The sequence below is a fragment of the Aeromonas sp. s12 genome, assembly GCF_040907925.1.
Taxonomy (GTDB): domain Bacteria; phylum Pseudomonadota; class Gammaproteobacteria; order Enterobacterales; family Aeromonadaceae; genus Aeromonas; species Aeromonas veronii.
The window spans coordinates 1-44,577 of sequence record NZ_JBFOCT010000017.1; the positions used below are offsets into that span (position 1 = coordinate 1).

At 56.7% G+C, this 44,577-nt stretch carries 33 protein-coding genes and 1 pseudogene; 14 read left to right on the plus strand and 20 right to left on the minus strand.

Annotation, left to right across the window (positions count from 1 at the left end):
* Nucleotides 1-105 precede the first annotated feature (105 nt).
* Nucleotides 106-1,053 (plus strand): IS30-like element ISAs2 family transposase, encoded by a 948-nt coding sequence (locus AB5Y67_RS08655; RefSeq protein WP_019706001.1) that lies wholly within the window; start codon nucleotides 106-108, stop codon nucleotides 1,051-1,053.
* Nucleotides 1,054-1,294: 241 nt separating this feature from the next.
* Here AB5Y67_RS08655 and AB5Y67_RS08660 read toward each other — a convergent pair whose 3' ends face one another.
* The 4 genes and pseudogenes from AB5Y67_RS08660 to AB5Y67_RS08675 form a co-directional block, all read right to left on the minus strand.
* Nucleotides 1,295-3,568: a type I restriction enzyme HsdR N-terminal domain-containing protein gene (locus AB5Y67_RS08660; protein WP_201941643.1), complete on the minus strand. Its 2,274-nt coding sequence runs from the start codon at nucleotides 3,566-3,568 to the stop codon at nucleotides 1,295-1,297.
* Nucleotides 3,569-4,038: 470 nt separating this feature from the next.
* Nucleotides 4,039-4,290 carry an ogr/Delta-like zinc finger family protein gene (locus AB5Y67_RS08665; RefSeq protein ID WP_042067783.1) on the minus strand — a complete coding sequence of 84 codons (252 nt, stop codon included), beginning with the start codon at nucleotides 4,288-4,290 and terminating at the stop codon, nucleotides 4,039-4,041.
* Between the two features lie 60 nt (nucleotides 4,291-4,350).
* Nucleotides 4,351-4,877: pseudogene (locus tag AB5Y67_RS08670) on the minus strand (phage portal protein); the annotation flags it as partial.
* An 18-nt stretch (nucleotides 4,878-4,895) separates the two neighbouring features.
* Nucleotides 4,896-5,702 (minus strand): crotonase/enoyl-CoA hydratase family protein, encoded by an 807-nt coding sequence (locus AB5Y67_RS08675; RefSeq protein ID WP_110303848.1) that lies wholly within the window; start codon nucleotides 5,700-5,702, stop codon nucleotides 4,896-4,898.
* A gap of 168 nt (nucleotides 5,703-5,870) precedes the next feature.
* Here AB5Y67_RS08675 and AB5Y67_RS08680 point away from each other — a divergent pair, with 168 nt between their 5' ends.
* The 5 genes from AB5Y67_RS08680 to AB5Y67_RS08700 all read left to right on the plus strand — a co-directional run bounded on the left by AB5Y67_RS08680 (nucleotide 5,871) and on the right by AB5Y67_RS08700 (nucleotide 12,128).
* Nucleotides 5,871-7,658, plus strand: coding sequence for a putative nucleotidyltransferase substrate binding domain-containing protein (locus tag AB5Y67_RS08680; RefSeq protein WP_201941647.1), 1,788 nt, complete (start codon nucleotides 5,871-5,873; stop codon nucleotides 7,656-7,658).
* A gap of 2 nt (nucleotides 7,659-7,660) precedes the next feature.
* The gene (locus AB5Y67_RS08685; RefSeq protein ID WP_201941648.1) at nucleotides 7,661-8,287 is read left to right on the plus strand and encodes a 3'-5' exonuclease; all 627 of its coding nucleotides are present in this window, start codon (nucleotides 7,661-7,663) and stop codon (nucleotides 8,285-8,287) included.
* A 105-nt stretch (nucleotides 8,288-8,392) separates the two neighbouring features.
* Nucleotides 8,393-8,704 (plus strand): DUF485 domain-containing protein, encoded by a 312-nt coding sequence (locus AB5Y67_RS08690; RefSeq protein ID WP_005336970.1) that lies wholly within the window; start codon nucleotides 8,393-8,395, stop codon nucleotides 8,702-8,704.
* A gap of 11 nt (nucleotides 8,705-8,715) precedes the next feature.
* A complete protein-coding gene (locus AB5Y67_RS08695) occupies nucleotides 8,716-10,368 on the plus strand; it encodes a cation acetate symporter (protein ID WP_026035062.1) in 1,653 nt (550 codons plus the stop codon).
* A 167-nt stretch (nucleotides 10,369-10,535) separates the two neighbouring features.
* Entirely contained in the window at nucleotides 10,536-12,128 is a 1,593-nt protein-coding gene (locus AB5Y67_RS08700; protein WP_040068106.1) for an ABC-F family ATPase, read from the plus strand.
* Nucleotides 12,129-12,396: 268 nt separating this feature from the next.
* Here AB5Y67_RS08700 and ppiD read toward each other — a convergent pair whose 3' ends face one another.
* The 6 genes from ppiD to tig all read right to left on the minus strand — a co-directional run bounded on the left by ppiD (nucleotide 12,397) and on the right by tig (nucleotide 20,835).
* A complete protein-coding gene (gene ppiD, locus AB5Y67_RS08705; RefSeq protein ID WP_005336975.1) occupies nucleotides 12,397-14,310 on the minus strand; it encodes a peptidylprolyl isomerase in 1,914 nt (637 codons plus the stop codon).
* A 150-nt stretch (nucleotides 14,311-14,460) separates the two neighbouring features.
* Complete coding sequence (gene hupB, locus AB5Y67_RS08710; protein WP_005315375.1) at nucleotides 14,461-14,733, minus strand: nucleoid-associated protein HU-beta; 273 nt, start codon at nucleotides 14,731-14,733, stop codon at nucleotides 14,461-14,463.
* Between the two features lie 240 nt (nucleotides 14,734-14,973).
* Nucleotides 14,974-17,328 carry an endopeptidase La gene (gene lon, locus AB5Y67_RS08715; protein WP_005336976.1) on the minus strand — a complete coding sequence of 785 codons (2,355 nt, stop codon included), beginning with the start codon at nucleotides 17,326-17,328 and terminating at the stop codon, nucleotides 14,974-14,976.
* Nucleotides 17,329-17,469: 141 nt separating this feature from the next.
* Entirely contained in the window at nucleotides 17,470-18,744 is a 1,275-nt protein-coding gene (gene clpX, locus AB5Y67_RS08720) for an ATP-dependent protease ATP-binding subunit ClpX (RefSeq protein ID WP_005336977.1), read from the minus strand.
* A gap of 70 nt (nucleotides 18,745-18,814) precedes the next feature.
* On the minus strand, nucleotides 18,815-19,438 hold the full coding sequence (gene clpP, locus AB5Y67_RS08725; protein ID WP_005336979.1) for an ATP-dependent Clp endopeptidase proteolytic subunit ClpP: 624 nt from the start codon (nucleotides 19,436-19,438) through the stop codon (nucleotides 18,815-18,817).
* Nucleotides 19,439-19,524: 86 nt separating this feature from the next.
* Entirely contained in the window at nucleotides 19,525-20,835 is a 1,311-nt protein-coding gene (gene tig, locus AB5Y67_RS08730) for a trigger factor (RefSeq protein WP_201941650.1), read from the minus strand.
* A gap of 441 nt (nucleotides 20,836-21,276) precedes the next feature.
* Between tig and AB5Y67_RS08735 the strand changes: the two genes are divergently transcribed.
* The gene (locus AB5Y67_RS08735) at nucleotides 21,277-21,711 is read left to right on the plus strand and encodes a YccF domain-containing protein (protein WP_005336982.1); all 435 of its coding nucleotides are present in this window, start codon (nucleotides 21,277-21,279) and stop codon (nucleotides 21,709-21,711) included.
* A gap of 93 nt (nucleotides 21,712-21,804) precedes the next feature.
* Nucleotides 21,805-22,395 carry a 5'-deoxynucleotidase gene (gene yfbR / locus AB5Y67_RS08740; protein WP_047436789.1) on the plus strand — a complete coding sequence of 197 codons (591 nt, stop codon included), beginning with the start codon at nucleotides 21,805-21,807 and terminating at the stop codon, nucleotides 22,393-22,395.
* Nucleotides 22,396-22,482: 87 nt separating this feature from the next.
* On the opposite strand, the gene lolE is transcribed toward yfbR, so the two are convergent.
* The 3 genes from lolE to AB5Y67_RS08755 form a co-directional block, all read right to left on the minus strand.
* A complete protein-coding gene (gene lolE / locus AB5Y67_RS08745) occupies nucleotides 22,483-23,724 on the minus strand; it encodes a lipoprotein-releasing ABC transporter permease subunit LolE (protein ID WP_201941651.1) in 1,242 nt (413 codons plus the stop codon).
* Nucleotides 23,724-24,422 (minus strand): lipoprotein-releasing ABC transporter ATP-binding protein LolD, encoded by a 699-nt coding sequence (gene lolD, locus AB5Y67_RS08750; RefSeq protein ID WP_005336988.1) that lies wholly within the window; start codon nucleotides 24,420-24,422, stop codon nucleotides 23,724-23,726. The genes lolE and lolD overlap by 1 nt, the downstream gene beginning before the upstream one ends.
* A gap of 88 nt (nucleotides 24,423-24,510) precedes the next feature.
* Nucleotides 24,511-25,746 (minus strand): lipoprotein-releasing ABC transporter permease subunit, encoded by a 1,236-nt coding sequence (locus AB5Y67_RS08755; protein ID WP_325793760.1) that lies wholly within the window; start codon nucleotides 25,744-25,746, stop codon nucleotides 24,511-24,513.
* Between the two features lie 76 nt (nucleotides 25,747-25,822).
* Here AB5Y67_RS08755 and AB5Y67_RS08760 point away from each other — a divergent pair, with 76 nt between their 5' ends.
* Together AB5Y67_RS08760 and mfd are read left to right on the plus strand one after the other, a co-directional pair.
* The gene (locus AB5Y67_RS08760; RefSeq protein WP_064336238.1) at nucleotides 25,823-26,398 is read left to right on the plus strand and encodes a hypothetical protein; all 576 of its coding nucleotides are present in this window, start codon (nucleotides 25,823-25,825) and stop codon (nucleotides 26,396-26,398) included.
* Nucleotides 26,399-26,453: 55 nt separating this feature from the next.
* Nucleotides 26,454-29,921 (plus strand): transcription-repair coupling factor, encoded by a 3,468-nt coding sequence (gene mfd / locus AB5Y67_RS08765; protein ID WP_199428644.1) that lies wholly within the window; start codon nucleotides 26,454-26,456, stop codon nucleotides 29,919-29,921.
* Between the two features lie 100 nt (nucleotides 29,922-30,021).
* On the opposite strand, the gene fbp is transcribed toward mfd, so the two are convergent.
* Nucleotides 30,022-31,056 carry a class 1 fructose-bisphosphatase gene (gene fbp, locus AB5Y67_RS08770; RefSeq protein WP_005336993.1) on the minus strand — a complete coding sequence of 345 codons (1,035 nt, stop codon included), beginning with the start codon at nucleotides 31,054-31,056 and terminating at the stop codon, nucleotides 30,022-30,024.
* A gap of 382 nt (nucleotides 31,057-31,438) precedes the next feature.
* On the opposite strand from fbp, the gene AB5Y67_RS08775 reads away from it, so the two are divergent.
* Nucleotides 31,439-33,055 carry a peptide ABC transporter substrate-binding protein gene (locus AB5Y67_RS08775; RefSeq protein WP_064338112.1) on the plus strand — a complete coding sequence of 539 codons (1,617 nt, stop codon included), beginning with the start codon at nucleotides 31,439-31,441 and terminating at the stop codon, nucleotides 33,053-33,055.
* Nucleotides 33,056-33,158: 103 nt separating this feature from the next.
* Here AB5Y67_RS08775 and AB5Y67_RS08780 read toward each other — a convergent pair whose 3' ends face one another.
* From AB5Y67_RS08780 to sixA, 3 genes are all read right to left on the minus strand, one after another.
* Nucleotides 33,159-34,076, minus strand: a complete 918-nt coding sequence (locus AB5Y67_RS08780) for a DMT family transporter (protein WP_064338113.1) — start codon at nucleotides 34,074-34,076, stop codon at nucleotides 33,159-33,161.
* Between the two features lie 164 nt (nucleotides 34,077-34,240).
* Nucleotides 34,241-34,447 carry a DUF1107 domain-containing protein gene (locus tag AB5Y67_RS08785; RefSeq protein ID WP_005336998.1) on the minus strand — a complete coding sequence of 69 codons (207 nt, stop codon included), beginning with the start codon at nucleotides 34,445-34,447 and terminating at the stop codon, nucleotides 34,241-34,243.
* Nucleotides 34,448-34,580: 133 nt separating this feature from the next.
* Complete coding sequence (gene sixA, locus AB5Y67_RS08790) at nucleotides 34,581-35,048, minus strand: phosphohistidine phosphatase SixA (RefSeq protein ID WP_005351311.1); 468 nt, start codon at nucleotides 35,046-35,048, stop codon at nucleotides 34,581-34,583.
* A 162-nt stretch (nucleotides 35,049-35,210) separates the two neighbouring features.
* Here sixA and AB5Y67_RS08795 point away from each other — a divergent pair, with 162 nt between their 5' ends.
* Nucleotides 35,211-37,997, plus strand: a complete 2,787-nt coding sequence (locus AB5Y67_RS08795) for an insulinase family protein (protein ID WP_368207679.1) — start codon at nucleotides 35,211-35,213, stop codon at nucleotides 37,995-37,997.
* 320 nt (nucleotides 37,998-38,317) lie between these two features.
* Here the strand turns inward: AB5Y67_RS08795 and AB5Y67_RS08800 are convergent, their stop codons facing one another.
* Nucleotides 38,318-38,965 (minus strand): thiopurine S-methyltransferase, encoded by a 648-nt coding sequence (locus AB5Y67_RS08800; RefSeq protein WP_199428639.1) that lies wholly within the window; start codon nucleotides 38,963-38,965, stop codon nucleotides 38,318-38,320.
* A 283-nt stretch (nucleotides 38,966-39,248) separates the two neighbouring features.
* Nucleotides 39,249-40,619, minus strand: coding sequence for a leucine-rich repeat-containing protein kinase family protein (locus tag AB5Y67_RS08805; protein ID WP_199428640.1), 1,371 nt, complete (start codon nucleotides 40,617-40,619; stop codon nucleotides 39,249-39,251).
* 321 nt (nucleotides 40,620-40,940) lie between these two features.
* Between AB5Y67_RS08805 and AB5Y67_RS08810 the strand changes: the two genes are divergently transcribed.
* Together AB5Y67_RS08810 and AB5Y67_RS08815 are read left to right on the plus strand one after the other, a co-directional pair.
* Entirely contained in the window at nucleotides 40,941-41,705 is a 765-nt protein-coding gene (locus tag AB5Y67_RS08810) for an SDR family oxidoreductase (protein WP_199428641.1), read from the plus strand.
* Between the two features lie 51 nt (nucleotides 41,706-41,756).
* A complete protein-coding gene (locus AB5Y67_RS08815) occupies nucleotides 41,757-42,584 on the plus strand; it encodes a bifunctional transcriptional activator/DNA repair enzyme AdaA (protein WP_199428642.1) in 828 nt (275 codons plus the stop codon).
* Nucleotides 42,585-42,963: 379 nt separating this feature from the next.
* Here the strand turns inward: AB5Y67_RS08815 and AB5Y67_RS08820 are convergent, their stop codons facing one another.
* On the minus strand, nucleotides 42,964-43,881 hold the full coding sequence (locus tag AB5Y67_RS08820; RefSeq protein ID WP_201941655.1) for a hypothetical protein: 918 nt from the start codon (nucleotides 43,879-43,881) through the stop codon (nucleotides 42,964-42,966).
* Between the last annotated feature and the right edge of the window lie 696 nt (nucleotides 43,882-44,577).

Below are 44,577 nucleotides of genomic sequence, written 5' to 3' on the forward strand. Positions count from 1 at the left end.
CGGGAATTCAGATAATAAGTGCGACACTCATGGATGAATGGCGAGAGGTGGCCAACTGCTGATTGGTGGTACCCTTCTGCTCGCCAAAGTAAAAGCAGTATCACCATGAGCTATCAGCAGTTGACCGAGGGGCAACGATACCAGTTATCGGTGCTTCGCGCACAGGGGATGTCCATCCTTGCCACCGCACGCGCCATTGGCGTTCATCGCTCCACCCTCTACCGGGAGCTGCGTCGTAACGCCGGGCCGCAGGGCTACCAGCCAGACAATGCGCATCAGCACGCCACCCACCGACGGGCCAGTGCGGCCAAATCTCGGCTATCTGCCGATGTCATCCAGTTTGTCGAGCTGACACTCGCCTGGTGGTGGAGCCCGGAGCAGATAAGCGCGGTGGGCAAGCAGATAGGCCTCATGGTGAGTCACGAGTGGATATACCGCCATGTGGCCGCCGACAAAGCCCGGGGTGGCCAGTTGTACCGCCATCTGCGCCAGGGCCACAAGCGCTACCGCAAGGGGGCGAGCAGCCTGCGTTCTCCCATCAAGGAAGCCCGCTCTATTGATGAACGGCCGGCTATCGTCGATAGCCGGGAGCGGCTCGGTGATTGGGAGGCGGACACGGTGCTGGGCAAGCAAGGCACAGGTGCACTGGTCACCCTGGTGGAGCGCAAGAGCCGGCTCTATCTGGTCAAGCGGGTCGCGAGCAAACAGGCTGGGGTGGTGCGGGATGCGATAATCGAGATGTTAACTCCCTACATCGAGCAGGTGCATACCATCACCTTTGACAACGGCGGCGAGTTTGCCGAACACAAGGCGATAGAGGAAGCGCTGGGTGCCGAGACTTACTTTGCGCACCCTTACTCTTCGTGGGAGCGCGGTCTGAACGAGAACAGCAATGGGCTGTTGAGGCAGTTTATCCCAAAGGGAACAGACCTGAGAGAGGTCACGGACGAGGATGTCAGGAGAGCGGAGCAGTGGCTCAACCTACGACCTCGGAAATGTCTCGGATTCAGGCAGCCTGTCAAGGTATTCGAAGAGTACCGTCAGGCGGCATAGGCGAGTGTCGCACTTCGAAGTTGAATTCGCGAGGAAGTAAACTAAATATCGTTAAGATGCCTGACCCATATTACTTACTGTATGGAGATGGTATTCACCTGACAGTTGCCTACAAAAGTGAGTGGCCAGTATAGTCCAGCAACATAACGAGAAATATTGAAGAATGGTTACACTAAATCACTATTGGACCTCCTACCATAAACGGATAAAGGTTAGACATGCCGAGAGTACATGTGCATGATTATATGTTCATCTCACTCTTTATTTCATTTATAAAATCATCAAACAAGTGACTTTGAGATAAAAGAGACTTTAAGTCTAACAATATATCAAGAATTGTTTTAAGTTCATCGTCAGCTCCTGTTTCTCTAAAATCATTCACCAGAATGCTAAGATAAGAGCCAAAACTACACATGTATGAATCATAATTCAATATGTGGCCCATCAATTTAAAGTAGAAAACCCCCAATGCTTTTAAACATTCTGAGCCATACAGACTCACAGCTCTTGTTATTTCATACTCATATTCTTTATTAAAAACATCTCTATCCCCCTCAATAAAATAATCATTAATGAGCTCACCAAGATAGTTATAAACACTAAACGACGAGTAATTTCCACAATAAAATCCTTCAGGATGCTCCTTGAAGTCGTACATACTAGAAAAATCAAGTGAATCAGTGCAATAACCTAGTATATATTGAGTTTTAACATAACTTACTCGAATGTCATCTTGCCTAGTGCAAACTTCACCTATATAAGTCAGAACTGATTCTGCTTTTTCTGCTTGCATTTCACCATTATTAATACCATTCACCACTAAATCAAGTAACATATTTATGATATGGGAATTTGCTAGCTCACAGCTGTCTATATAAGAAATAAATGCATCAATCATTCTAATTTGAACAGTCAAATCCATGTGAAATATATGTGAGGCAGGAATATTATAAAAACACAAATACTTAAACAAACACGTATCCCCGATATCTTTATTTGGATACTCTGATATAACTTTAATCACACTATCTGCATCATAATTATGGTGACAATCTTGAATCAACAAAATATCTCTGTACGTTTCATCATAAAATTCGACAAACCCATCTATTACCTCTAAAACCCCATGAACTTTGAACGCATCTGGTAGAGCAGAAAATTCTCTCCCTGTTAATGCCTTACTAAAAAAAGATGCTTTTACTCTTGATGTACTACTTGCCATGTTCTTGGCCAAAAATAACAATGCATCTTTGCAGTCGCACTCTTCTATCTCTGAGATTATTCTACATTTATCCTCAAGGATTACTTCTAATACTTTGTATTCACTATCCAACTCATCAACTGAGTAACCAACACTAATCAAATGATAGAACTTACCTATGGCATTAATTGAGCTAAGTCTTTGCCTTGGGTTTAACCTTATCTTATAAGCCGCTTGATAATGAGCTATGACTTCACTGTATTTTTTATCATCAAGCATAGGTATTTTTAGCTCTGAGAAACTCAAATCTTCTCTATTTAAATTAAACAAATTGACATGATTGTTATTGCAGTCTGTTTTTATAGTCCTAACAAATGAATCCGTACAACTTAATACAAAACATACTTTTTGACGAATAATTCTCTCAATCTCAGATATAATATCATCCCTTTCAAGTCTTTTAACTTCATTCAAACCATCTATAAATATTACAATGTTTTTTCCGGCAAGAATTTTACACGTTACATCATCTACGGTACTAGCATCAGATGCTATATTTAAATAGCTTACAAGGCTATGTTTCAAATGTTGAACAATTCCATTTCTTACAGTTGATGCACGCATAAAAAGAGCATTGCGTCCTTTCAACATAAGTTCATTGAATACATGACAGAGAAAATTTGTTTTACCTGATTGAGGAGGTCCTGAAACTAGTAAAACGTCGTAACATCCATCGTATTCAACACCTAAAGAAACATATAACTCATTACAGTGTTTTTTAGCAGAACTAATATCCCCACTTAAACGTTCAATTTCAGTCCTGGATAACTCCATACATATATAATTAATAAACAGACTATCTTTTGCTAGAATTGATATAGCCTCCGACTTAATCATCTCATATTCATTGCCTGCATAATGAAAACCACCAGACATTATATTTGATATGTCAATAAAACCAATATTCTCTTTGGTTAATGAGTTATAAACCTCACATTCAGTTCCGTTAGTTACAACGACAATAGGAGCCATATTCCCCTTAAGAATCCGAGCGTAGCTCACAGCCTGATCAATGGCATCATGTGTGATTTTTATTCCTGGAGCTTTCACTTCAAAGAGAATTAGGTTTTTTCCAGCTTTAGACTGAACTAAAAGATCATACCTACCAAATCGCTTACTATCAGATTGGCCATGACCGACTTGGAAGACAACTTTTCTTTCTATTTGAATTTGTCTTTCCTGAATGCCACGACATCGCAACCACTCATAAACAACTTTTGTTCTTACTTCCTCTTCAGTTATATTGCCTTCCATAATATTTAAAACTCTCTATTTATTAAAATGCGAGAAACTCAATAATATAAGCTAGAACAAGGCTTACTATATTGATATACACCCTATGCTTAGATAGAGAACTAGTTCTGTATAGTCTATCCTAAACACCTCAGCATCTATCAAAACCAAAAGTACTATTATGCATCACTATCAAAATGGCTCAATCCTATAGCTACTTTCGTGCGTCATGTTCTGATACAGACGTGATCGCCCCCTCACTTCTTCTCAGGCAGCCCGCCAAACGTCAAATGCAATCTTAGGGCTTGTTTTTGCCTAAGAGTAAAAAGGATGAGTTTGAGAGCGAATTCGCAGACTCACTCAGCTGATATTTTAACCATTTCTGTATCAGTACAGCGACTACCGCCACTAAACTCAAACTTACGTCACGATAAGTTCAGATGAAGAATGTATTACGGTTTCAAGTAGATCGGTAATAAGATCAGGGGACGCTATTGCGCTCCCAGTCCTTTCAGAACCAACTGCCTCCCCTCTGGTGTGAGCGATCCCATCAAGCTCAGCACCAGCTGGTTCGTGGTCTTGGCCGAGGGGCTTAGGGTGTGGGCGAACGACAGGGTGGCCACCCAGCTGTGGCCACACTCGGCATCGGTGCACTGGCAGTAGAGATCCGAGACATCATCGCTCAGTCGGTTGGTCTTGGTAATGCGGCCCCGCTGGCCACACACTTTGCAATAAACCCGCATTACGCCCTCCCTTTTCTATCCAAATCAACAGCCTATCTTGCCACAGCAAGCACTGTTTGTTTATACAGTTGAACCGATATTCTCCCGAAAATCGGCCCGCAGGGAGACGGGAGTCCCGCGCTGTTGATGGCATCCTGGATAAGCTCGCACAGCGGCAGCACCTCGTTGCGGGCATAAGTGGCATCGTACTTCTCGGGATCCCCAAGCCCACCTCCGCCATTGGTCGGAATGATGCCGGCCAGCGCGGCCGGAAAGCGGTGGCTGGTCAATACGTCCTGAGCGGTGATCCCCTTGATGGCTGCGAACTCGTCCTTGGTGGCGATATCCCCCACTGGAATAAGCTTGATGCCATCGGGCTTGCCGTCCGGGATGTTCACGAACATAGAACGGAAGTTCCCCACCCCCTTGCTGCTCGCAATCATCTCCTTCATCTCCTCCTCAGTGTCGTCGTCCATATTCGGGTCGGTGGCGTAGAAGATGAAGCCCATGTGGGCGCCATTGAGGAAGTATTTGCGCCGAAACTGGGTGGCATCTTGGTTGAGCAGGGCCGACTGCAGGCAGCCCAAGTAGCCGGGCATGCCGTAGATCGCTCGTGCAGCTCGCAGTCAGAGCGGATTGCGGCGCGGCCCGAAGGGCAGCCGCCAGCGAAACAGGCTGTTAAGGGTGGCTCGCCACTGATTGGGTCGCCCCAGGATCTGCTTTTGCAACCGAGTCTCTTCCTTCAGCATCGCCTCATCGCTGCGGGCCCAGGCCTGGCTGTAGAGCTGCTTGATCCCCGCCAGGGCATCGGGCGACTTGGTGATGAGGGTGCGGGCAAACTCCCGCGCCTCAACCAGCGGATCGGCGCAGACCCGGCTCACCATCCCGAGGGATTTGGCCTCGATGGCATCGAGCTCGCGCCCGCTCATGGCCAACTCCATGGCGGTATCCAGTCCCATCAGGTTGCGCATGGTGACGCTGCCACTCATGTCGGGAATGATGCCCCACTTGATCTCCATCACCGAGAAGCGGCAATCAGGGGTGCTGAAGCGAAAATCGGCCCCGAGCGCAATCTGCAGACCACCGCCAAAACAGACCCCCTGGGTGACTGCAATCACCGGCACCGGCAGTTGGTGCCAACCATAGGCAACCCGCTGGGCCAGATTGGTCGCTTCGTCCGCCTCGCGCTTGAGAATATCGAGCGCCGCCACTGGCTGCCTCAGCATGGACTTCACATCCAGTCCGGCGCAGAAGGCCCGCCCCTCGCCATGCAGGATCACCGCCCGCAGCCCCTTGTGCCGGGTGAGCTGCGTCAATGTCTCATCGATGGCACTGAACATGGCGCGGTCCAGCGCATTGAGTTTATCCCCCCGCGTCAGCATCACTTCGGCAATCCCGTCGTGGATCTCGCATTTGATCCTTGGTTTTTCCATCTCCCTTATCCTCTCCTTGATCCCTGAAACTGACTCACTGGTCATACCACCACGTTATCAGAGTGTGAACAGGCGGTACAGCTGAGACTAAAGTCGGCTGGTCGCCTCCCCCTCCCTTTGTCACACTGGGAGCAGCATGAGTGCCGCAAGCCAGCAGAGGACGCTGTCATGTCAACCCTGTTCAATTTTGCCAGACCACCGTTCGACCGACTGGACGAGGAGGCGCGCGAGCGGCTCTCCCGTCACCTCTCGCTCTGCTATTTTCGGGCCGGGGATCTGCTGCTCAAGGAGGGGGGCGAGCCTCCCGGCCTCTATCTCATCATCAAGGGGGCGGTGGAAGAGTCAGCCCCTCACCACCAGTTTGGTGATTACGGGGTTGATGACCTGTTCGATGTGCGCGCCCAGTTTGATGGTCGCTGCCGCCACCGCTTCACCGCGCTGGAAGATAGCCTCTGTCAGCTCATCCCTCGCCACACCTTTCTGGCGCTCTGTGAGCAGGATCCGCAGTTTGCCAGCTACTTCACCGCCAATCTGGCCGAGCGCCAGCGCCAGCAGGAGCAACGCGAACAACTGGGTCAGAAGAATCTGGCGGAGTTTATCCTGACCCGCATCGAACCCGGCCACCTGCAAGCACCGCTTATCGTCGACAGCAAGCTGTCACTGCTGGCGGCGACCGAAGCCATGGTGAGCAAGGGGACCGATTGCCTGCTCTACCCCGCCCACGATGGCTCCCTCACGCTGGCAACCCGCAAGACCTTGCTCCACGCCCTGACCCTCAAGGGATTGCCGCTGACGGCCCCCCTCTCGGTGCTGACCCCTACCCCGCTGATTGGTCTATCGCTGGAGAGCTATCTGTTTGATGCCCTGCTGCTGATGACCCGCCATCGCATCAAGCGACTGGTGGTGTGGCGTGGCAACGAGGTGGCGGGCATCTTGCAACTGACTCAGGTGCTGGGGCTCTTCTCGACCCACTCCCACGTGCTGACGTTGCGTATCGCCCGTGCCGACAGCCTGCCGGCACTGGAGGCGGTGGCCCGCGAACAGCAACAACTGACCCGCTCACTGTTTGCCCAGGGGATCCACACCGCCTTTTTGATGAAGCTGATCGCCACCATCAACGAACAGCTGATCGCCAAAGCCTTTGCGCTGGTGATCCCCCCCGAGGTGCAGGATAGAGTCTGCCTGTTGATGCTGGGCTCGGAGGGGCGCGGCGAGCAGATCCTCAAAACCGATCAGGACAACGCCCTGATCCTGCCAGAGGGGCTGACATGGCCCACCCAGACAGCCGATCTGGCCGAATTCAGCGTCCTGCTGGAGCGACTCGGCTACCCGCTGTGCCCCGGGCAGGTGATGGTGAACAATCCGGCCTGGGTGAAAACAGGCAGCGAGTGGCAAAGCGCCATTGCCTGCGCCTGCACCACGGCAAAAGAGGATGAGCTGCTCTGGCTCGCCACCCTTGCTGACGCCCACCCCATCGCGGGGGATCGACAGCTCCATCTGCCGGTTGCCAGAGCGCTGCGCGAGCAGTTGGCGGACAGACGGGATCTGCTGGCGGAGATGGTGCGACCGGCGGTGGCCTTCCATGCCCCGCTAACCCTCTTTGGCCGGCTGGAGCAGCCACCGGAAGGGCTGGATCTGAAGCGAGGCGGCCTGTTCCCGCTGGTGCACGGTATCCGCATGTTGGCCCTTGAGGCAGGCATTCTGGAGACCTCAACCCTGGGGCGTATCGATGCGCTGGTGGCCGCCGATCGGCTCAGTGCCGACTATGGCAGCAATCTGGCGGAGGCGTTCCGGCTCTTTATCCGGCTGAGGCTGCGCAGCCAGCTCAAGGGGGGCAATAGTCGGGTGCAGACAAGCGAGCTCAGCCACAGCGAACGTGATCTGCTGCGCCAGGCGCTGCATCAGGTGAAGAAGTTCCAGCAGTGGCTCACCTTGCACTTTCGTCTGAGACAATAGCCATGTTGAGCCGCGTTCGACGCTACTGGTATGGCCGTGCGTTCCGAACGGGCGAGTTCGCGCCGCTCTTTGCCACCCCACCGAAAGATGAACGGATCGCCCTCGATTTCGAGACCACCAGTCTCGATCCCGAGCAGGCCGAGATCGTCTCCATCGGGGCGGTGCGCATTCAGGGCAACCGGCTGCTGACCGGCGAGGCCCTCGCCATCAAGGTACAGCCACCGGCCAGCCTGACCAGCCAATCTGTGGTGATCCACGGTCTGCGCCATCAGGATCTGCAACAGGGAATGGGGCTGGAAGCCGCGCTGCGCCTGCTGCTCGACTTTATCGGCCCCCGTGAACTGGTGGGCTATCACATCGCCTACGATCTGCGTATTCTCAATCTCGCCTGCCAGAAATTGTGGGGATTGACCCTGCCCCAGCGAGGGATCGAGGTAAGCCAGCTTTATCACGACCACCTCTATCGCCGCTACCCCGATGCGGCTATTGACCTCCATTTGAGTGCCATCTGCAGCCACCTTGAACTCCCATCCCTGCCCGCCCACGATGCCCTTGCCGATGCCACCACGGCCGCGCTCATCTACCTGCGCCTGACCTGTGGCTCGCCGCTCACTTATCCCAAAGTCTAATTGTCGAGAAATAACATTTAATTCACATTTTGCTTACATGAGCAGATTGCCTGCTCGTCGGGGCTACCCCATCCACCGCTGACACTCATGTCATGGAGAACTGCAATGGAACAGCAAAGCTATCTGAGGATCCAGCAAGATCCCAACTTCCAGGAGCTGGTCGCCAAGCGCCAGCGTTTTGCCTGGGCCCTCTCGGCTCTGATGCTGGGACTCTACCTGGCGTTTATTCTGCTCATCGCCTTTGCCCCCGGTTGGCTCGGCACCCCGCTCAGCGACAGCACCACCGTCACCCGTGGCATTCCGGTCGGGGTGGGACTGATCCTCTCCTCCTTCGTATTGACCGGCATCTATGTGTTTCGGGCCAACGGCGAGTTTGACGAGCTGAATCAGAAAATCCTCAAGGGAGTGCAGTCATGAGAGCAAAAAGCATGAAAGGCAAGTGGCTGCTGTTGGCCTCACTGGCCTCCTCCCCCCTGCTGGCAGCGGATGCGCTGACCGGCGAGGTACAACGCCAACCCCTCAATGTGTCGGCCATCGTGATGTTCGTGGTCTTTGTAGCCGCCACCCTGTTCATCACCTACTGGGCCTCCAAGCGCAACCGCTCGGCTTCTGACTACTATGCCGCCGGTGGCCGTATCACCGGCTTCCAGAACGGTCTGGCCATCGCCGGTGACTATATGTCAGCCGCCTCTTTCCTCGGGATCTCCGCGCTGGTCTACACCTCCGGCTACGATGGTCTGATTTACTCCATCGGCTTTCTGGTGGGCTGGCCCATCATCCTGTTCCTGATCGCCGAACGGCTGCGCAACCTCGGCAAATACACCTTCGCCGATGTCGCCTCCTATCGTCTGAAGCAGACTGAAGTGCGTACCCTCTCCGCCTGCGGTTCGCTGGTGGTGGTCGCCCTCTACCTGATCGCCCAGATGGTCGGTGCCGGCAAACTGATCGAGCTGCTGTTTGGCCTGCAATACCATGTGGCCGTGGTGCTGGTCGGCATCCTGATGGTGCTCTACGTGCTGTTTGGCGGCATGCTGGCCACCACCTGGGTGCAGATCATCAAGGCAGTGATGCTGCTCTCCGGTGCCAGCTTCATGGCCATCATGGTCATGAAATCGGTCAACTTCGATATCGGCGCCCTGTTTAGCGAAGCGGTCAAGGTGCACGAGAAAGGGATCGCCATCATGAGCCCAGGTGGCCTGGTTGCTGACCCCATCTCCGCCATCTCGCTCGGCCTGGCATTGATGTTCGGTACCGCTGGCCTGCCCCATATCCTGATGCGTTTCTTCACCGTGAGCGATGCCAAAGAGGCGCGTAAATCGGTGTTCTACGCCACCGGCTTTATCGGCTACTTCTACATTCTCACCTTCATCATCGGCTTTGGCGCCATCTTGCTGGTGAGCACCAACCCGGCCTTCAAGGACGCCACCGGCGCCCTGCTGGGCGGCACCAACATGGCGGCAGTCCATCTAGCCAATGCGGTCGGTGGCAGCCTGTTCCTCGGCTTCATCTCCGCCGTGGCATTTGCCACCATTCTGGCGGTAGTTGCCGGATTGACCCTGGCCGGTGCCTCTGCGGTCTCCCATGACCTCTATGCCAGTGTGCTGAAGAAGGGCAAGGCCAACGAGACCGATGAACTGCGTGTCTCCAAAATGACGACTCTGGTGCTGGGTGTGGTTGCCATTGGTCTGGGGATCCTGTTCGAGAAGCAGAACATCGCTTTCATGGTGGGTTTGGCCTTCTCCATCGCCGCCAGCTGCAACTTCCCGGTACTGTTCCTCTCCATGTTCTGGTCACGCCTAACAACCCGTGGCGCCGTCTACGGTGGCTGGCTGGGACTGGTGAGCGCAGTGACCCTGATGATCTTGGGTCCGACCGTGTGGGTGAAAGTGTTGGGCCATGCCCAGGCCATCTTCCCTTACGAATACCCTGCCCTCTTCTCCATGGGGTTGGCCTTCGTCGGGATCTGGTTCTTCTCCATCACCGACAGCTCCCAGAACGCCGCCGACGAGCATGCCAAGTTCCTGCCGCAGTTCGTTCGCTCCCAGACCGGGCTGGGTGCCTCTGGCGCCACCTCCCACTAACAGTTCAAGTTCATCCTTCCAAGCCGGCTTCGCGCCGGCTTTTTTTATTGCCCATCAATCGGCTGCACGCCCCGCTTGCCCCGATCAAGATCACACTTCTCGCTAAAACTTTCGGGGGATCTGTGCCATAATGCGCGCCATTTGACAGACCAATCGGGACACATACCTTGTTAAGTAGCAACAACATCACCATGCAGTTCGGCGCCAAGCCGCTGTTTGAGAACATCAACGTCAAGTTTGGCGGCGGCAACCGCTATGGCCTTATCGGCGCCAACGGCTGTGGCAAGTCCACCTTTATGAAGATCCTCGGTGGTGATCTGGAGCCCACTGGCGGTAATGTGAGCCTGGACGTCAACGAGCGCATCGGTAAGCTGCGTCAGGATCAGTTCGCCTACGAAGATATGCGCGTACTGGACGTGGTCATGATGGGTCACACCGAGCTGTGGGCGGCTATCGCCGAGCGCGATGCCATCTACGCCAACCTCGAAGCCACCGACGAAGACTATATGAAGGCCGCCGAGCTGGAAGGTCTGGTCGCCGAATATGACGGCTACACCGCTGAAGCGCGTGCAGGCGAGCTGCTGCTGGGTGTCGGCATTCCCCTTGAGCAGCACAACGGCCCGATGAGCGAAGTGGCACCAGGCTGGAAACTGCGGGTGCTGCTGGCACAGGCGCTGTTCTCCAACCCTGACATCCTGCTGCTGGACGAACCGACCAACAACCTGGATATCAACACCATTCGCTGGCTGGAGCAGGTGCTCAACGAACGTGAAAGCACCATGATCATCATCTCTCACGACCGTCACTTCCTGAACTCTGTCTGTACCCACATGGCGGATCTGGACTACGGCGAGCTGCGCGTCTACCCGGGCAACTACGATGACTACATGCTGGCCGCCACTCAGGCGCGCGAGCGTTTGCTGGCCGACAACGCCAAGAAGAAGGCCCAGATCGCCGATCTGCAATCCTTCGTCTCCCGTTTCAGCGCCAACGCCTCCAAGTCCCGTCAGGCGACCTCCCGTCTCAAGCAGATCGACAAGATCAAGATTGAGGACGTCAAGGTCTCCAGCCGCCAGAACCCCTTCATCCGCTTCGAGCAGGACAAAAAGCTCTATCGCAACATCCTGGAAGTGGAAGGTGTATCCAAGGGGTATGGCGACGGTCCCCTGTTCAAGGGCCTCAACATGATGATGGAAGTGGGCGAAAAGGTCGCCATTCTGGGTACCAACGGTATCGGTAAGTCTACCCTGATCAAGACCCTGGTCGGTGCACTGGCTCCGGATACCGGCACCATCAAGTGGTCCGAGAACGCCCAGATCGGTTACTACGCTCAGGATCACGCCGAAGATTTCGATACTGATCTCAACGTGTTCGACTGGATGGCCCAGTGGAAACAGGAGAACGAAGACGAGCAGGCTGTACGCTCCATACTGGGCCGTCTGCTTTTCTCTCAGGACGACATCAAGAAGCCGGTCAAGGTGCTTTCCGGTGGTGAACAGGGTCGCATGCTGTTCGGCAAGCTGATGATGCAGCGCCCCAATATCCTGATCATGGATGAGCCGACCAACCACCTGGACATGGAATCCATCGAATCCTTGAACATGGCACTGGAGCTCTACCAAGGGACCCTGATCTTCGTCTCTCACGACCGCGAATTCGTCTCCTCTCTGGCGACCCGCATCCTGGAGCTGACCGAAGATGGCATCCGCGACTTCGGCGGCACCTACGAGGATTACCTGCGCACTCAGGGCGTGGTGTAACCCCCGCCTTGCAAGCTCGCAATGAAAAACCGGCACTCAGGTGCCGGTTTTTTATATCCCGTTTTTAGACGACTGAGATGGCGTATAACCGCGGTGTGACTACACGCCACAGAACAGAGCACAGAGCACAGAGCACAGAGCACAGAGCACAGAGCACAGAGCACAGAGCACAGAGCACAGAGCACAGAGCTTGAGTATCCTCCTCTTGCCCACAGATAAAAAAACGGCTCCATCAAGGAGCCGTTTTCAATGGGTTGCGTAGTGCCGATTACTCGACGGTCGCTTCCACACTGGTGAAGTACTCGATCTTGGCCGCTTTGCGCAGCTCGTCGATCAGAGACTTGTAATCCACCTGGGCTTTGCCCTGACCCAGCTGAGCTTGCAGCATGGCGGCCATGCCGGATGCGGCGGCAGGGACGTTGACCTTGTCCAGCGCAACCACAACGCGGTCACCATTGGTCTCGGCAACCAGAGCCACGCTCGGCTTGCCGTCGATCGGATGGGGCAGCGTGAACGCCTGGGCAATCAGGTTCTGATCCAGCTCGCGATCGAAGCGGGCAACCCCTTTGTGGGTCTCCACTTTCAGACCGAGTGCAGTCAGATCGGCTGTGATGCTCTCACCGACTTTCAGCTTGTCCAGCAGGCCCTGGGCCTTGCCACGGGCCACTTCGCTAGCCTTGTCATGCTTGATGGCGGCAATCACCTGCTCTTTCACCTCAGCCAGCGGCTTGACCGCTTTGGGCTTGTGACCAGTGATGTGCAGCACCAGCGCCTTGCCGTCAGCCAGCTCGATCACGTCGGAGTTGGTGTTGTCATCGCGCAGCTGTTCGGAGAACGCCACGGAGAGCACCTTGGGATCGTTCAGCGGAGCCGGAGCAGTCGCCTGGGTGAAGAAATCGGAAGATTGAACCTTCATCCCCATGGCATCAGCGGTCAGATCCAGCGAGTCCGGGTTTTCGAAGCTGTTGTCAGCCATCTTCTGCTGCTCGGCGAAGAATTTCTCCTTGGCCTTGTCAGCTTGCAGACGAGTGATGGTCTCTTCTTTCACATCGGTAAACGGCTTGGTCTGGGCTGCTTCAACCCCCAGCAGCTTGATGATGTGGAAACCGAACGGGCTCTTCACCACGCCGGAGAGATCGCCAGCCTTGTTCAGGGCGAACGCGGCTTTCTCGAAGGCCGGATCCATCACCCCTTTCTCGAACCAGTCCAGCTCGCCGCCTTTTTTGGCAGAGAAGGTATCGGAAGAGTCAGCCTTGGCCAGCGCAGCGAAATCATCACCCGCCTTGGCTTTGGCCAGCACGGCTTCGGCTTTCTGCTCGGCCGCTTTCTCGTCCTTGCCAAACGGGATCAGGATGTGAGCCACGTGGCGACGCTCGGCACGCTGGAACAGATCCTGGTGCTGATCGTAGTAATCCTGGGCATCCTGCTCGGTGACCTTGATATCCTTGGCGAGGTTGGCAGCGTCCAGCAGCAGATAGTCAACCTTGACCTGCTCGTCGTTCATGAAACGGGCGCCATTGGTCTTGTAGTACTGCTCCAGCTCGTTGTCGGAGACCTGAACGTCAGCCATGTAGTTGGCAGCAGCCAGACGCACCAGACGCAGATCGCGAGTCTGGTTGTAGAGCTTGTCGAGCTGCTCCGCTTCACCCTTGAGGGAGAATTCGGTGCCCAGCAGGGCGCTCATCAACTGTTGACGCACCATGTCCTGACGCAGGGAGTCACGGAACATTTCGGGAGTCATGCCGGCACGACGGATCAGCTGCAGATAGCGGTCATTGTTGAACTTGCCGTTCTCGGCAAATTCCGGCATGGCCACGATGGCTTGCTTGATCTGTTCGTCGCTGATACGCAGACCCAGTTCACGGGCCTTGCTGTCCAGCAGCGCCTGATCGATCAGGCGATCCAGCACACCGCGACGGAACTGTTTCATGTAATCGGGGTTCGCGGCCAGCTGGCTGAATGCCTCTCCCATCTGGGATTCCATGCGGGCGCGCTCGTTACGGTAGGCATTTTCCAGTGCCGCAGCACTGATCTCGGTGCCATTGACGGTGGCGGGGGCGGTACGGGCCGGGCCGTTCAGGTAACTACCTACACCAGCCAAGGCAAAGGAGAGGATGATCAGGCCCAAGATAACCTTGGCTACCTTGCCCTGCGCCCCTTCGCGTAGTTTATCCAACATCATGTTTGTACTTATGCTCCCGAACTCGATGGGCGTAAACAATAAAAAGGCGCACCGATTGCGATGCGCCTTGGTCAATCAGTATGAGAGAATACTCTCTAACTTGTCTGGTCTGCGACCAAGGACGGTAGCCGACGGATATCAGCGACCGACTTAGTTAACAGCGTCTTTCAGGGCCTTACCGGCTTTGAAGGCAGGAACTTTACCAGCAGCGATTTCGATGGTCGCGCCAGTCTGCGGGTTACGGCCTGAACGGGCAGCACGCTCGCGTACAGCGAAAGTACCGAAACCAACCAGAGCAACCTGGTCACCCTCTTTCAGCGCTTCACCAACAGCATCAATGAAGGCATCCAACGCACGGCCAGCGGCAGCTTTGGAGATATCGGCACCGTCTGCAATCTTGTCAATCAGTTGAGATTTATTCACTCTTATATTCCCCTTTTATCAAACACCGCTGCGGCGCTGATTTCCCTGGCCACAACAAGTGGAGGTTTTATAGCAAGCCTCCTGATCAGTTGCAAGTGACAATCTGGCGCAAACCCGCGCCACACAACGCATTGCGACTCATCACGAGTACCCGATCGGTGGTCAAGGCTACTTCCGTTATCGGGCGCATGCAAGCCTTAACCACCCGCCGAATGCGCCAAATTTGCGGCGCATCAACATTTACACGACAGAAACGCGCTCAAACCCCTGTGGATTGTCCTGCAACGCCAATTCCAGCACCTCGTCAATCCAGCGAACCGGATAAATTTCAAGGTCTTGTTTGACGTTTGCCGGGATCTCCTCAAGGTCACGCTCGTTCTCTTTCGGAATAAGCACTCGCTTGATGCCGCCACGATGGGCTGCCAGCAACTTCTCCTTGAGACCACCGATGGGCAGCACTTCGCCGCGCAAGGTGATCTCCCCTGTCATCGCCACATCAGCACGAACCGGATTACCGGTCAAGCTGGAGACCAGGGCGGTGCACATGGCGATACCGGCGCTCGGACCATCTTTCGGGGTTGCCCCTTCCGGTACGTGCACGTGGATATCGCGCTTCTCGTAGAAGTCGGCGTTGATGCGCAGCTTCTCGGCACGGGCCCGTACGACTGTCATGGCCGCCTGGATCGACTCCTGCATCACGTCACCGAGGGAACCGGTATAAGTGAGCTTGCCCTTGCCCGGCATGTTGGTGGTCTCGATGGTGAGCAGATCGCCCCCCACTTCGGTCCACGCCAAACCACACACCTGACCCACTTGATTCTGGTCGGTGGCCTTGCCGTAATCGAAACGCTGCACCCCGAGGAACTCCTTGAGGTTCTCCTGATTGACCTGAACATGCTTGATGCTCTTGTCCAGCAGAATGCGCTTGACCGCCTTGCGACAAATCTTGGAGATCTCGCGCTCCAGACTCCGCACACCCGCCTCGCGGGTGTAGTAGCGGATCACTCCGACCAGGGCAGAATCTTCGATGGTGATCTCGGACTCTTTCAGGCCGTTGCGCTGGATCTGCTTGGCAACCAGATGCTGCTTGGCAATGTTGAGCTTCTCATCTTCGGTGTAACCGGAGAGGCGGATCACTTCCATCCGGTCCAGCAAGGGACCCGGGATGTTCATGGAGTTGGAGGTAGCCACGAACATGACGTCCGACAGGTCATAATCCACTTCCAGATAGTGATCGTTGAAGCTGTTGTTCTGTTCCGGATCAAGCACTTCCAGCAAGGCGGATGCGGGATCGCCACGCATGTCCGAGCTCATCTTGTCGATTTCGTCGAGCAGGAACAGCGGGTTCTTCACGCCAACTTTCGCCATCTTCTGGATGAGCTTGCCTGGCATGGAACCGATATAGGTACGGCGGTGACCGCGGATCTCCGCTTCATCACGCACCCCACCGAGGGCCATCCGCACATATTTGCGGCCGGTCGCCTTGGCGATGGATTGACCCAGCGAGGTCTTGCCCACACCGGGAGGGCCAACCAGACAGAGGATGGGGCCCTTGAGCTTATTGACGCGCGCCTGCACCGCCAGATATTCGAGGATGCGATCCTTGACCTTCTCAAGGCCATAGTGATCGGCATCCAGCACCTCTTGCGCCTTGCCAAGGTCTTTCTTGACCTTGGATCGCGCCTTCCACGGCACCTGTACCATCCAGTCCACATAGCTGCGAACCACGGTAGCCTCGGCGGACATGGGAGACATCATCTTCAGCTTGGCGAGCTCGGCCTGGGCCTTTTCACGGGCATCTTCCGGCATGCCAGCCTCTTCAATCTTGCGATTGAGGGCTTCAAACTCATCCGGGCTATCTTCCAGCTCACCCAGCTCTTTCTGGATGGCCTTCATCTGCTCGTTGAGGTAATACTCGCGCTGGCTCTTTTCCATCTGCTTCTTGACGCGAGTACGGATGCGCTTCTCAACCTGCAGCAGGTCAATTTCCGACTCCATCATCGCCATCAGGAATTCGATGCGCTCGGAGACAGAGACGATCTCCAGCACCTTCTGCTTGTCTTCCAGCTTGAGCGGCATGTGGGCCGCCATGGTGTCAGCCAGACGCGCTGCATCGTCGATCGCCGAGATCGAGGTCAGTACCTCGGGCGGGATCTTCTTGTTGAGCTTGATATAGCCTTCAAACTGGCCGATGGCGGAGCGAACCAGCACTTCCTGATCCTTCTCCTCAATGGCTTGGGAGGGGATGTACTGGGCCTCGCAGACAAAGAAATCCTTGTCGTCGATCATCCGCTCCAGGCGGGCACGCTGCCCCCCCTCTACCAGCACCTTGACGGTGCCGTCCGGCAGCTTGAGCATCTGCAGAATATTGGCCACTGTCCCGACGGTGAAGATCTCCTCCACAGTCGGCTCATCGGTTGACGCATCCTTCTGGGCCACCAGCAGGACTTTCTTGTCCTGCTCCATGGCCGCTTCCAGACAGCGAATGGATTTTTCCCGCCCCACAAAGAGTGGAATGACCATGTGGGGATAAACCACCACGTCACGAAGAGGCAGGACGGGAATCTCGATGCGTTCTGAACGCTCTAGGTTCATATATGTCCTCTCGGCTTGTTATACCGTTGGCAAAGCGCTTGGCTGAGTATATGGGGGCGCTGAGATGAGATTCAATCGCCGAAACCGTAAAAAGCATGAAAGGGGCAAAAAGCCCCTTCCATTTGATTAAAAATCAGACATTTACTCTGATGCAGCTGCCTGGGTCTCGGGATTTTCGTAAATCATCAAGGGCGCGGAGTCCCCTTTGATCACGGTCTCGTCGATCACCACCTTGCTGACCCCTTCCAGAGAAGGCAGGTCATACATGGTATCCAGCAACACGGCTTCCACGATGGAACGCAGACCACGAGCACCGGTTTTACGCTCCATCGCCTTGCGGGCAATGGCGTTGAGTGCGTCGTCACGGAACTCCAGCTCGACCCCTTCCAGATCGAACAACGCCGCGTACTGTTTGGTCAGCGCGTTTTTCGGCTCTTTCAGGATCTGGATAAGGGCAGACTCATCCAGCTCGGTCAGGGTCGCGACCACCGGCAGACGGCCGATGAACTCGGGGATCAGACCATATTTGATCAGATCTTCCGGCTCTACCTTGGCGAAGGTCTCGCTCAGGGTGGCCTTGGCATCCTTGGATTTCACCTCGGCGCCAAAACCGATACCGGTTCCCTTCACGGAACGCTGCTCGATCACCTTGTCCAGACCGGCAAAGGCACCGCCACAGATGAAGAGGATCTTGGAGGTATCAACCTGCAAGAACTCCTGCTGCGGGTGCTTGCGACCGCCTTGCGGCGGCACGGAAGCGATGGTCCCTTCGATCAGCTTGAGCAGTGCCTGCTGCACCCCTTCCCCGGAGACATCGCGGGTGATGGAGGGGTTGTCCGACTTGCGGGAGATCTTGTCGATCTCGTCGATATAGACGATGCCACGCTGGGCCTTCTCTACGTCGTAGTCGCACTTTTGCAGCAGCTTCTGGATGATGTTCTCCACGTCCTCGCCCACATAACCGGCTTCGGTCAGGGTGGTCGCATCGGCCATGGTGAACGGCACATCCAGCAGACGAGCCAGAGTCTCGGCTAGCAGGGTTTTACCGCTACCGGTCGGGCCAATCAGCAGGATGTTGGATTTGCCGAGCTCCACACCACTGTTTTCGCCGCTGTTGCGCAGACGCTTGTAGTGGTTGTAGACGGCAACGGCCAACACCTTCTTGGCGTACTCCTGCCCGATCACATAGTCATCGAGATGAGCGCGGATCTGATGAGGGGTCGGCAGCTCGTTACCATCGCGCTTGGGAGAGATCTCGCGGATCTCTTCGCGGATGATGTCGTTGCACAGCTCGACGCACTCATCACATATGTAGACGGAAGGGCCAGCGATCAGCTTGCGCACTTCATGCTGGCTTTTGCCGCAAAAAGAGCAGTAGAGCAGCTTATCACCCTCACCCTTGCGTTTCTCTGTCATTCAGCAACCTCGTTTTATCAATAGAGGATGGATCGGCCTGTTGAGTTTACAACAGACCGGGACACCCTGCTCAGCTACGCTGGCTCAGGACACCGTCTACCAGACCATAAGCAACGGCCTGCTCGGCGGACATGAAGTTGTCACGATCGGTGTCACGCTCGATAGTAGCCATGTCCTGACCGGTATGGAACGCCAGGCGCTCGTTCAGGGTATTTTTGATCTTCAGGATCTCCTGGGCGTGGATCTGGATATCAGATGCCTGACCCTGGAAGCCACCCAGCGGCTGGTGGATCATCACGCGGGCATTTGGCAGGCAGAAACGCTTGCCCTTGGCACCGCCAGCCAGCAGGAAGGCACCCATGGAGCAGGCCTGCCCCATGCAGACGGTGCTGACATCCGGCTTGATGAACTGCATGGTGTCGTAGATGGACATGCCCGCAGTCACCGAACCACCCGGCGAGTTGATGTAGATATAGATATCCTTGTCCGGATTCTCGGACTCGAGGAACAGCAACTGGGCAACCACCAGATTGGCCATGTGATCTTCAACCTGACCGGTCAGGAAGATCACCCGCTCTTTCAGCAGACGGGAGTAAATATCGTAGGAACGTTCACCCTTGGCAGTCTGTTCGACCACGATGGGGACCAGCGCATTGCTGGGAGAATCGGTCATATCGTTATAGTTCTTGTACATAAGGCATTGTCCCTAAAATAAAATGGCCCGAGTGGAGATCACACGAGCCATTATACTTAACAGTCTTGACCTTAAGTCAAATGTTCTTAGGCAGCGGCGCCAGACTTGTTGATCACTTCGTCAAAGGCAACTTCCTTTTCGGTCACTTGCGCTTTGGACAGGATCAGGTCGATAGCTTGATCTTCTACTGCCAGGTTACGAACGCCGTTCAGCATCTGTTCGTTCTTCTGGTAGTACTCGATCACTTCCTTCGGATCTTCGTAGGCAGTCGCCATGGACTCGATGATGCTGTTTACACGGGCATCGTCAGCCTTGATCTCGTTGGTGCGGATCACGTCACCCAGCAGCAGGCCTACGCGTACACGACGCTCGGCTTGAGCCTGGAACAGTTCAGCCGGCAGCTCGGGAGCGTTGCCGCCCTGGAAGCCACCGAAGCGCTGCAGAGCCTGCTGACGCAGTGCGTCGATCTCTTGAGCAACAGCTGCTTTCGGCAGGTCGATTTGGTTGGCTTCAACCAGACCGTTCAGAACCTGCTCTTTCACGCTGTTTTTCAGGGCTTGAGCCAGTTCGCGCTCCATGTTCTTGCGCACTTCGGCTTTCAGCTCTTCAACAGAACCGCTTTCGATACCGAAACGCTTCACGAACTCTTCGGTCAGCTCAGGCAGGATCTGCTCTTCAACCTTGATCAGCTTGGAAGCGAACTTGGCTTCTTTGCCTTTCAGGTTTTCAGCGTGGTAATCAGCCGGGAAGGTCACTTCGATGGTGAACTCGTCGCCCGCTTTCTTGCCCAGGATGGCGTCTTCGAAGCCCGGGATCATACGGCCAGCGCCCAGCACCAGGTTGAAGCCTTCAGCTTTGCCGCCGTCGAACTCTTCACCGTCGATGGAACCGACGAAGTCCATGGTCACACGCATGCCATTGGCAGCGGCAACATCGGCATCAGCCCAGGTAGCGTGCTGCTTGCGCAGGGTGTCGATCATGTTGGCCAGATCTTCATCCTTCACAGTCGCAACCGGCTTCTCGACCTTGATGGTCTCAAGACCTGCAACTTCGAACTCCGGATACACTTCGAAAGTGGCGGTGAATTCGAAATCCTGACCTTCTTTGATCTCTTTCGGCTCCATGGTCGGGGCACCGGCCGGGCTCAGTTTGTTTTCGATGATGGCTTTGATGAAGTTGCTCTGCATCATTTCATCAGCAACGCGGGCGTGAGCCATGGCGCCGAACATCTTCTTGATGATGGCAACCGGAGCCTTGCCAGGACGGAAACCGTCGATGCGACGAGTTTTGGCCAGGCCATTCAATTCTTTACGCACAGCGGCGTCTACGGTAGCGGCCGGTACAGTGATGGTAAGACGGCGTTCCAGACCCTGGGTTGTCTCTACAGAAACTTGCATTCTTCTACCTCGTTCAACTCAGCACTGTGTGCTGACCCTTTATTGCCCCTGGGCAAAGCCCGGAGTCTTCCTGTTTATAAAGACAACGATATGTCTTTGTGATGAGAAAATATGACGCGGCATTATAGCGGCGCACTTTGGTCGAGTCGAGCCACACATCCCCCACATTGAGCGGCGTGCAAGCACAATTCGTGCAAAACTGCCCTTTATATGGGGAGAGAGGTGCCCGACTTCAACTATCCGATGGCAATAATTTTGCGTTTGCTCACCTTTTTTCATCCGAACGCCGCTTTATTGCCCATCTTTCGCCGAAAAACAGCCCACCGTTGCGGGCGGCGACTCAATTTGACCAGCCAAATGGCGATTGGACCAATCAACCATTGCGTCCCTACCCCTCCCTCGTTATGGTGGCAACCAAATTGATGATCTGGAGTCACTCACATGGCCTTTTTCCGCTTCTTGTTCAATCTGCTCTGGTTTGTACTGGGAGGTGTCTTTATGGGCCTGGCCTGGTGGCTGGCCGGTCTTGTCTGCTTTATCTCGCTGGTCGGTATCCCCTGGGGACGAGCCTGCTTCGTGATCGGCACCTTTACCTTCTTCCCGTTTGGCAAGCAGGCGGTCAATCGCAAAACCATGACCGGCCAGAGCGATATCGGCACCGGCACGCTGGGGCTGATTGGCAACATCCTCTGGTTCGTGCTGATCGGTGTCTGGCTGGCCATCGGCCACATCGCTTCCGCGCTGGCCTGCTTCGTGACCATTATCGGTATCCCGTTCGGTATCCAGCACCTCAAGCTGGCACTCATCAGTCTGGCGCCCATCGGCCAGATGATTGTGACCAACCAGGAGGCGGAATCGGGCCGCTATATCCGCTAACTGCGGGAAATACGCGGGCAGACGCTGCCCTGCAACGAAAAAAAAGGGCAGACTAGGGTCTGCCCTTTTCTATTCTCTTTTGTTGAGGCCATCATGTTACCCAGCCACTTTTTCGCCAATCTCGCCCGCATGAAACTCATCTACCGCTGGCCCCTGATGCGCAACATCCAGCCGGAAAACATTGCCGAGCACAGCCTGCAGGTGGCCATGGTGGCCCATGCCCTCGGCATCATCAAAAACCGGCTGTTTGGCGGCAGCGTGAATGCCGACCGCGCCGCGGTGATGGCCCTCTACCACGACAGTAGCGAGGTGCTGACCGGCGATCTGCCCACCCCGGTCAAATACTTCAACCCCGAGATCGCCCGCGAGTACAAGAAGATAGAACTGGCCGCCGAGCAGCGTCTGCTTGGCATGCTGCCGCCGGAACTGGTGGAGGACTTTCGCCCCCTGCTCGATTCGGCAGCCCAGGATGACGAGCTGGCCAGGCTGGTCAAGGATGCCGACACCCTCTGCGCCTATACCAAGTGTCTGGAGGAGATCAACGCGGGCAACCGGGAGTTCGAACCGGCTCGCAAGCGCCTTGAAGCCATGCTGGCAGCCCGGATGAGCGATGAGATGCGCTATTTTATCGACACCTTCGTAGCCAGCTTCTCCCTGCCACTCGATGAGCTTAACGCTCACTAAGCCAGTCTACATGACCTGAAAACAGAAGGGCCCGCCGGTTTGCACCAGCGGGCCCTTCGTTCTTTATTGCGCATTAGATGCAACGCATCAGTGACCCAGCTCGCGAGATGGCACCAGACCGCTCGCCCGCCAGGCGGGATAGAGGGTCGCCACCAGACTCATCAGGATGGCGGCGCCCGTCACGATGAGCAGATCCTGCATATGCAACTCGGTCGGCAAAAAGTCGATAAAGTAGATATCCGGATTGAGGAAGCGGTGACCGATGAGCTTTTCGACAACGCTCAGGATCTGGGTCAGCTTGCTGGAGAGCAGCCCGCCCAGCAGGGCGCCGAGCAGGGCACCGGCCACGCCGTTGACCATCCCCTGAATGACGAAGGTGAGCCGGATCTGGCCGGGGCTCGCCCCCATGGTCTTCAGGATGGCGATCTCGCTGCGCTTCTCGTTCACCGCCATCACCAGGGTGGAGACGATGTTGAAGCAGGCGACAGCCACCACCATCAGCATCACCACATACATGACGGTACGCACCATCTGGATGTCCTGATAGAGGTAGCCCTGGCTGTTCATCCAGCTGCGGATATAGACGTGATGAGGGAACTGCTGCGCGGCGGCTACGGTGATGGATTGCGCCTTGAGCACATCGCTCACCCGCAGGCTGAAGCCCTCCACGCCGCTGCCCATGCCGGTGATCGCTTGCGCATCGGCCAGATGCATAAAGCCGAGCAGACCGTCGAGCTGACCACCGATCTCCAGCAGCCCCACCACGGTCAGGGCTTCGCGCCGAGGATTCTTGATCCCCGCCTGATCACCCCCTTGCGGCAGCAGCAGGGCGACCGAATCCCCCACCTTGACCCCCAGCTTGTCGGCGATGGTCTTGCCAAGGATCACCCCACGTTCACCCGGTTGCAGCTCACGCAGACCACGGCCCGTCATGTATTTGCCGGCATCCGACAGATTGGTTTCCAGATCGGGCAGCACGGCGCGCAGTTGCACCCCCTTGAGGGCAGAGCCATGCTCCAGCAGGCCATTGAGGCGAATGACCGGCGCTGCCGCCTCAACGCCCGGCTGGGCCAGCAGGTAGTCGCGCAGACGTGGCCAATCCGGCAGCGGCCGCTCGACGGCGTCCAGCTCACCTTGCGGCACGACCGAGAGCACCCGATCTTTAAGCTCCCGCTCGAAACCGTTCATGGCGGAGAGGCCCAGGATCAACGCCATCACCCCGAGGGCGATACCGATCAGGGAAGAGGCTGAGATAAAGGCGATAAACCCGTTGCGACGGCGGGAGCGGCTGTAACGCAGGCCCAGAAAGAGGGGCAGCGGTTTGAACATCAGGCAACCTCCGCCATCACGCCACTCACCAGGGTCACCCGGCGATGGAGCTTGGCCGCCAGGCTCAAGTCGTGAGTCACCACCACAAAGGCGGTGCCCAGTTCACGATTCAGTTCACACAGCAGTTCATACACTGCGGTGGCACTGGCGTGATCCAGGTTACCGGTCGGCTCGTCCGCCAGCACCAGACTCGGTTCGTTGACCAGCGCCCGGGCGATCGCCACCCGTTGGCGTTCGCCACCGGAGAGCTCGGACGGTCTGTGGTTGAGACGATGGGAGAGCCCTACCCTACCCAACATTTTGGTCGCCTTTTCGGTGGCAACCGCCACCGACTCACCGGCGATCAGCAGCGGCATGGCCGCATTTTCCAGCGCACTGAACTCGGAGAGCAGGTGGTGGAACTGGTAGACAAAGCCCAGCTCGCGGTTGCGAAAACGGGCCTGGGTGCGGCTATCCCAATGGTGGATATCCTCCCCCTTGAACAGCACGGCGCCACTGGAGGGGTTGTCCAGCGCCCCCATCAGATGCAGCAGAGTGGTCTTGCCGGAGCCGGAGCTCCCCACCACCGCCAGCATTTCACCGGGTGCGACGCAGAGATCGATCCCCTTGAGCACCTGAGTCTCCAGCTCCCCCTCTTTATAGACATGGTTGAGCGCCTGGCAGCGCAGCAGAGGTTCACGGGATACGGCTTCATTCATAACAGGGGCTCCACTTGCCTCGGTAACAACGCTGGCACCCGCAACAACGGGGGCACCAGTCACAACAGAAGATGCATTATTCACGGCATTACTCATAACGCAGCGCCTCGGCCGGTTTCACCCGCGCAGCGCGGGCCGCCGGGTAGAGGGTGGCACTGAAGCTCAGCAACACGGCGCCCAGCAAAATGGTGATGACCTGAGCCGGCTCGACAATCACCGGCAGGCCACTGCCGCCCGCCGCCATATAGAGGTTGAGCCCCACCGCATTGAGCAGGGGGTTGAGACCCAAGGAGAGCGCCAGGCCAGCCAGCCCGCCAAACAGAGCACCAATCACTCCGCTGGAAGCGCCAAGCACCATGAAGATTTTGACGATCCCCGATTCACTCATGCCCATGGTGCGCAGGATGGCCACTTCGCCCTCCTTGTCCGTCACCACCATCACTAGCGCAGAGAGGATGTTGAAGGTGGCGACGGCGATGATCAGCACCAGCATCAGCCCCATCATCCGTTTTTCCATGGCGACCGCCTGGAACAGCTCGCCCCGCTCGCGGCGCCAATCCTGCCACAACAGCCCATCCGGCAACGGTGTCTTGATCACCTCGTCAGCGGCAAAGGGATCATCGAGCCAGAGGCGAATGCCACCGACGGTTTCTGGCGGCATGCGCAGCAGCCGCTGGGCATCCCCCAGCGCGATCAGCGCAATCTGGTTATCCACATCGGCGCCGACCCCGAAGATGCCGGAGACGGTAAAGAGGCGCTGGGCCGGTACCCGGCCAAACGGGGTGAAGCGGGTCCCTTCGGTCAGGATCAGGCGAACCTGATCGCCGATGGAGACATTGAGGCGACGAGCCACCCCCTGCCCCAGCACGATGCGGTAGTGGCCTGCCTGCAGGGTATCGAGTCGCCCCCCCAGCATCTGGCTGTGGAGGATGTCATCCTTGGGCCACTTTGCAGGGTCGATCCCCTGCACGCTCACCCCGGTCAGCTGACCGGGGCTTTGCAGCATCCCTTCGCTGTCGAGCATGGGGGCCGAGGCAACCACATTGGGTAATTTGGCCAGATCCGGCAAGCCTTGCGGGTCTGCATCAATGCGGCCAGCCTGATTGGTCACCACCACATGGGGGATCACCCCGAGGATGCGCCCTTTGAGCTGCCCTTCGAAACCGTTCATCACCGAAATGACCACCATCAGGGCGGCAACCCCGATGGCGATGCCAAAGGTAGAGAACAGGGAGATAAATGAGACGAAGCGATTGCTGCGCTTCGAGCCTGCATAACGCAGGCCGATGGCCAGCGAAAGGGGCTGAAAAAGTCCGGTCTTCAAGGATATGTACGTTGCCAACAAAATAAGATACCGGATAATAAAGGGAAACCGTCCATGACAACAAGGGATAGCCTCCATGCAGGAACAGTTCTTCAGCGTCACTCATGCCACGCCGGTCAATGTGATCCCCATGCCGGCCGACTTCCACCTCCCCTCGCTGGAGGAGCTGGACGCTGAGCTGCCGGAGCCCTTTCGGATCTCTTCGGCCATTACCTCCATCGATCTGGTGACCACTCGACTGCTGCGCAACCAGAACGAGTCGATGCACGATCTGATCGAGATCGTCAATCAGCAGTCCCGCAAGATCGACATGATCATGGGCTATGTGCTCTCCCTGCAGGACCATCCGGAGCAGCGCTTTCACACCCTGCGCTTCGGGGCAGGTCAACTCACCTACCTGCACCCCTATCACGGTCACGGGGATGCGCCGCACCTGCACCAGATCGTGCGCCTCAAGATCTTCCTGCGGGAAGAGGCGGCCGCCATCTACTGCTATGGCCAGGTCAAACAGCTCGACGGCGGTGAACATGGCACCCATGTGCAGCTCGACTATGTGCGGATCCGCGAAGATGACCGTGAACTGCTGGTTCGTGCCAGCCTCCACGTGCAATCAAAGCAGCTCAAGCTGCGCGCCCAAGAACGTCAGCGCTAACCAGAGCGAACGTCGCGATAGATAACGTCAACGTTAAAAGAATCGAACCATGCCAATGACACTCCCCGCCTTGCCCGCCAAAGCGGGCCAAAAGATCACACTCGGCCAGCTGGTCGGCAGCAGCCTCTCGCTGATTGCAGCCCGTCTCACCAGTGAAGCCAAGGGGCCGGTACTGCTTATCACCGCCGATACCCCGAGCGCCCTGCGCCTGGAGCAGGAGTTACAGTACTTGCTGGCAGACAAGCAGCTAGCCGATCAGTCCGCTCCCGTATTGCTGTTCCCCGATTGGGAGACCCTGCCCTACGACACCTTCTCTCCTCATCAGGACATCATTTCCCAGCGGCTCGAGACTCTCTACAAGCTGCCGCAGATGAGCAAGGGGGTGCTGATTGTCCCCATCTCCACCCTGATGTTGCGCTGCGCCCCCCGGGTCTATCTCGACAAATACAGCCTGATGGTGAAGGCCGGTCAGCGCCTCAACCTGCAACAGCTGCGCGGGCGGCTGGCCGAGGCGGGTTACGTGGCAGTGGATCAGGTGCTGGAACATGGCGAATTTGCCGCTCGCGGCTCCCTGCTCGATCTCTTCCCCATGGGCAGTAGCAGCCCCTATCGCATCGACTTCTTCGACGATGAAGTGGACTCCATCCGCCCATTCGATCCCGAAACCCAGCGCTCCAGCGAACCGGTCAAGACGGTCAGCCTGCTGCCCGCCAGGGAATACCCTACCGACGAGGCGGCCATCGAACTGTTTCGCGGCCAGTTCCGCGAGCAGTTCGAGCTGTCGCGGGCCGAGGGCTCCGTCTATCAGGAGGTGAGCAAGGGGCGCTGGCCCGCTGGCATCGAGTATTATCTGCCGCTCTTCTTCAACCAGACCGCCAGCCTGTTTGACTACCTGCCGGAAGAGACCCTTCTGCTCACCGTGGGGGATATCTACCCCGCCGCCCAGCGTTTCTGGAACGATATCGGCCAGCGCTATGAAGACAGACGCTGGGACAACACTCGCCCCCTGCTACCCCCGGCCCAGCTCTATCTGCCGGTGGAGCAGCTCTTTGCCTCTCTGGGCCAATATGGCGCGGTGCGGCTGCAAGAGGCCGCCACCGCGGGCGATGCCGGTCAGCACGATCTGCCCATCGAGGCGCTGCCGGATCTGCAACTCGATCACAGCAAGGAGCAACCCCTGCTGGCGCTCAACCAGTTCCTCCAAGGTTTTGCCGGGCGCACCCTGTTTGCGGTGGAGTCCGAAGGACGGCGGGAGGTGCTCGGCGATCTGCTGGCGCGTATCTCGTTGCAACCTAAAGAGTTCCCCTCCCTCGACGCCTTTATGGCAAGCCAAGATCGTCACGGCCTGCTGGTGGCACCGCTTGAACGTGGCTTCCTGTGGCAGGAGGCCGGTCAGGATCCATTGGCGCTGATCACCGAGACCGAACTGCTGGGCGGCAAGGTGCGCAGCAAGCGGGCACGGGAGAAGAGCAAAAACTTAAGCTCCGATGCGGTGATCAGAAACCTGGGCGAGCTGACCCAGGGCCAGCCGGTGGTCCATCTCGATCACGGGGTCGGCCGCTATCTGGGGCTCGAAACCATCGACGCTGGTGGTCTGCCCACCGAGTTTTTGACCCTCGAATATGCCGGCGGCGACAAGCTGTTCGTGCCGGTCACCAGTTTGCACCTTATCAGCCGCTACACCGGCTCTGATAACCCACCCAGCCACAAACTCGGCGGCGAGGCCTGGAGCAAGGCGCGGCGCAAGGCGGCGGAGAAGGTGCGCGATGTGGCAGCCGAGTTGCTGGATGTCTACGCTCATCGCGCCGCTCGCGCCGGTTTTGCCTTCAAGCACGACAAAGAGGCCTATCGCCAGTTTGCCGCCAGCTTCCCGTTCGAGGAAACCGACGATCAGCTCAACGCCATCAATGCGGTGCTGGGGGACATGTGTCAGGCCAAGAGCATGGACCGACTGGTGTGTGGCGACGTAGGTTTCGGCAAGACCGAAGTGGCGATGCGGGCGGCGTTTGTGGCCGTCCACGGCGGCAAGCAGGTTGCCGTGCTGGTGCCCACCACCCTGCTGGCGCAACAGCACTACGACAACTTCCGCGACCGCTTCGCCAACTGGCCGGTGCGGGTCGAGGTGCTGAGCCGCTTCCGCTCCGCCAAGGAGCAGAGCGCTGTGATGAAGGAATTGGCCGAAGGCAAGGTGGACATCATCATCGGCACCCACAAGCTGCTCGGCTCCGAACTCACCTTCAAGGATCTGGGACTGCTCATCGTCGATGAGGAGCACAGATTCGGGGTGCGCCAGAAGGAGAAGATCAAGGCGCTGCGGGCCGATGTGGATATCCTCACTCTCACCGCCACCCCTATTCCGCGCACCCTCAACATGGCGATGTCCGGTATGCGGGATCTCTCCATCATCGCCACCCCGCCCGCCAAGCGGCTCGCCATCAAGACCTTCGTGCGTCAGCACGAACCGGCTGTGGTGCGCGAGGCGGTGCTGCGGGAATTGAAGCGTGGTGGTCAGGTTTACTACCTGCACAACGACGTGGAGAGCATCGAGAAGTGCGCCGCCGATCTTGCCGAATTAGTGCCAGAGGCGCGTATCGGCATCGCCCACGGCCAGATGCGCGAGCGCGACCTTGAGCGGATCATGTCCGACTTCTACCACCAGCGCTTCAACCTCTTGGTCTGCACCACCATCATCGAGACCGGCATCGACGTGCCAAGCGCCAACACCATCATCATGGATCGGGCGGATCATCTCGGTCTGGCCCAGCTGCACCAGCTGCGGGGTCGGGTTGGCCGCTCTCACCATCAGGCCTATGCCTACCTGCTCACCCCCCATCCCAAGCTGATGACCAAGGATGCGGCCAAGCGGCTGGAGGCGATCGCCTCGCTCGAAGATCTCGGCGCCGGTTTTGCGCTGGCGACCCACGATCTGGAGATCCGTGGCGCGGGCGAACTGCTCGGCGACGATCAGAGCGGCCAGATTGAATCGGTCGGCTTCACCCTCTATATGGAGATGCTGGAGCAGGCGGTCGAGGCGCTGAAAAATGGCAAGGAGCCCTCGCTGGAGCAGCTGATGAGCCAGCACACCGAGGTGGAGCTGCGCCTGCCTGCGCTGTTGCCGGATGACTATATTCCGGACGTCAACATGCGCCTCTCCATGTACAAGCGGATCGCCAGTGCGGCGGACGAGCAAGAGCTGCGCGAGCTGAAAGTGGAGCTGATCGACCGCTTTGGTCTCTTGCCGGAGGCGACCAAAACCCTGCTGGAGCTGGCTGCCTTCCGTCAGCGTGCCACCGCCCTTGGCATTCGCCGGGTGGAGATGAGCGAGCGTGGCGGCTATCTCGACTTCACCCAGGAGACCAAGGTCAATCCGGCCTATCTGGTCAAGCTGCTCTCCAGCCAGCCACGGGTCTACAAGATGGACGGGCCGACCCGGCTGCGCTTCCAGGTGCCGACCCAGGATCGCGCCATGCGCCTGAAACTGGTGGATGGTTTGCTGGCTGATCTGGCCAACAACAGCCTGTGAATATCTGCAACGCTGGCGACGAGCCAGCACGATAAAGCCAACTAAAACGGGAGCCAAATCGGCTCCCGTTTTTTATTCGCTATCAGTCAGCTGCGTACTATCAGCCCTGGTTAGCTGGATCCTCATGGGCGGAGAACTCGCGCATAAAGGCCTCGGCGCGCTCCACCATCTTGGTCGAGCCAACAAAGTAAGGGGTACGCTGGTGCAGTGCGGTGGGCTGGATATCCATGATGCGGCCAAAGCCATCGGAGGCCTTGCCACCAGCCTGCTCTACCAGAAACGCCATCGGGTTGCACTCATAGAGCAGCCGCAGCTTGCCGTTCGGCGAGTTGGTGCCGGACGGATAGATGTAGATGCCGCCCTTGAGCAGGTTGCGATGGAAATCAGAGACCAGGGAGCCGATATAGCGGGAGGTGTAGGGTCTGTGGGTCGCCTCGTCGCGCTCCTGGCAATATTTGAGGTACTTCTTCACCCCGTCCGGGAACTTGATGTAGTTACCCTCGTTGATGGAGTAGATCTTGCCCTCTTCCGGAATACGGATGTTCTCGTGGGAGAGGCAGAAGCAGCCGATAGAGGGATCGTAGGTAAAGCCGTTAACGCCAAAGCCGGTGGTGTAGACCAGCATGGTGGAAGAGCCGTAGACCACATAACCGGCGGCGACCTGACGGTTGCCCGGCTGCAGGAAGTCCTCCAGGGTCACCGGCGAACCCTGCGGGCTCAAACGGCGGTAGATGGAGAAGATAGTCCCGACCGAGACGTTGACGTCGATATTGGAGGAGCCATCGAGCGGGTCGATCAGCACTACATACTTGGAGTTTTTGGAGAGCGGCGAGTCAAAGGCGACGAAGTCCTCTTCTTCTTCCGAGGCCATGCCACACACCTCACCGCGCGCTTCCAGCGCCGCCTTGAAGCGTTCGTTGGCGTAGACATCCAGCTTCTGCTGCACCTCGCCCTGTACGTTTTCAGCGCCCATGGAACCGATGATATCCGCCAGTCCCGCCTTGTTGATCTCCCGGTTCACCACCTTGGCAGCAAGGCGGATCGAGCTGAGCAACGAGGTCAGCTCGCCAGTCGCGGTAGGATAATCCGCCTGCTTTTTGACGATGAACTCACCCATGGTGATCATGTTTCGCATTTTTGTTCCTTTAGATCGCATCCGTTGGCGTTGAAAACGTTTGCAGGCATCAGCAAAAAAAATGCCGATCACCGGCGGCCTTGATTTGTAACCTAATGTAACGTCTGTTTTTTGTTTTTGCAGCGAATTAAGCGGCCTATTAAATAGGCTATTTCGCCTCATGTTATGGTAAAAGGCGCGTTTTATTCGGTTTCAATCGATAACTTTCGGCCTCTTAATTCGTGGCAATAACCTGCTGCAAGCCATGAGTTGACTGGCCTTGAGCCATTAAAAATGGAGTCTGATGGGCCTGCCGTTCCCTCAGCCATTGCCTCTTGAGATCCGATCGCCAATCCAGCACACTGATTTCGCTTTGGAAGCAAATAAAACTCAAGGATTATCAATGAACAAGACTCTCATTGCCGGCATGGTAGCCGGACTGTTTGCCCTTCCCGCCTGGGCTGCCCAGGTGCCTGCCGGTACCAAGCTGCTGCCGGATGCCCAACAAATCTACGTGACCAATATCGGCACCGAGCCCACCACCATTGACCCCCAGCTGGTAGAAGAGACCGCCGGTAGTGCCATCGTCAACGATCTGTTTGAAGGGCTCTATGAGCTGGATAATACCGGCAAGATCAAGCCAGCAGGTGCCGTCAGCTACGACGTCGACAAGACAGGTACCATCTACACCTTCAAACTGAGGCCCGAGGCCAAGTGGTCAAACGGTGAACCGGTCACCGCCGCCGATTATGTCTACGGCTGGCAACGGGCGGCCGATCCCAAGACCGCCTCCAACTACGCCTGGTTTATCGAATTGACCGGAGTGGTCAATGCAAGCGAGGTGACACAGGGCAAGAAGAGCCCGTCAGAGCTCGGGATCAAGGCGCTCGATGACCACACCCTGCAGGTCACCCTGAAAAATCCGGTTCCCTTCTTCCTAAAAACGCTGGCCCACTACACCACGTTCCCGGCCCCCAAGGCCACCATTGAAAAATTCGGTAAGGATTGGGTCAAACCGGGCAATATCGTCTCCAACGGCGCCTTTGTACTCAAGGAGTGGACCCCCAACGAGCGGCTGAGCGCCGAGCGCAATACCCACTACTGGAACAACCAGCACACCGTCCTGAACAAGGTGATCTATCTGGAGATCGTCTCGGAAACCGCCGCCTACAACCGCTATCGCACCGGTGAACTGCACTACACCACTTATCCGCTGGAGCAGTACAAGCAGCTCAAGAGCAAGAGCCCGGAAGAACTGGTCAGCGTCCCCACGCTGGCCAGCTATTACTATGTCTTCAATACCCAGCGCAAACCGTTCGATGACCCGAAAGTACGCAAGGCGCTCTCGCTCGCCATCGACCGGGAGACCATCACCGACAAGATCCTGGGGCAGGGACAAATTGCCGCATATAGCTTCACGCCCCCCATTGTGGACGGTTTTGAATTGAAAAAACCGGCTAGCCAGCTGCAGAGCAAAGAGGAGCGGATCAAGCAGGCCAAAGCCCTGCTGACCGAAGCAGGTTATGGCCCGGACAAGCCACTCACAGTGGACATTCTCTACAACACCAACGAGAGCCACAAAAAGATTGCGCTGGCCGTCTCCTCCATGTGGAAACACAACCTGGGGGTCACTGCCACCCTCAACAACATGGAGTGGAAGACCATGGTCTCGGCACTGAACGAGGGGGATTTCGGGGTTAGCCGCTATGGCTGGAACGGGGATTATAACGATGCCTCCACCTTCCTCGACATCATGACCTCCAGCAGCAGTGCCAACAGCGGCAAGTGGTTCAACAAGGAGTACGACGCCCTGCTGGCCAAGGCCCACGACTCGCTGGATCCCGCTGAACGCAATGCCCTGTATCAACAGGCAGAGGCACTCATTGATGCGGATGCCCCCATCGCCCCCATCTATTTCTCGGTCAAATCCAGGTTGCTCAAGCCTTTCGTGAAAGGCTATCCCCACCTTAACCCGCAGGATGTGGTCTACAGCAAGGAGCTCTATCTAGTTGCCCAGTAACCGGCTAGGAAGATGTAACCATAAAAAAGCGCCTGCATTGCTGCAGGCGCTTTTCATTGGCGGCCAAGCAGGCCACTTGGCCCCTCTACGCTTTCGCGCAAGATTACTCTTCGGGACAGGGTGCCAGCACCACCCGGCGGCGACCCATCACCACCGGACGCACCAGCAGCTGTGCCAGCAAGACACCCAGCAGGGTCAGACCGCCCCCGATCAGGTGATAGCTGGTCAACCGCTCACCCAACAGGGTGATGGCAAGGCCAGCCGTCATCACCGGCAGCAGGTTCATAAAGATGGCGGTACGGTTGGCACCGAGCAGGGCGATACCCTGCATCCAAAGCCAGGGTGAGAGCGCCGAAGTGGGGATACCCGCATAGAGGATCAGCCACAGGGCCCGCCTATCAGGCCACTGGCCATCCACCAGCAAAAAGAAGGGAGTCAGGATCACCACACTGCAGATCACCTGACCGTAGAGCAGCGACCAGTTGTCGAGCCCAAGATCCCACTTCTTGAGCAGCACACTGTAAAGGGCGTAAGTACCCGCCGAAATCAGCATATAGACAGAGCCGATATGAATGCCTTGGGTAAACAGCCGGGTAGGATCTCCCTGCCCCAGCAAGATAGACAAGCCAAGGATGGAGAGCAGCGCCCCCAGTACAGCGCCCCAGGTGGGCCGCTCGCGCAGCAGCCAGATGCTGAACAACACGGTCAGCAGCGGCGTCAGTCCCATCATCAACCCCATCTCGGTGGCTCCCAGGGTTTGCGCCGCGTAGTAACCAAAAGTCTGGTTGAGCACCATGCCCAGCGAGGCCAGCATGGCGATCTGCCAAAGGCCAGCGCGCAGACGGGCACGCGCACGCCATACCCGACGGGCCAGAAACGGACTTAATACCAGCGCAGCCACCACCCAGCGCGACCAGGCCAAGGCTGCGGGGGACAACACACCAACCGCCAGTTTGCTGACGATGCCATTGCCAGCCCAGATGGCAATGCAGGAGAAGGGAAACAGAAAGGCAAGGGGCATGAGAGGATCCAGACCGAAGAGACAACAGCGGGCCAGTATAGAGGGCGATGGGAGAGAAACAAAGGTGTGGGCCTGAACAGCCACGCAGTGAACGCCAGTCGCCAGAAACAAATATGCCCACAAAATTGCGGGCATATCAGTGCAGAAACATGTTCAGAAGCGCATTACGCGGCATCCATGTGCAGTCTGGAGATCAGCTCGTTGACCTCGGTGACTGTCTGGCGATGGGGAATATCCGCCGGATTCGGCATCAGCAACAAACCGGATTGGAAATCAAACCGCCCCCGACCATGGATGTAAATCCGACCTTTAAAGAAGGTTTTGACATGCTTTGCCACCATCAGTGGCAGGTACTTCTTGAACACTCTCATCGTTTGCAACCTCTTGCAGTTGTATCCGTATGACAGCAGCTTCTGCGAATTAATTCCGTAAAATATTTATAAAAATCCGGAAAACTCGCCCATCTCTTCCCAAAAAATTCAATCTATAACTTTTTATTAACTTTTAGCCTATTGTATGCGGCCCTTCGAGCCAGAGCAAGGCTCCTTTGCCATCGTGCCACTCGATACAGGCGATCCCCGAGGTGGCGAACATGGGTGCTCCTGCGGCCGGGCAGAGGCTTTGCACCAGATAACCCACCAGCGGCAGATGGCTGACCATCAGGATCTGGTCATGTTGCTGCGCCAAAGTGGTGAGGTAGCTGGCCACGAAAGCGGGATCACCGTAAGGGGTAATGTCGCCACTCTCTTCAACGGCTGCTGCGTCAGGTAATTCACTGCATATGGCTTGCCAGGTCTGGCGTGCCCGCAGATAGTTGCTGTGGATCACACGATCCAGCGGGCCAATCAGCTGAGGCGCCAGCCAGCGGGCCATCTGGATAGACTCTTCAATACCCTGCTCGGTCAATGGACGCTGTTCATCTGTTTTCGCATTCATGCCAGCCTGGCCATGACGCATGATATAGATTTTCATTACAACCTCGCCCAACGGGCCTGTTTTGATAGCCGGGGGATCTTACCCCGCCACGGGTGTGGAAACAATTGCGCTACCTCTCAGAAAAGGGTTTGCCTGACGGGATAGCGGGGTCGATAATCATGTTTAAATTCAAATAAATCCAACGTGAGTCACACGCCAATGAGCCCATATGCCAGTCCCAATGACCATCGGCAATACCATTTTCTGGAGCTGGCCAACCGGCTCAGGGTCTTGTTGATTTGTGATCCCGACACAGACAAATCCGCCGCCTCGCTGGCGGTCAATACCGGCCATTTTGACGATCCCGCTGACCGGCAGGGAATGGCCCATTTTCTGGAGCACATGCTGTTTCTCGGCACCTGCACCTACCCCAAGCCTGGTGAGTACCAGCAATTTATGAGCCGTCATGGCGGCAGCAACAACGCCTGGACCGGTACCGAGTTCACCAACTTCTTCTTCGAGATCGACAACGGTTTCTTCGAAGCGGGGCTGGATCGCTTCTCCCAGTTCTTTATCTGCCCCACCTTTGATCCTGAGTGGGTGGACAAGGAGCGCAACGCGGTCGACTCCGAGTATCGCCTCAAGCTGCAGGACGACATGCGCCGCAGCTATCAGGTGCATAAAGAGACGGTCAACCCGGCGCACCCCTTCTCCAAGTTCTCGGTGGGCAACCTCGATACCCTGGCTGATCTGCCGGGACGGGATCTGCGCTCCGACCTTATCCGTTTTTACGAAAGCCACTACAGCGCGGATCGCATGGCGCTGGTGATGATCTCGCCGGAATCCATCGATACCCAGTTGCAGTGGTGCTGTCGCTACTTTGCTCCCATTTTGAATCGCAATTTGGGAACCCCGACCCTCACCATGCCGCTCTACCGGCTCGACGATCTCGGCGTGCGCATCCACATCAATCCGGTCAAGGAGACCCGCAAGCTGTCGCTCAGCTTCCCCCTGCCCAATGTGGACGAGTTTTACGACAAAAAGCCCCTCACCTTCCTGAGCCATCTGATTGGCTACGAGGGGGATGGCAGCCTGCTCTCCCTGCTCAAGGCGAAAGGCTGGGTCAACCAGCTCTCAGCGGGCGGTGGCATTAGCGGCGCCAACTTCAAGGATTTTGGCGTCAACTTCGGCCTCACCCCTCTGGGCCTTGAACATGTGGATGACATCCTCGCCACCCTGTTTGGCTATCTGAAACTGATCGGCCGCGAAGGGCTACAGAGCTGGCGCTATGACGAAAAACGGACCGTGCTCGAATCGGCGTTCCGTTTTCAGGAGCGCGGCCGCCCCCTCGATACGGTGTCGGGGCTGGTGCTCAACCTCTTTAGCTACAAACCTGAGGATCTGCTCTACGGCGACTACATGATGCGCGAATATGACGAGGGGCTGATCCGCCGCTTCCTCGCCAAACTCACCCCGCACAACCTGCGTATCACCATCACTGCGCCGGAAGTGGCGACCGATCGACTGGCCCGCTGGTATCAGACCCCCTATAGCGTGGCGACCATTACCGAGGCCGAGAAAATTCGCTGGCAGCAAAGCGAGCCGGATCCGGTGCTGGCGCTGCCCAAGCCCAACCCCTTTATCAGCAGCCGACTCGATCCGCGTACGCCCGAGCTTGCCGCCGACATGCCCGCCTGCCTTATCGATCGCCCCGGTTTTCGCCTCTGGCACCTCCATGAGCACCTGTTCAGCGTGCCCAAGGGCAATCTCTACATCTCCATCGACAGCGAACATGCGGTCAAAAATCCGCGCAATATCGCCATGGCGCGCCTCGCCGTGGAGCTGTTGGCCGACCACCTCAACGCCCTCACCTATCCGGCGGAGCTGGCGGGGCTGGGCTACCAGATCTATGCCCATCAGGGGGGCTTTACCATCAACCTGAGCGGCTTTGCCGACAAGCAGCCGCTGTTGCTCGACATGATCCTTGGCAACCGCACCCTGGGGTATCCGGATCCGGGTCGCTTCGCCGAGATCAAGGAGCAGCTCATTCGCAACTGGGACAACCAGTCCAAGGCGCGCCCCATCTCCCAGCTCTTTAACCAGCTCACCAGCCTGTTGCAACCCAACAACCCGCCGTTCGAGCAGTTGCTCCGTCACCTGCGCACCGTCGAGCTGGAAGAGATGCCCGGCTTCGTGGCCCAGCTGTTTGGCGAGGTCCATGTCGAAGCGCTGGTGCACGGCGACTGGACTGCCGCCGAAGCACTGGAGCTGGCCGCCCTGATGGAGCGCCACCTGAGCGACATCAATGGCACCAGCAGCAAACCGAGCGGCGAGACCCGTCGTCCGCTCATCTCCATTCAGGACAGAGGCACCCTTATTCGCGAGCAGGGTTGCGATCACGAAGACTCGGCACTGCTGGTCTACTACCAGTCCCGTACCACCCGGGCGCGGGATCTCGCCTGCTTCACTCTGGCGAACCACATCATGTCCTCCACCTTCTTCCACGAGCTGCGTACCCGTCAGCAACTGGGGTATGTGGTGGGTGCCGGCAACCTGCCCCTCAATCGCCACCCGGGCCTGATCTTCTATATCCAGTCGCCGGTGGCTGGGCCGCAGATCCTGCTCGATGCGGTGGAGGAGTTTATCGACCTCTTCCCGCTCGCCATGCTCGAATTCACCGAGCAGCAGTGGCAGGAGAGCAAAGCGGGGCTGCAAGCCCAGCTGAGCGAGCGGGATGCCAATCTGCGCAGTCGCGGCCAGCGGCTGTGGGTCAGCATCGGCAACAAGGATCTGGGGTTTGATCAGCGGGAGCGGGTCTGCGACGAGGTGGGCAAGTTGAGCCGCGCCGATCTGGTGCGCTTTATCACCCAGCTGCGATCGCGCACCTCCGATCGGCTGATCCTCTGCAGCTATGGTCAGGGGCACGAACATGACGAGCGGATCACCGGCCAGTTTATCGATGATCCACGAGCATTTCGGCTCAATGCCGCCACCTTCGAGGCCTGATCAGGCCTCGCACTCCTCCGTTTTTCCTGCCCACGGCAAATCGCAGGCAATAAAAAGCCGACCCATCAGGGTCGGCTGGAAAAACCATAACAATTGCGACCAAAGCCGCCAAAAGTGAACATGAGCGTGAAAATCAGACACTGAGTTGCTGATCAGCAAGCGGGAAAGACCCGATACTCGCTTTGCAATGCCAACAGTGATTGAGAAACAGCCTCATATTAGGCACTCCCCCCGCCAGTCACGTTGATCTACGTCAAAGGAGGTAGCGAAGAGCGCACAGCCCGACGATTTGTCGGCGCAGATCACCCTTTGCCCGCCCGTTAGCCACGGCGAACCAGCCGGTACGCCACCTCATCGAAGTAGGAGAGCTGACCCGCCAGCACCCGCGGGTGATCCACTTCGGCAGCGCGCCCCAGCACCTCGATGCGAAAATCGCGCTCGAACAGGGCCCGCACCTCCATCTCCCCCACCGAGAAGGGGGGCTGACTCTGCTGCTCCGGCTGATATTCGAGGGTCACCAACAGGATCTGGCCACCGGTCTCGACCAGCGAACTGATCAGGGCCGCATACTGGCGGCGCATCGCGGTCGGCAGGGCGATCAGCGCCGCGCGGTCATAGACCAGCCGGTAACGGCGACCCAGACTGGGGGCGGCGAAAAAATCTCCCTGAAAAATGCGCAGGCTGTCCACTTGATGGCACTGATAAGGGCCCACTTCGCTCACGGTCGCGGCGAGCTGGTTTTCACTGAAGAACTGGCTGACAGCAAGGCTCGATAGCTCGAAACCGTCGACCGGATGGCCCTGAGTGCTCAGCCAGAGCATGTCGCGGGACTTGCCGCACAGGGGAACCAGCACCGGCTCGTCCGCTTGCTGGGCCGACCACCAGGATTGCAGCCAGTGGTTGAAGTCCGCCTGATGAAAGCCAATCCGGTTCTCTTCCCAACGCTGATGCCAAAACGCAGCTTCCATCGTTATTACCCTTCTGTACTAAAGATGCCTCAATATCACAACTTAACCGGCACCGCGCAACCCTCTGCCCTCCCCTTTTTGCCGCGCAGCCTCTGCGTGTTATCGGGCGAATGACGGGACGTCACCTTGCCGTGCGCTTCGCTGTCGCAATCGGCGCTACTGGATACGTTTATGACGGGCAGAGGCATACCAACCCATGCAAAAACGTCATGGGTGTATGGCGATGTATGAATAAAAGGAATGACGTTGGCAAGCCAAAACGTGCCTGCCAACGCCAAAAAGATCACGACAGCGTGGCGCGAGCGGCCGCCAGCTGACGCTCGATATAAGCAAAATCGGGACGATCGGCGGGGAGTTCCGAGAGGCAGGCCGCTTTGAGCTGATGCAACCTATCGAGCGGTGAGTCTTGCGTATCGCAATGGGCCAACAGCTCCTCCAGCAGGCAGCCAAAAGCGCGCACTTCCAGTCGTTCAAGGCCCACGGCCCGCTCGCGGTCGCAGCGGTCATATAAGGAAGCGGCGCCAAAATCCCCCAGCAGAGCGCGAGCCGGCGTGTCAGACCCACGGGCAAACAGAATATTGTGACCGTAGAGGTCCCCGTGCATGATGCCCGCGCGGTGCAGATGGCCCGCCACCGAGGCAATGCCGTGGGCCATCGCCAGCGCATCCGGCACACTCAGGCGCAGCCCCTCGGGATATATATCCCGGGTGCAGGAGTCCAGGCTCGGCGGCCCGGCCAGATTGGCAAAGGCCGGATCGATCAGCTCCATTACCAGCGCCGGAATGCCGGAGGGGTGATCCGCCACCTTGCCTATCACCTTGATAAGGTTGGAATGAGTGCCCGCCGCCAGCGATGCCGCCATCTCGCAGCGGGGCAGTCCATCGCTGGTCACCGCCCCCTTGAACAGCTTGACCGCCACCTGACTGGCATCGGCTCTGCCGCTCGCCTGAGTCACTTCATCAGCAGGATTACCCACAAGGGTGGCGCGATGGATAACACCAGATGCTCCCTGCCCCAGCAGCTCGCCCAGCGCCAGCGTCTCCCAGGCAATGGGCGCGACATGGGCATCATCGATGGCCTGCGCCTCCGCCCCTTCGCTAAAGGGGTTGCCGGAGTAGGCGAGCCATGAAAGGCGCGGCAGCGCCAGCAGCCACTCGGGGAAGCGTTCAATGCGGTTGGCGGCGATGCGCAGCAACTCCAGATTGCGGCAATTGGCAAGGCTGGCGGGCAACTCGCCCAGACGGTTGCCTGCCAGCATCAGTTTTTGCAGGGCGTCGCACTGGCCCAGCTCATCGGGCAGCCGCTCAATTGCGTTATCAGTCAGGATCAGCCAGCGCAAACCGGCGGGCAACGCCCTGGCCGAGACGGTAGCAATCCGGTTGGCCTTAAAGCCCACCATGGTGAGCGCAGGACAGCATCCCAACACCTCGGGCAGCTCGGTAAAGCGGTTCTCGGAGCAGAAGATGATGCGCAGTTTGCCAAACCCGGCCAGCTCGTCAGGGAGCGTGCTCAGCTGGTTGCCGGTGAGATCCAGCACCTCCAGCGTCTCTTTCAGGCTCAAAATCTCGCTGGGAAACTCCGTCAGATTTTCAGAGAGCTTCAAATGGCGGGCACCGCACAGTTCACCTGCGCGCAGCTGTTCCAGAGTATGCATAACCGTTTCTCAATCCTGATGATCTGTCTGATGGTGTAGCCAGCCATCAGCGCGCGCCGAACCCGGGTCCGGCGGTTTTAAAGGGGGGCATTATAAAGAATTCGGGGCTCAGTTCGCCCCTTTTGTTGCCACGAAGGCCTGTATCGACATGTAGCAAAACGACTTGGCAACAAAGAGAGCAAGATTCGGGTCGTCCCGGCGAGGAGTGGTTGCCATAGTGGGGGCCAAACCCAAGTCGGTTGGAACCTATTGGGGTTCCAACCCACAGCCAACCTTGTGCGCCTCATATCTGGCGCACAACACACCTGCGAGGGAACTGCCATGTCATTACTGTCCAACAAGGTCGCCATCATCACCGGCGCCAGCTCCGGCATCGGCCGCGCCAGCGCCATCCTGTTTGCCCGCGAAGGAGCCAGCGTCGTCGTCGGCGCCCGCCGCCAGCCCGAACTGGATCTGCTGGTGGAGGAGATCCGCCACGAGGGGGGCCAGGCGGTGAGTCTGGCGGGAGATGTGAAAAGTGAGAGTTACGCCCGCGATCTTGTTGATCTCGCGCTAACCCGTTTCGGCGGGCTCGATATCGCCTTCAACAACGCAGGTACCACAGGCACGCCGGGCAGCATAGAGGAGCTTGAGCTGACGCAGTGGCAGGAAATTCTGGATACCAACCTCACCAGCGCCTTTGTGGGAGCCAAGTACCAGATCCCCGCCATGCTGGCGCGTGGCGGCGGCTCGCTTATTTTTACCTCTACCTTCGTCGGCCACACCCTGGGGCTGCCCGGCATGGCGGCCTATGCGGCGAGCAAGGCGGGCCTCATCGGTCTGACCCGGGTGCTGGCTGCCGAGTATGGGGCACAAGGGGTGCGGGTCAACGCCCTGCTGCCGGGGGGTACCGACACACCCATGGGGCGGGCTTTTGCCAATACGCCAGAGAGCCTCGCCTTTGTGCAGAATATGCATGCCCTCAAACGGCTGGCCCAACCGGAGGAGATCGCCCGTTCGGCCCTCTACCTCGCGTCCGATGCATCCAGCTTTACCACCGGCATTGCGCTGCTGGCCGATGGTGGGGTATCAATTTGTCGCACATGACGTTGTCGCCCCCCACACCCTGCGACCGCAACCTTATCGTGAGAGCGCCTTATGTCTGATTACGCCCGCATCGCCGATGCCATCCGTTTTATCGCAAGTCAGGTGGAGCGCCAGCCCACTCTGGACGAGATAGCGGCGCACGTTCACTTAAGTCCCTTCCACTTCCAGCGGCTGTTCAGCCGCTGGGCCGGAGTGACGCCCAAACGCTATCTGCAGGTGCTGACCCTGGAGCGGGCCAAGGCGCTGCTGCAGGAGTCGCGTCCGCTGCTTGAGGTGGCCGATACCCTAGGCCTTAGCAGCGGCTCGCGGCTCTACGATCACTTCGTGCAGCTCGAAGCGGTAACGCCGGGCGAGTACAAACAGCGCGGGGCCGGGCTGGTTATCGATCACGGGGTGCACGACACCCCCTTTGGTCAGGCATTCGTCGCCCTGACCCCGCGGGGGGTGTGCAACTTCTCGTTTCTCGATGAAAAGGCCCCAGAGGTGCCGCTGGCCGCCCTCGCCCATAACTGGCCCGAGGCAGAGCTTAGGGAGGCGCCATCACGCACCCAAGGGGTCATCAACACCATGTTCGATGGCAGCAAGGCACCGGATCGCCCCATCTCCTTGTACGTGAGCGGCACCAACTTTCAGATCAGCGTCTGGCGGGCGCTGCTGCAGATCCCGCCCGCCAAGGTGGTGAGCTACGCCCAGGTGGCAAGCGCCGTCGGCAATCCCAAAGCCGCCCGCGCCGTGGGACTGGCGGTGGGCGCCAACCCCGTCGCCTTGATGATCCCCTGCCACAGAGTCATTCAGCAAAACGGCAAACTCGGCGGCTATCACTGGGGCGAGACCCGCAAACAGGCGATACACGTCTGGGAAGCGGCGAGGTATGAGTGAATGTGGCTTTTTCTGTCCGCCTGATGAGGAACACAGGCATCTTGGTAGTGAGTCAGCAGACAATCAGGCAGCGCCAGACAAGCCTGCGGCGATATAAAACGGGGAGACCTGAAGAATCGGGGCGCAAATCGCCCCTTTTATTGCTTTGGCGAGGAATAGCGCTTAGCCACACCACCCCAGCGAATTGACGAAGAGACGTAGGGTGCAATAAGTGCAGAGCATTGCACCATTTGCAGAGCGGCTATTGAGCAAGCTATAAGGAACAAAAGTAGAGGTGCAATTTCATTGCACCCTACGGTAATTACCGCATAACAATGTAATCACACAAGCCACCGCATGATAAAATGCCACGCGCTGGCTGTCCCTCATGAAGAGTTTGTTAGCACTTGTAGCCGAATGGGTTTTCAAAGGTAAACTGAACCTTTGTATGAAGATTTAAAGCCAAATCAACAGTGCAATTTTTAAAGAAATATTCTTCATAACCATCTTCCCAGCTCATTGATGATATTTGAGCATAATCGTCTAGCAAGAAACCAGCATTATACTTAAACAACAAAGCTTGAATGTACAGACATGAGGCCCTACAAGCATGAAATAATAAGGAGATGAGCTTATTTCTACTAATTTCAGTTCCACTCCAGTACTCAGGGTTATCCAAAATTGGGAAAATGCCATGTGCTACATAATTTCGCAAATTCCTAACCAGGTGTAAACCATAACTATAATCAGTAACCTTTGATCCTTTCATACCCGATAAAGATGATTTAAATATGGACTGATAGTAATCAAATGCAACCGTTAGATTTGATATTGAGTGTTCGAAGTTCAATGGCAATTCTGAGCTTTTAAGCTCATCAACCAGTACCGTAGCTCGTAAACTAGCATCTCTTAACTTTTTGCGTTCATCCAGCTTAGCTATAGATGGAATCAATAAATAATAACCATCAACAAACCTATATAATTCTTCTAGCGCATTCGATACAAAAATGAAGCGAGTAAGTGCTGTAGAATATGCGGTATAGTGCTTTGAGTTCGAGTCATATTCATCTGCAATTGGGCGACAATACATAGCAGCGTTATCATCGCCAAACTTCCATGAATTTATTTTTACAACTTCTAATTCTGCTGCTAGCTTCAACCAGTCACTAACGACCTTAGTTTCTACCATGCGCTTAACATCATGCCTTTCATACTCATTTCTATTATCTAAGAATCTACAAAACTCAGACAACTCATATAAGTGACTAGGTAAATCACGAAAATTTGAACATATAGGGCATTTATCTACTGACTTCACAAACTCACCTTAAAGAGCTAATAGTGACTAGATGAAAGGCGGTATTAATCCAATAGCCGAGTCTTTCGTATAACTCTGCATTATCTTCACAACCACCTAAAAAATTATTTTAAATCAAAGCATTGCCAAAATATCACGGGTGTCCAGACGTATTCTATTGACTTCTTCTTTTTGCTCTACAATTGCCACTCTATAAAAAGCAGTTGAGGAGTCAGCTACGGAAAGCGCCATCAAATCCCGCCTCAGTAAATAAGTCAGTACCGTTATGCGCTTGTATCACTACAGCAACCGTACAAAAAAGTCTGCTGATACTGGAACCACCATCTCATACGCCTCCATTCACTGTGACGCCCACTGATGCGGCTTGCTCACACGGTTCCAGAATAACAGCCAAGCTACCACCAGAGAGCATCTAGTTTGCAGCTTTTGATCAACGCGATGTCTCTGGTTTGATTCATCGGTGACTCCAAAGAGATAATATCCAGACGGATATCCTAGCGAGCAAGACAGATAAGCAAAAGCAGATGATGATAGTTTCCCGATCAAGATCAACAAATTAATCAATAAGTACAAATGCTGACCATGCATCAGAGATAACTGGTGGTGGAAATAAGAAAGACGCCCTAAGGCGTCTTTCTTATTTTAAGGACTTTGAGCAAAAAGGTTGGAGGTTATTCCCCCTCCCCACCTTGCCCC

Bases quoted from the DNA above. Each gene is read 5' to 3' on its own strand.
- AB5Y67_RS08655 (WP_019706001.1), top strand. From the start codon at position 106: ATGAGCTATCAGCAGTTGACCGAGGGGCAACGATACCAGTTATCGGTG.
- AB5Y67_RS08660 (WP_201941643.1), bottom strand. From the start codon at position 3,568: ATGGAAGGCAATATAACTGAAGAGGAAGTAAGAACAAAAGTTGTTTAT.
- AB5Y67_RS08665 (WP_042067783.1), bottom strand. From the start codon at position 4,290: ATGCGGGTTTATTGCAAAGTGTGTGGCCAGCGGGGCCGCATTACCAAG.
- AB5Y67_RS08675 (WP_110303848.1), bottom strand. From the start codon at position 5,702: ATGGAAAAACCAAGGATCAAATGCGAGATCCACGACGGGATTGCCGAA.
- AB5Y67_RS08680 (WP_201941647.1), top strand. From the start codon at position 5,871: ATGTCAACCCTGTTCAATTTTGCCAGACCACCGTTCGACCGACTGGAC.
- AB5Y67_RS08685 (WP_201941648.1), top strand. From the start codon at position 7,661: ATGTTGAGCCGCGTTCGACGCTACTGGTATGGCCGTGCGTTCCGAACG.
- AB5Y67_RS08690 (WP_005336970.1), top strand. From the start codon at position 8,393: ATGGAACAGCAAAGCTATCTGAGGATCCAGCAAGATCCCAACTTCCAG.
- AB5Y67_RS08695 (WP_026035062.1), top strand. From the start codon at position 8,716: ATGAAAGGCAAGTGGCTGCTGTTGGCCTCACTGGCCTCCTCCCCCCTG.
- ppiD (WP_005336975.1), bottom strand. From the start codon at position 14,310: ATGATGTTGGATAAACTACGCGAAGGGGCGCAGGGCAAGGTAGCCAAG.
- lon (WP_005336976.1), bottom strand. From the start codon at position 17,328: ATGAACCTAGAGCGTTCAGAACGCATCGAGATTCCCGTCCTGCCTCTT.
- clpX (WP_005336977.1), bottom strand. From the start codon at position 18,744: ATGACAGAGAAACGCAAGGGTGAGGGTGATAAGCTGCTCTACTGCTCT.
- clpP (WP_005336979.1), bottom strand. From the start codon at position 19,438: ATGTACAAGAACTATAACGATATGACCGATTCTCCCAGCAATGCGCTG.
- tig (WP_201941650.1), bottom strand. From the start codon at position 20,835: ATGCAAGTTTCTGTAGAGACAACCCAGGGTCTGGAACGCCGTCTTACC.
- AB5Y67_RS08735 (WP_005336982.1), top strand. From the start codon at position 21,277: ATGGCCTTTTTCCGCTTCTTGTTCAATCTGCTCTGGTTTGTACTGGGA.
- yfbR (WP_047436789.1), top strand. From the start codon at position 21,805: ATGTTACCCAGCCACTTTTTCGCCAATCTCGCCCGCATGAAACTCATC.
- lolE (WP_201941651.1), bottom strand. From the start codon at position 23,724: ATGTTCAAACCGCTGCCCCTCTTTCTGGGCCTGCGTTACAGCCGCTCC.
- lolD (WP_005336988.1), bottom strand. From the start codon at position 24,422: ATGAATGAAGCCGTATCCCGTGAACCTCTGCTGCGCTGCCAGGCGCTC.
- AB5Y67_RS08760 (WP_064336238.1), top strand. From the start codon at position 25,823: ATGCAGGAACAGTTCTTCAGCGTCACTCATGCCACGCCGGTCAATGTG.
- mfd (WP_199428644.1), top strand. From the start codon at position 26,454: ATGACACTCCCCGCCTTGCCCGCCAAAGCGGGCCAAAAGATCACACTC.
- fbp (WP_005336993.1), bottom strand. From the start codon at position 31,056: ATGCGAAACATGATCACCATGGGTGAGTTCATCGTCAAAAAGCAGGCG.
- AB5Y67_RS08775 (WP_064338112.1), top strand. From the start codon at position 31,439: ATGAACAAGACTCTCATTGCCGGCATGGTAGCCGGACTGTTTGCCCTT.
- AB5Y67_RS08780 (WP_064338113.1), bottom strand. From the start codon at position 34,076: ATGCCCCTTGCCTTTCTGTTTCCCTTCTCCTGCATTGCCATCTGGGCT.
- AB5Y67_RS08785 (WP_005336998.1), bottom strand. From the start codon at position 34,447: ATGAGAGTGTTCAAGAAGTACCTGCCACTGATGGTGGCAAAGCATGTC.
- sixA (WP_005351311.1), bottom strand. From the start codon at position 35,048: ATGAAAATCTATATCATGCGTCATGGCCAGGCTGGCATGAATGCGAAA.
- AB5Y67_RS08795 (WP_368207679.1), top strand. From the start codon at position 35,211: ATGAGCCCATATGCCAGTCCCAATGACCATCGGCAATACCATTTTCTG.
- AB5Y67_RS08800 (WP_199428639.1), bottom strand. From the start codon at position 38,965: ATGGAAGCTGCGTTTTGGCATCAGCGTTGGGAAGAGAACCGGATTGGC.
- AB5Y67_RS08805 (WP_199428640.1), bottom strand. From the start codon at position 40,619: ATGCATACTCTGGAACAGCTGCGCGCAGGTGAACTGTGCGGTGCCCGC.
- AB5Y67_RS08810 (WP_199428641.1), top strand. From the start codon at position 40,941: ATGTCATTACTGTCCAACAAGGTCGCCATCATCACCGGCGCCAGCTCC.
- AB5Y67_RS08815 (WP_199428642.1), top strand. From the start codon at position 41,757: ATGTCTGATTACGCCCGCATCGCCGATGCCATCCGTTTTATCGCAAGT.